This is a genomic window from Bradyrhizobium sp. Kon10 (assembly GCF_055807395.1).
This window is the reverse complement of the sequence record NZ_JBVVOZ010000001.1, coordinates 113,622-170,427: the sequence shown is the minus strand read 5'-3', so window position 1 is coordinate 170,427 and position 56,806 is coordinate 113,622. Positions and strand designations below refer to the sequence as shown.

51 protein-coding genes (2 of these 51 only partly in view) are annotated in these 56,806 nt (G+C 63.8%); 36 read left to right on the top strand and 15 right to left on the bottom strand.

Annotated features, from left to right (window positions below):
* The 5 genes from AC0L2O_RS00770 to AC0L2O_RS00750 form a co-directional block, all read left to right on the top strand.
* Positions 1 to 2,087: the 3' portion of a nitrate reductase gene (locus tag AC0L2O_RS00770; protein ID WP_473368344.1), read on the top strand. 619 nt of this gene lie to the left of the window's left edge; the window shows 2,087 of its 2,706 coding nt (coding positions 620-2,706); its start codon lies off the left edge, out of view; it ends in the stop codon at positions 2,085 to 2,087.
* A gap of 231 nt (positions 2,088 to 2,318) precedes the next feature.
* Entirely contained in the window at positions 2,319 to 3,215 is an 897-nt protein-coding gene (locus tag AC0L2O_RS00765) for an SMP-30/gluconolactonase/LRE family protein (protein ID WP_473368659.1), read from the top strand.
* A gap of 8 nt (positions 3,216 to 3,223) precedes the next feature.
* Positions 3,224 to 4,063 (top strand): aldo/keto reductase, encoded by an 840-nt coding sequence (locus AC0L2O_RS00760; RefSeq protein ID WP_473368343.1) that lies wholly within the window; start codon positions 3,224 to 3,226, stop codon positions 4,061 to 4,063.
* A 186-nt stretch (positions 4,064 to 4,249) separates the two neighbouring features.
* A complete protein-coding gene (locus AC0L2O_RS00755) occupies positions 4,250 to 5,191 on the top strand; it encodes a DMT family transporter (protein ID WP_473368658.1) in 942 nt (313 codons plus the stop codon).
* 59 nt (positions 5,192 to 5,250) lie between these two features.
* Complete coding sequence (locus AC0L2O_RS00750; protein ID WP_473368342.1) at positions 5,251 to 6,330, top strand: zinc-binding dehydrogenase; 1,080 nt, start codon at positions 5,251 to 5,253, stop codon at positions 6,328 to 6,330.
* A gap of 96 nt (positions 6,331 to 6,426) precedes the next feature.
* Here AC0L2O_RS00750 and AC0L2O_RS00745 read toward each other — a convergent pair whose 3' ends face one another.
* Entirely contained in the window at positions 6,427 to 6,888 is a 462-nt protein-coding gene (locus AC0L2O_RS00745; RefSeq protein ID WP_369725507.1) for an Lrp/AsnC family transcriptional regulator, read from the bottom strand.
* A gap of 132 nt (positions 6,889 to 7,020) precedes the next feature.
* Between AC0L2O_RS00745 and AC0L2O_RS00740 the strand changes: the two genes are divergently transcribed.
* Both AC0L2O_RS00740 and AC0L2O_RS00735 read left to right on the top strand, forming a co-directional pair.
* Positions 7,021 to 9,384, top strand: coding sequence for a transketolase (locus tag AC0L2O_RS00740; RefSeq protein ID WP_473368341.1), 2,364 nt, complete (start codon positions 7,021 to 7,023; stop codon positions 9,382 to 9,384).
* A gap of 290 nt (positions 9,385 to 9,674) precedes the next feature.
* A complete protein-coding gene (locus AC0L2O_RS00735; RefSeq protein WP_473368340.1) occupies positions 9,675 to 11,105 on the top strand; it encodes an aldehyde dehydrogenase family protein in 1,431 nt (476 codons plus the stop codon).
* Between the two features lie 171 nt (positions 11,106 to 11,276).
* Here AC0L2O_RS00735 and AC0L2O_RS00730 read toward each other — a convergent pair whose 3' ends face one another.
* Positions 11,277 to 12,257, bottom strand: coding sequence for an SMP-30/gluconolactonase/LRE family protein (locus tag AC0L2O_RS00730; RefSeq protein ID WP_473368339.1), 981 nt, complete (start codon positions 12,255 to 12,257; stop codon positions 11,277 to 11,279).
* A 91-nt stretch (positions 12,258 to 12,348) separates the two neighbouring features.
* Here AC0L2O_RS00730 and AC0L2O_RS00725 point away from each other — a divergent pair, with 91 nt between their 5' ends.
* Together AC0L2O_RS00725 and AC0L2O_RS00720 are read left to right on the top strand one after the other, a co-directional pair.
* Positions 12,349 to 13,173: an NAD-dependent epimerase/dehydratase family protein gene (locus tag AC0L2O_RS00725; protein ID WP_409189640.1), complete on the top strand. Its 825-nt coding sequence runs from the start codon at positions 12,349 to 12,351 to the stop codon at positions 13,171 to 13,173.
* Positions 13,174 to 13,381: 208 nt separating this feature from the next.
* The gene (locus AC0L2O_RS00720) at positions 13,382 to 13,789 is read left to right on the top strand and encodes a hypothetical protein (RefSeq protein ID WP_473368338.1); all 408 of its coding nucleotides are present in this window, start codon (positions 13,382 to 13,384) and stop codon (positions 13,787 to 13,789) included.
* A 27-nt stretch (positions 13,790 to 13,816) separates the two neighbouring features.
* Here AC0L2O_RS00720 and AC0L2O_RS00715 read toward each other — a convergent pair whose 3' ends face one another.
* Entirely contained in the window at positions 13,817 to 14,500 is a 684-nt protein-coding gene (locus tag AC0L2O_RS00715) for a GntR family transcriptional regulator (protein ID WP_473368337.1), read from the bottom strand.
* 174 nt (positions 14,501 to 14,674) lie between these two features.
* Here AC0L2O_RS00715 and AC0L2O_RS00710 point away from each other — a divergent pair, with 174 nt between their 5' ends.
* From AC0L2O_RS00710 to AC0L2O_RS00695, 4 genes are all read left to right on the top strand, one after another.
* A complete protein-coding gene (locus tag AC0L2O_RS00710; protein WP_473368336.1) occupies positions 14,675 to 16,393 on the top strand; it encodes an IlvD/Edd family dehydratase in 1,719 nt (572 codons plus the stop codon).
* A 60-nt stretch (positions 16,394 to 16,453) separates the two neighbouring features.
* Entirely contained in the window at positions 16,454 to 17,449 is a 996-nt protein-coding gene (locus AC0L2O_RS00705; protein WP_473368335.1) for a TRAP transporter substrate-binding protein, read from the top strand.
* A gap of 209 nt (positions 17,450 to 17,658) precedes the next feature.
* Positions 17,659 to 18,237 (top strand): TRAP transporter small permease, encoded by a 579-nt coding sequence (locus AC0L2O_RS00700; RefSeq protein WP_473368334.1) that lies wholly within the window; start codon positions 17,659 to 17,661, stop codon positions 18,235 to 18,237.
* Positions 18,234 to 19,574, top strand: a complete 1,341-nt coding sequence (locus AC0L2O_RS00695; protein WP_369725491.1) for a TRAP transporter large permease — start codon at positions 18,234 to 18,236, stop codon at positions 19,572 to 19,574. The genes AC0L2O_RS00700 and AC0L2O_RS00695 overlap by 4 nt, the downstream gene beginning before the upstream one ends.
* A gap of 9 nt (positions 19,575 to 19,583) precedes the next feature.
* Here AC0L2O_RS00695 and AC0L2O_RS00690 read toward each other — a convergent pair whose 3' ends face one another.
* Positions 19,584 to 20,378 carry an enoyl-CoA hydratase/isomerase family protein gene (locus AC0L2O_RS00690; protein WP_473368333.1) on the bottom strand — a complete coding sequence of 265 codons (795 nt, stop codon included), beginning with the start codon at positions 20,376 to 20,378 and terminating at the stop codon, positions 19,584 to 19,586.
* Positions 20,379 to 20,639: 261 nt separating this feature from the next.
* On the opposite strand from AC0L2O_RS00690, the gene AC0L2O_RS00685 reads away from it, so the two are divergent.
* Positions 20,640 to 21,860 (top strand): NAD(P)/FAD-dependent oxidoreductase, encoded by a 1,221-nt coding sequence (locus AC0L2O_RS00685; protein ID WP_473368332.1) that lies wholly within the window; start codon positions 20,640 to 20,642, stop codon positions 21,858 to 21,860.
* 187 nt (positions 21,861 to 22,047) lie between these two features.
* Here the strand turns inward: AC0L2O_RS00685 and rbsK are convergent, their stop codons facing one another.
* Positions 22,048 to 22,956, bottom strand: a complete 909-nt coding sequence (gene rbsK, locus AC0L2O_RS00680) for a ribokinase (RefSeq protein ID WP_473368331.1) — start codon at positions 22,954 to 22,956, stop codon at positions 22,048 to 22,050.
* A 32-nt stretch (positions 22,957 to 22,988) separates the two neighbouring features.
* A complete protein-coding gene (locus AC0L2O_RS00675) occupies positions 22,989 to 23,882 on the bottom strand; it encodes a sugar kinase (RefSeq protein WP_369725487.1) in 894 nt (297 codons plus the stop codon).
* Between the two features lie 206 nt (positions 23,883 to 24,088).
* On the opposite strand from AC0L2O_RS00675, the gene AC0L2O_RS00670 reads away from it, so the two are divergent.
* From AC0L2O_RS00670 to AC0L2O_RS00630, 9 genes are all read left to right on the top strand, one after another.
* Positions 24,089 to 24,937 (top strand): VOC family protein, encoded by an 849-nt coding sequence (locus AC0L2O_RS00670; protein ID WP_369725485.1) that lies wholly within the window; start codon positions 24,089 to 24,091, stop codon positions 24,935 to 24,937.
* Between the two features lie 163 nt (positions 24,938 to 25,100).
* Entirely contained in the window at positions 25,101 to 25,808 is a 708-nt protein-coding gene (locus AC0L2O_RS00665; protein ID WP_369725484.1) for a TetR family transcriptional regulator, read from the top strand.
* A 313-nt stretch (positions 25,809 to 26,121) separates the two neighbouring features.
* The gene (locus AC0L2O_RS00660) at positions 26,122 to 26,931 is read left to right on the top strand and encodes an ABC transporter permease (protein ID WP_369725483.1); all 810 of its coding nucleotides are present in this window, start codon (positions 26,122 to 26,124) and stop codon (positions 26,929 to 26,931) included.
* A 55-nt stretch (positions 26,932 to 26,986) separates the two neighbouring features.
* Positions 26,987 to 27,979 carry an ABC transporter substrate-binding protein gene (locus AC0L2O_RS00655; protein ID WP_369725481.1) on the top strand — a complete coding sequence of 331 codons (993 nt, stop codon included), beginning with the start codon at positions 26,987 to 26,989 and terminating at the stop codon, positions 27,977 to 27,979.
* 117 nt (positions 27,980 to 28,096) lie between these two features.
* Positions 28,097 to 28,942, top strand: coding sequence for an ABC transporter ATP-binding protein (locus tag AC0L2O_RS00650; RefSeq protein ID WP_369725480.1), 846 nt, complete (start codon positions 28,097 to 28,099; stop codon positions 28,940 to 28,942).
* Between the two features lie 241 nt (positions 28,943 to 29,183).
* Entirely contained in the window at positions 29,184 to 30,581 is a 1,398-nt protein-coding gene (locus AC0L2O_RS00645) for an enolase-like domain-containing protein (RefSeq protein ID WP_473368330.1), read from the top strand.
* Complete coding sequence (locus AC0L2O_RS00640) at positions 30,578 to 31,729, top strand: Gfo/Idh/MocA family protein (RefSeq protein WP_473368329.1); 1,152 nt, start codon at positions 30,578 to 30,580, stop codon at positions 31,727 to 31,729. Before AC0L2O_RS00645 ends, AC0L2O_RS00640 begins: the two co-directional genes overlap by 4 nt.
* A gap of 9 nt (positions 31,730 to 31,738) precedes the next feature.
* Positions 31,739 to 32,929 (top strand): dihydrodipicolinate synthase family protein, encoded by a 1,191-nt coding sequence (locus AC0L2O_RS00635; protein ID WP_473368328.1) that lies wholly within the window; start codon positions 31,739 to 31,741, stop codon positions 32,927 to 32,929.
* Positions 32,929 to 33,792, top strand: a complete 864-nt coding sequence (locus AC0L2O_RS00630) for a sugar phosphate isomerase/epimerase family protein (RefSeq protein WP_473368327.1) — start codon at positions 32,929 to 32,931, stop codon at positions 33,790 to 33,792. The genes AC0L2O_RS00635 and AC0L2O_RS00630 overlap by 1 nt, the downstream gene beginning before the upstream one ends.
* Before the next feature lie 30 nt (positions 33,793 to 33,822).
* On the opposite strand, the gene AC0L2O_RS00625 is transcribed toward AC0L2O_RS00630, so the two are convergent.
* Entirely contained in the window at positions 33,823 to 34,047 is a 225-nt protein-coding gene (locus AC0L2O_RS00625) for a hypothetical protein (RefSeq protein WP_473368326.1), read from the bottom strand.
* 251 nt (positions 34,048 to 34,298) lie between these two features.
* Between AC0L2O_RS00625 and AC0L2O_RS00620 the strand changes: the two genes are divergently transcribed.
* Complete coding sequence (locus AC0L2O_RS00620; protein WP_369725468.1) at positions 34,299 to 34,784, top strand: hypothetical protein; 486 nt, start codon at positions 34,299 to 34,301, stop codon at positions 34,782 to 34,784.
* Between the two features lie 99 nt (positions 34,785 to 34,883).
* Here the strand turns inward: AC0L2O_RS00620 and AC0L2O_RS00615 are convergent, their stop codons facing one another.
* Both AC0L2O_RS00615 and AC0L2O_RS00610 read right to left on the bottom strand, forming a co-directional pair.
* Positions 34,884 to 35,228 (bottom strand): nitroreductase family protein, encoded by a 345-nt coding sequence (locus AC0L2O_RS00615; RefSeq protein ID WP_473368657.1) that lies wholly within the window; start codon positions 35,226 to 35,228, stop codon positions 34,884 to 34,886.
* An 89-nt stretch (positions 35,229 to 35,317) separates the two neighbouring features.
* Entirely contained in the window at positions 35,318 to 35,608 is a 291-nt protein-coding gene (locus tag AC0L2O_RS00610; RefSeq protein ID WP_473368325.1) for a nitroreductase family protein, read from the bottom strand.
* A gap of 251 nt (positions 35,609 to 35,859) precedes the next feature.
* Between AC0L2O_RS00610 and AC0L2O_RS00605 the strand changes: the two genes are divergently transcribed.
* Complete coding sequence (locus tag AC0L2O_RS00605; protein ID WP_473368669.1) at positions 35,860 to 35,994, top strand: hypothetical protein; 135 nt, start codon at positions 35,860 to 35,862, stop codon at positions 35,992 to 35,994.
* Positions 35,995 to 36,333: 339 nt separating this feature from the next.
* Positions 36,334 to 37,491: a diphosphate--fructose-6-phosphate 1-phosphotransferase gene (locus AC0L2O_RS00600; RefSeq protein ID WP_473368656.1), complete on the top strand. Its 1,158-nt coding sequence runs from the start codon at positions 36,334 to 36,336 to the stop codon at positions 37,489 to 37,491.
* Positions 37,492 to 37,795: 304 nt separating this feature from the next.
* Here AC0L2O_RS00600 and rocD read toward each other — a convergent pair whose 3' ends face one another.
* Genes rocD through AC0L2O_RS00585 form a run of 3 tightly spaced genes read right to left on the bottom strand, consistent with a single transcriptional unit; the run spans position 37,796 to position 40,947 of the window.
* Positions 37,796 to 39,010 (bottom strand): ornithine--oxo-acid transaminase, encoded by a 1,215-nt coding sequence (gene rocD, locus AC0L2O_RS00595; RefSeq protein WP_473368324.1) that lies wholly within the window; start codon positions 39,008 to 39,010, stop codon positions 37,796 to 37,798.
* Between the two features lie 28 nt (positions 39,011 to 39,038).
* Positions 39,039 to 39,716, bottom strand: a complete 678-nt coding sequence (locus AC0L2O_RS00590; RefSeq protein ID WP_369725458.1) for an ion channel — start codon at positions 39,714 to 39,716, stop codon at positions 39,039 to 39,041.
* A gap of 10 nt (positions 39,717 to 39,726) precedes the next feature.
* On the bottom strand, positions 39,727 to 40,947 hold the full coding sequence (locus AC0L2O_RS00585; protein WP_473368323.1) for a cytochrome P450: 1,221 nt from the start codon (positions 40,945 to 40,947) through the stop codon (positions 39,727 to 39,729).
* Positions 40,948 to 41,053: 106 nt separating this feature from the next.
* Here AC0L2O_RS00585 and AC0L2O_RS00580 point away from each other — a divergent pair, with 106 nt between their 5' ends.
* From AC0L2O_RS00580 to cnbZ, 10 genes are all read left to right on the top strand, one after another.
* Positions 41,054 to 41,593, top strand: coding sequence for a phosphonopyruvate decarboxylase (locus AC0L2O_RS00580; protein ID WP_473368322.1), 540 nt, complete (start codon positions 41,054 to 41,056; stop codon positions 41,591 to 41,593).
* A complete protein-coding gene (locus tag AC0L2O_RS00575) occupies positions 41,590 to 42,180 on the top strand; it encodes a thiamine pyrophosphate-dependent enzyme (protein ID WP_473368321.1) in 591 nt (196 codons plus the stop codon). Before AC0L2O_RS00580 ends, AC0L2O_RS00575 begins: the two co-directional genes overlap by 4 nt.
* A gap of 89 nt (positions 42,181 to 42,269) precedes the next feature.
* Complete coding sequence (locus AC0L2O_RS00570) at positions 42,270 to 42,971, top strand: TetR/AcrR family transcriptional regulator (RefSeq protein WP_409189620.1); 702 nt, start codon at positions 42,270 to 42,272, stop codon at positions 42,969 to 42,971.
* Position 42,972: 1 nt separating this feature from the next.
* Positions 42,973 to 44,166 carry an efflux RND transporter periplasmic adaptor subunit gene (locus AC0L2O_RS00565; protein WP_369725449.1) on the top strand — a complete coding sequence of 398 codons (1,194 nt, stop codon included), beginning with the start codon at positions 42,973 to 42,975 and terminating at the stop codon, positions 44,164 to 44,166.
* 77 nt (positions 44,167 to 44,243) lie between these two features.
* Positions 44,244 to 47,339, top strand: coding sequence for a MexW/MexI family multidrug efflux RND transporter permease subunit (locus AC0L2O_RS00560; protein ID WP_369725447.1), 3,096 nt, complete (start codon positions 44,244 to 44,246; stop codon positions 47,337 to 47,339).
* Positions 47,340 to 47,467: 128 nt separating this feature from the next.
* Positions 47,468 to 48,448 (top strand): ABC transporter substrate-binding protein, encoded by a 981-nt coding sequence (locus AC0L2O_RS00555; RefSeq protein ID WP_473368320.1) that lies wholly within the window; start codon positions 47,468 to 47,470, stop codon positions 48,446 to 48,448.
* 54 nt (positions 48,449 to 48,502) lie between these two features.
* Entirely contained in the window at positions 48,503 to 51,097 is a 2,595-nt protein-coding gene (locus AC0L2O_RS00550; protein ID WP_473368319.1) for a sensor histidine kinase, read from the top strand.
* A complete protein-coding gene (locus tag AC0L2O_RS00545) occupies positions 51,094 to 51,483 on the top strand; it encodes a response regulator (protein WP_473368318.1) in 390 nt (129 codons plus the stop codon). The genes AC0L2O_RS00550 and AC0L2O_RS00545 overlap by 4 nt, the downstream gene beginning before the upstream one ends.
* The gene (locus tag AC0L2O_RS00540) at positions 51,480 to 52,727 is read left to right on the top strand and encodes an adenylate/guanylate cyclase domain-containing protein (RefSeq protein WP_473368317.1); all 1,248 of its coding nucleotides are present in this window, start codon (positions 51,480 to 51,482) and stop codon (positions 52,725 to 52,727) included. The genes AC0L2O_RS00545 and AC0L2O_RS00540 overlap by 4 nt, the downstream gene beginning before the upstream one ends.
* A 9-nt stretch (positions 52,728 to 52,736) precedes the next feature.
* A complete protein-coding gene (cnbZ, locus tag AC0L2O_RS00535; RefSeq protein ID WP_473368316.1) occupies positions 52,737 to 53,483 on the top strand; it encodes a 2-amino-5-chloromuconate deaminase CnbZ in 747 nt (248 codons plus the stop codon).
* Between the two features lie 286 nt (positions 53,484 to 53,769).
* Here the strand turns inward: cnbZ and AC0L2O_RS00530 are convergent, their stop codons facing one another.
* The 3 genes in view from AC0L2O_RS00530 to AC0L2O_RS00520 are tightly spaced (at most 7 nt apart) and all read right to left on the bottom strand, a layout consistent with a single transcriptional unit that may run on beyond the window.
* Positions 53,770 to 54,657: an ABC transporter permease gene (locus AC0L2O_RS00530; RefSeq protein ID WP_473368315.1), complete on the bottom strand. Its 888-nt coding sequence runs from the start codon at positions 54,655 to 54,657 to the stop codon at positions 53,770 to 53,772.
* 4 nt (positions 54,658 to 54,661) lie between these two features.
* Positions 54,662 to 55,603 carry an ABC transporter permease gene (locus tag AC0L2O_RS00525; RefSeq protein ID WP_369725439.1) on the bottom strand — a complete coding sequence of 314 codons (942 nt, stop codon included), beginning with the start codon at positions 55,601 to 55,603 and terminating at the stop codon, positions 54,662 to 54,664.
* A gap of 7 nt (positions 55,604 to 55,610) precedes the next feature.
* On the bottom strand, positions 55,611 to 56,806 hold the 3' portion of the coding sequence (locus AC0L2O_RS00520; protein ID WP_473368314.1) for an ABC transporter substrate-binding protein. The gene runs 313 nt beyond the window's last position; the window shows 1,196 of its 1,509 coding nt (coding positions 314-1,509); the start codon falls outside the window, past its right edge — the gene reads right to left on this strand; its stop codon occupies positions 55,611 to 55,613.

Here is a 56,806-nt window from a genome sequence, read left to right as displayed (position 1 = left end):
GCACCGACACTGCGAGCGACGTCGACCTGTTCCTCGGCCTAAAGCCCGGCACCGACACCGCGTTGTTCTCGGGCCTGTTCGTTCATCTCGTCGACAGCAATGCGCTCGACCAGGACTACATTGCAAATAACACCTCGGGCTTCGAGGATGCGTTGGCACGTGCGCGCAACATCGCCGGCAGCGTCACGGCGACCGCGCTCGCCACCGGCCTGACCGAGCAGGACGTTGCGGCTTTTTTCAAGATGTTCCGCGACACCGAGCGGGTCGTCACGCTCTATTCGCAGGGCGTCAACCAGTCGGCGCAGGGCACCGACAAGGTCAACGCCATCCTGAACTGCCATCTCGCGACGGGGCGTATCGGCAAGCCGGGCGCTTCGCCGTTCTCACTCACCGGCCAGCCCAACGCGATGGGCGGCCGCGAGGTCGGCGGCCTCGCCAACCAGCTCGCCGCGCACATGAACTTCACGCCGCCCGACATCGACCGCGTGCGGCGGTTCTGGAAGGCGCCGCGCATCGCCACCCATGAAGGGTTGAAGGCGGTGCAGCTGTTCGAGGCCATCAACCGCGGCGAGGTCAAGGCGCTTTGGGTGATGGGCACCAACCCCGCGGTCTCGCTGCCCGACGCCGATGTCGTGCGCGAGGCGCTGAAGAAGCTCGAGCTGTTCGTGGTCTCCGAGAACGTGCTCTCCAACGACACGGTCGAGGCCGGCCCGCATGTGCTGCTGCCCGCGTTGGCCTGGGGCGAGAAATCGGGCACGGTGACCAATTCCGAGCGCCGCATCTCGCGCCAGCGCTCCTTCCTGCCGGCGCCGGGCGAGGCGCGGCCTGACTGGTGGATCCTGAGCGAGACCGCAAAACGTCTCGGCTTCGGCGACAGTTTCAACTACAAATCCGCAGCCGACATTTTCCGCGAGCACGCCGCGCTCTCGGCGTTCGAGAACAATGGCAGCCGCGATTTCGACATCGGCGCGCTCACCTCGTTGTCCGATGAAGGCTTCGATGGCTTGAAACCCGTGCAATGGCCGGCACGCGAAGACCAGGCGCCCGGCGAGCGCTTCTTCGCGCAAGGCGGCTTCTTCACCAATGACGGCAAGGGCCGCTTCGTCGCGCCCGAGGTGCCGGCGCTGCGTAGCGAGACGGGCCCGTCGCGACCCCTGCGGCTCAATACCGGGCGCATCCGCGACCAGTGGCACACCATGACGCGCACCGGCCTGAGCCAGCGGCTGGGCGCGCATCTGCCGGAACCGTTCGTCGAGATTCATCCCGATGACGCCAATAAATACGGCATCGCTCATGACGGGTTTGCCCGCATCACCACGGATTACGGCCAGTGCATCCTGAAGGTCGTCGTCAGCGAACGGCAGCAGCGCGGCACGCTGTTCGCGCCGATCCACTGGAGCCAGATGAACGCCTCGCACGGCCGCGTCGGCGCGCTGGTCGCTCCATTCACAGATCCGTTCTCGGGCCAGCCGGAATCGAAGGCGACGCCGGCTGCCATCGCGCCGTATGAATACGTCTTCCGCGGTTTTGCGCTGTCGCGAAAGCAGCTCGATCTGCCGCCGAACCTGTTGTGGACCCGCGCCAGCGTCGCCGGCGGCTTTGGCTATCTCTTCGCCGACAATGCCGATCTCGCGCGCTGGCCGGCCTGGCTCGATGGCGTCGCCGGCGAGGATGTCGCCGAGTACCGCGATTTCGGCGGCGGCGTTTATCGCGCGGCCTCGTTCACAGGCGATCGTATCGAGGCCTGCTTGTTCGTCGGCCCCGCGCATGACGCCGGCGACTGGGAGGTGGTGAAGAGCATGTTCGCCGCCGATCACGTCACCGACGAGCAGCGCCGCATGCTGCTGTCCGGCAAATCCAGCGAAGGCGCCGCCTCGACCGGCCCGATCGTCTGCGCCTGTTTCGGCGTCGGCCGCGGCACCATCTGCGACACCATCGCAGCCGGCGCCCGCACCGCCGCCGACATCGGCGCGAAACTCAAGGCCGGCACCAATTGCGGTTCCTGTATCCCCGAGCTGAAGCAGCTGATCGCCGCGACCGAGCTCGCGCCGGCGAAACAGGCGAAAGTAGCGGGCGCGGCGGGATAAGACGACGTTCTCGGTCGTCGCCTTAAACTCCGGTGTCATCGCCCGGCCTCGACCGGGCGATCCAGTACGCCGAGACACTTGTGATTGAGCAGTAAGGCCGCGGCGTACTGGATTCCCCGCTTTCGCGGGGAATGACAATGAGGGTGGTGTTCCATGCCTCCGCCCCAATCGACGCGCTGTCCATTGTGCCTTATGTTGCGGCGCTCTCATCAACAGCCAAGAACAACCATGATGTACCTGGAAACGCCGCCGCGCCTGATTGAAACCCAAATCTTCTCCGCCATGCCCGACAGATTCCGCCGCAGGGGCGTGCGGACCGACTGGGCCGATGCCAACCGGCCGGGCGTTGCGACTGACAGCTTCATCGAAGGGCCGTCGTTCGACAAGGACGGCAACCTCTACATCGTCGACATTCCCTTCGGCCGCATCTTCCGCATCGCGCCCGATGGGGAATGGTCGCTCGTGGTCGAATATGTCGGCTGGCCGAACGGGCTGAAGATCGCAGCCGACGGACGCATCCTGGTCGCCGACTACATGCACGGCATCATGGAGCTCGACGCCAAAGCCGGGCACATCAAGCCGGTGCTGACCGCGCGCAATTCGGAATCGTTTCGCGGCTGCAACGACCTGCATCTTGCTTCCAACGGCGACATCTATTTCACCGACCAAGGCCAGACCGGCCTGCATGATCCCAGCGGCCGGGTCTATCGGCTGAGCGCGAGTGGCCGGCTTGATTGCCTGATCAATACCGGCATCAGCCCGAATGGCCTGGTGCTCGATCCGACCGAGACCGTGCTGTTCGTCGCGATGACGCGCGACAATTCCGTGTGGCGATTGCCGTTCATGCGGGACGGCAGCGTGTCCAAGGTCGGCCGCTTCTGCGCGCTGTTCGGTACATCCGGCCCTGATGGCATGACCATGGACGCGAGGGGGCGCCTGTTCGTCGGCCACGCGTCGCTGGGGTACGTCTTCGTGTTCGCACCGAACGGAGAATTGATCGCGCGGATCAAGTCGTGCGCGGGGCCGAATTGCACCAACGTTGCGATCGGTGGCACGAAGAAAGATCGGCTCTATATCACTGAGTCAGCAACCGGCACTGTGCTGGTCGCCGATAGCAGCGAACTGTGAGCTTTCACATGAAATCAAACCCCTTCGGCCAGACCGGCGCCAACGTCTCCGTCATCGGGCAGGGCACCTGGTATCTCGACCATGGCGATCGCAAGCGCGCGATCGCGGCGCTTCAGCGCGGGCTCGATCTCGGGATGACTCACGTCGACACCGCGGAGATGTATGGCGATGCCGAACTCGTCATTGCCGATGCGATCGCGAACCGGCGGGATGAAGTCTTCCTGGTCTCGAAAGTGCTGCCGAGCAACGCCTCGCGCCGTGGCACCATTACCGCCTGCGAACGCTCGCTGAAGCGGCTGAAGACTGATCGTCTCGATTGCTATCTCCTGCACTGGCGCGGTTCTTATCCGCTGCAAGACACCGTCGCTGCATTCGAAGAGCTGGTGAAGGCCGGCAAGATAAAATCCTGGGGCGTGTCCAATTTCGACGCGGACGATCTCGACGAGATTTTCGAAATTGCGGGCGAGGGCAGGGTCGCGTGCAATCAGGTGCTCTATCATCTCAAGGAGCGCGCGATCGAGCATGCGGTGATCCCGTGGTGCGAGCAGCACGGTGTTGCGGTGGTCGCCTATTCGCCATTCGGCCATGACGATTTTCCCGCCGGCGACAGCAAGGGCGGCGCCGTGCTTGCGCGCATTGCGCAAGCGCGTCGCGCGACGCCGCGTCAGGTCGCACTGAGCTTCCTCACCCGTGCGACTACGGTGTTCGCGATCCCCAAGGCGTCATCCGCGGAACATGCCGCAGAAAACGCGGCGGCCGGCGATCTCGTGCTGACGACAGACGACATTGCGGCGCTGGATGCGGCGTTTCCGCGCGGTCCCAAGCCGCGCGGCCTCCCTATGCTGTAGTGCAGCAACGCGCAATCTTAATGGTCTATTGACGCGCGCGGACCTCAGCGCATATCGGCATCCTGTTTTCGGAAGTTGTGAAAGCGGCGCATTTGTCGTTTTTTACAGCCGTCCCCGATTCGTATTTCCCAGGTTCCAGCCGTGACCCCGCCGCCCGCCGTAGCCGCAAGGCTCGACAGTATTGCCATGCCGATGCCGCAGAAGAAGCAGCAGACGCGCCGCGCGCCTGCGCGCGTCGATCATCCCTTCAAGGGCATTGCACTGGTGTTGCTGTCGACGGTGTTTCTCGGCTGCTCCGACGTCACCGCGAAATATTTGTCGACGAGCCTGCCGTCGATCGAGATCACCTGGATCCGCTTCGTGACGTTCGCGCTGATGTTCACGCCTGTGATGCTGCCGGCGTCGCCGCTTTATGCGATGCGCACCGAGCGCCTCGGTTTGCAGTTGATGCGCGGCGCGGCGCTGCTCGGCTCCTCGCTCTTCTTCATCACTGGCCTGCGCTTCCTCCCGATCGCGGAGGCGTCTGCAACCGGCTTCGTCTCTCCGCTGTTCGTCACTGCGCTGTCGATCATCTTTCTCAGCGAGAAGGTCGGCATGCGCCGCTGGATCGCGACCGCGCTCGGCCTGATGGGGGTGATCATCATCCTGCGGCCGGGCTCGAACGCGTTTCACGTCGCCGCCTTCTTCCCGATCATCTCAGCGTTCTGCTGGGCTGCCGCATTGATCCTGACCCGCATGATAAGCGGCCGCGAAGCCGTCATCACCACGATGGCCTATTCCGCGCTCACCGGTGTTGCGATCCTCACAGCGATGGTGCCGTTCGTCTGGGTGACGCCGAGCTGGACTGCGATCGGACTCGGCATCGTGATTGGCGTCGCGTCCACCGTCGGCCAGTGGATCATCGTGCTGGCCTACCGCTATGGCGATGCCTCGGTGCTGGCGCCGTTCTCCTACACGCAATTGTTGTGGGTCAGCATTTTGGGCTTCTTCATCTTCGGGGAATTGCCGGACATGTGGACCATCGTCGGCGCGGCGTTCATCGTCGCCAGTGGTCTCTATATCGCCCATCGCGAGCGCATCCGTCGCGCCCAGCTTTTGGTGCAGGCCGAGCGCTCCCCGAACCCCTGACGCAATATTTCGAACCGGTATCGTGCTATCAACGGCTCCAACAACAAGGGAGGAGACGGATGCGCGCTGCGATTTTCAGGAACGGTGAGATTGTCGTGGACCGGATGCTGGAGCCGACACCGGGTCCCGGCCAGGTGCTGGTCAAGACGCTCGCCTGCGGCATCTGCGGCTCCGATCTGCACGCGCGCCAGCACGCCTTCCGTATGGCCGAGATGGCGCGAAAGACCGGGCGCAAGCCGATGGATCTCACCCGCGACGTCGTGTTTGGCCACGAATTCTGCTGCGAGATCGTCGATTACGGCCCCGGCACCGCGCGCAAGCTCAAGCCCGGCACGCGCGTCTGCTCGCTGCCGGCGCTGCTGACGGCGCAGGGCATCGAGGGTATCGGCTATTCCAACGACAATATCGGCGGCTATGCCGAGGCGATGCTGCTCAGCGAGCCGCTGCTGCTGGAGGTGCCCAATGGTCTCGCCCCGGAACATGCGGCGCTGACCGAGCCGCTCGCGGTTGGCGTTCATGCCGTGGCAAAAGCCAACATCCGTGGCGGCGAGGTGCCGCTCGTGATCGGCTGCGGGCCGGTGGGACTCGCGGTGATCGCGGCGCTGAAAATCAAGGGCCTGCATCCGATCGTCGCCGCCGACTATTCACCGGCGCGGCGTGCGCTGGCTGCTCGGCTCGGCGCCGATATCGTGGTCGATCCAAAACAATCGCAGCCCTATGCAGCCTGGGCCGAGCACGCACAGATGTCCGAGGCGGAGAAGGCGGCACGGCCGCCATTGCAGGCGATGCTGCCGGCGCTGAAGCCCGCGATCATCTTCGAATGTGTCGGTGTGCCCGGCCTATTGCAGCAGGTGTTCGAGGGCGCGCCGCGCGATGCAAGGATCGTCGTGGTTGGCGTCTGCATGGAGAGCGACAAGAGCGAGCCCATGCTCGGCATCATGAAGGAGCTCAATCTCCAATATGTGCTCGGCTACACACCGGACGAGTTCGCGGCGTCGCTGCGCCTGATCGCGGAAGGTGAGGTGGATGCCGGCGCGATGGTGACGGCCGAGATCGGCATCGATGGTATCGCGAAAGCTTTCGCCGATCTCGCCAATCCCGAGGCGCATACCAAGATCATCGTCCAGCCGTGGCGATAGACGGCTGTCATTGCGAGCGCAGCGAAGCAATCCAGTCTGCCGCCGCTGAGGGACTCTGGATTGCTTCGCTGCGCTCGCAATGACGGGGCAGAGGCGTTACACCGGCAGCGCGATCGAATATTTCACCTGGCTGAGCGCAAAGCTCGACTCGATCGAGGCGATGCCGTCGAGCCGGGTCAGCTTGGTCTTCAGGAAGGCCTCGTAGGAGGCGAGGTCGGCCGCCACCACGCGCAGCAGATAGTCGCGGTTGCCGGTCATTAGATAGCATTCCAGCACCTCGTCCCATTTCGAGATCGCGCGCGCGAAACGGTTGAGGTCCTCCTCCTTCTGCCGCGCCAGCTTGATCGAGATGAAGACACTGACATGCAGCCCCAGCGCTTTCTGGTCGACGGTGGCGATGTAGCGCGAGATGACGCCGCGCTCCTCCAAGAGCTTGACGCGGCGATGGCACGGCGACACCGAGAGCCCGACCTTGTCGGCGAGCTCCTGCATGGTCAGTCGGCTGTCGTTCTGGAGCAGCGCAAGAATTTTTCGATCGATGGTGTCGAGCTCGGACATTGGGATGAGCCTGTCGTTTTTGGGAGATTCTTGGTATGGTATCCCAATATCTGCAGGTACGGCGCCAAAAATTGAGAAATCTGGTGCGGCCTGCAGGGGTATGATCGGGCCATTGTTTTCCGGAGCATCGCCATGCCCGTTGATTCCGCGCGCCTTGAAACCCTGACCGCCCTGAGCCGCAAGGCGCTGTGGCTGTCGTCATGGACCATCCATCACGCCAACCATATCCGCCCGAACGAGGACGGGTTGAAGGTGGGAGGCCACCAGGCGTCCTCGGCCTCGCTCGCGACCATCATGTCGGCGCTGTATTTCAGCGTGCTGCGGCCCGAAGACCGCGTCGCGGTGAAGCCGCATGCGAGCCCAGTGTTCCACGCGATCCAGTATCTGTTCGGCCGGCAGAGCCGCGAGAAGCTGGAAAATTTCCGCGGCTTCAAGGGTGCGCAGTCCTATCCGTCGCGCACCAAGGATGTCGACGACGTCGACTTCTCGACCGGCTCGGTCGGCCTCGGCGTGGCGCAGACGCTGTTCGCCTCGCTGGTGCAGGACTACGTCAAGGCGCATGGCAGGATGAAGGATCGCCGCGAGGGGCGGATGATTGCCCTCGTCGGCGATGCCGAGATGGACGAGGGCAACATCTTCGAAGCGCTGGCGGAGGGGTGGAAGCACGGCCTGCGCAACACCTGGTGGGTGGTCGACTATAACCGCCAGTCGCTCGACGCCGTGGTGCGCGAAGGTCTCTGGGAAAAGTTCGAAACCATGTTCCGCAATTTCGGCTGGGACGTGGTCATCGTCAAATACGGCCGGCTGATGCGCGAGGCGTTTGCCGAGCCCGGCGGCGAGGCGCTGAAGCGCTGGATCGACAACTGCCCGAACGCGCTCTACGCCGCGCTGTGCTTCCAGGGCGGTGCGGCCTTCCGCAAGCATTTGCATGACGAGATCGGCGACCAGGGACCAATTACCAAACTGATCGACCGCCGCAGCGACGACGAACTGCTGGCGCTGATGTCGAACCTCGGCGGTCATGACATGGCGAGCATGCTGGAGGCGTTCGAGTCCATCGATCACGATCGCCCGGTCTGCTTCATCGCCTACACCATCAAGGGTGTCGGCCTGCCGTTCCAGGGCCACAAGGACAACCATGCCGGCCTGATGACGGTCGCGCAGATGGAGAAATATCGCGAGAGCCAGAACATCCGCCCGGGTCACGAATGGGACAGATACGAAGGGCTTACGCAGGATACAGCCGAGCTGGACGCGTTCCTCGCGCGCGTGCCGTTCAACCAGGACGGACGCCGGCTCACCGCCCCCGTGGTCGAGGTGCCCTCGCAACTCGCGTTCAAGCCGTCGCCGCAGATGTCGACCCAGCAGGGCTTTGGCCTCGTGCTGAACGAGATCGCGCGCAGCGACAGCGAACTCGCCAGGCGGATCGTGACGACGTCGCCGGATGTGACCGTCTCGACCAATCTCGGTCCTTGGGTGAACCGGCGCGGCCTGTTCGCAAGCGCCGAGAAGGCCGACTTATTCCGCAGTGAGAAAATTCCCTCGACCTTCAATTGGGACGCATCACCCAAAGGCCAGCATCTCGAGCTCGGCATTGCCGAGATGAACCTGTTCATCATGCTCTCGGCGCTCGGCCTGTCGCACCAGATCAACGGCGAGCGGCTGCTCCCGGTCGGCACGCTCTACGATCCCTTCATCGAGCGCGGGCTCGATGCGCTGAACTATGCCTGCTACCAGGACGCGCGCTTCATGGTGGCGGCGACGCCGTCCGGCATTACCCTTGCGCCCGAAGGCGGCGCGCACCAGTCGATCGCGACGCCGCTGATCGGCATGGCGCAGGATGGGCTCGCCTCGTTCGAGCCGGCCTTCGTCGACGAGCTCGCCGTGGTCATGGGCTGGGGGTTCAGGCACATGCAGCGCGATGCGGCGGAGGGCGGTTCTGTCTATCTGCGGCTGTCGACCCGTAGCATCGATCAGGCGCAGCGGATCATGACGCCGGAATTGGAGAAGGGCATCACCGATGGCGCCTATTGGCTGCGTAAGCCGGGGCCCAACGCCGAACTCGTGATCGCCTATACCGGCGCGATTGCGCCGGAAGCGATCGAGGCCACCGGCCTGATCGGCGAGAGCCGCCGCGACATCGGCCTGCTCGCGATCACCTCGGCCGACCGCCTGCACGCAGGCTGGACCGCCGCGCGAAAATTGCGGCGCGATCGCCGCGGCGTGCAGCATCTGAGCCACATCGAGAAGCTGCTGGCGCCATTGCCGCGCGACTGCGGCATCGTGACGGTGATCGACGGCCATCCGGCTGCGCTCGGCTGGCTCGGCAGTGTCCGCGGCCATCGCGTCGAGGCGCTCGGTGTCGAGCAGTTCGGCCAGACCGGCAGCATCGCGGACCTCTACCGCCACTACGGCCTGGATGCCAACGCCATCATCGATGCGGCCGAAAGCCTCACCACCGGCGCCCCGGTGCTGCATCGGAAGATGGCGGTGTGACGGTCTCTCGTCGCCCCGGCGAAGGCCGGGGCCCATACGCCGCGGCTGTCGTTGTGGGTGCAGGTGGTAGACGCCTAAGCAAACCAACTGCTCCCTGTGGTTATGGGTCCCGGCGTTCGCCGGGACGACATCGTGAGTGAGGCGAGACCTTGCCACCCCATTGCCATCGGCTCATATAACCCCCGTCCGCCGCAACGCTGGCCCCGCATATGGCGGGTTCAATTGCCGGCGCTTTCGTGCAAGGATGCCTGCCGAAACGCCCCCTCAAAGCCCCCAAGAAGAGGTTACCGATGGTCAATCGCATGCAATTCTACATCGACGGCGCCTGGGTCGATCCCGCCGTCAAGAAGTCCACCCCGGTCGTCAATCCGGCGACGGAAGAGGCGATGTACGAGGTTGCGCTGGGCTCCAAGGCTGACGTCGACAAGGCCGTCGCGGCCGCCAAGCGCGCCTTTGCAACGTTCTCCCAGACCAGCCGCGAGGAGCGCGTCGCGCTGCTCTCGAAAGTCATCGAGGTCTACAAGGGCCGCCTCAAGGAGATCGGCGCCGCCGTCTCCGACGAGATGGGCGCGCCGCTGCCGATGGCGGAGAAGCTTCAGGCCGGCGCCGGCCTCGGTCATCTCATGACCACGCTCGACGTGCTCAAGAACTACCATTTCGAGGAACCGGTCGGCACCGCGATGGTGCTGCGCGAGCCGGTCGGCGTGGTTGGCATGATCACGCCCTGGAACTGGCCGCTCAACCAGATCGCCTGCAAGGTCGCGCCCGCGCTCGCCGCCGGCTGCACCATGATCCTGAAGCCGTCGGAGTTCACCCCGACCTCGGCGCTGATCTTCGCGGAAATCCTCCATGAAGCCGGCGTGCCGAAGGGCGTGTTCAACCTCGTCAACGGCCTCGGCCCCGAGGTCGGCGCCGCCATGAGCGAGCATCCCGACATCGACATGATCTCGTTCACCGGCTCGACCCGCGCCGGCATCGACGTGGCCAAGCGCGCCGCGCCCACCGTGAAGCGCGTCAGCCAGGAGCTCGGCGGCAAGTCGCCGAACGTGATCCTCGAAGGCGCCGACCTCGCAAAAGCCGTGACCGGCGGCGTGATGCACATGTTCAACAACTCCGGCCAGTCCTGCAACGCGCCCTCGCGCATGATCGTGCCGCTGTCGAAGATGAAGGAAGTCGCCGCGATCGCGAAGGCCGCCGCCGACAAGACCAAGGCCGGTGATCCCCGCGCCGAAGGCACCACCATCGGCCCCGTGGTCAATCGCGGCCAGTGGGATAAGATCCAGGGCCTGATCAAGAAGGGCATCGACGAGGGCGCAACACTCGTCGCCGGCGGTCCGGGCCTGCCCGAGGGAGTCAATAAGGGCTTCTATGTCCGTCCGACCATCTTTGCCGACGTCACCCCCGAGATGACGATCGCCCGCGAGGAGATCTTCGGACCGGTGCTGACCATCATCGGCGCCAAGGACGAAGCCGAGGCCGTTCACATCGCCAACGACACGCCCTATGGCCTTGCCGGTTATGTCACGGGCGCTTCCGTCGAGGACGCCAAGCGCGTCGGCCGGCAGATCCGTGCCGGCAACGTCAACCTCCAGGGCGTGCCCAACGACCGCAGCGCGCCGTTTGGCGGCTACAAGCAGTCCGGCAACGGCCGCGAGTGGGGCAAGTACGGCCTTGAGGACTTCCTCGAAGTGAAGGCCATTGCCGGCTTCAACGCGGCGTAGGCTGGTCGGGAAAGAGATGACGACCCGGAGCGAGTGATCGCTCCGGCGTTTGCTATTTGTAGGGTGGGCAAAGGCGCGCTCTTCGCGCGACGTGCCCACCATTCCGCGACGACGAGAAGTGGTGGGTACGCTTCGCTTTGCCCACCCTACGAGACCGTCGCTGCCGAGACTCTATCCCCCCATCGCGCCCTGCGTGTTCACATACAGCGCGTAGATCGACTGGCTCGCGGCCATGAACAGGCGGTTGCGCTTGACGCCGCCGAAGCAGAGATTGGCGCAGCGCTCGGGCAGCGCGATGCGGCCGATCATGACGCCGTCGGGCGCGAACACAACGACGCCGTCGAGCTCGGGATCACCCATGCCCCAGCCGCACCAGAGATTGCCGTCGATGTCACAGCGCATGCCGTCCGGCGTGCCCGGGCCAGCGTCGATGAAGATTCGCTTGTTGGAGATCGTGGTGCCGTCGGCTGAGACGTCATAGGCGAGGATCTTGCGGTTGGGCACGCCGCGCGATTCCACGACGTAAAGGATCTTCTCGTCCGGCGAGAAGCACAGCCCGTTCGGCCCGAGCACGCCCTCGGCAACGATGGTCGCCTTGCCGGTCGCGGGATCGAGACGGTAGACATTCGGATCGATCTCGGGGTCCGCCTTGTAGCCCTCGTAATTGCCGAGCAAGCCGAAGGTGGGATCGGTGAACCAGATCGCGCCATCGGATTTCACCACGACGTCGTTCGGCGAGTTCAGCCTCTTGCCGTTGAAAGAATCCATCAGCACCGTGATGGTGCCGTCATATTCGGTGCGGGTCACGCGCCGCCCGCCGTGCTCGCAGGTGACGAGCCGGCCCTGGCGGTCGCGGGTGTTGCCATTGGCGAAATTGGAAGGTTTTCGGAAAACCGAGACCGCGCCGGTCTCCTCCTCCCATTTGACGATGCGCTGGTTCGGGATATCGCTGCACAAGAGATAGCGCCCGTCGCCGAACCAGACCGGCCCCTCGGCCCAGCGCAGGCCGGTCGTCAGCCGCTCCACCGCCGAAAGTTTCAGCCAGTATTTTTCGAAGCGAGGGTCCAGTGCTTTTATCGCCGGATCGGGGTAATAGGTCGCCGGCTGCCAGCCATAAGGCCGTTCTTGGCGGTGGGACGATGCATCGTTCATGTGCAATTCTCGTTGTTGCGTTCCCTCTGCCCAAATCTGCTATCATTAGAGACCTTTGACCGCAAATCGGTCGCCAATCACGAGGGAAGAAATGCCGCGTATCTTGATGACGGGAGCTTCGGGCGGAATCGGAACGCGCCTGCGCAAACTGCTGCCGCCGATCTATCCCGATCTCCTGCTCTCCGACATCCGCGCGCCCGCCGATCTCGGGGCGAACGAGCAGTTCAAGGCGGCGGACCTGTCCGACATGGCGCAGGTCGAGGCGATCTGCGAGGGCGTCGACGGTATCATCCATTTCGGCGGCTATTCGGTCGAAGGCCCTTGGGACGACATCCTCCAGGCCAACATCATCGGCGGCTACAATCTATTCGAAGCCGCGCACAGGAAGGGCGTCAAGCGCGTGGTGTTCGCCTCGTCGAACCACACCGTCGGCTTCTATCCGCGCCACCGCAGGATCGACACCAACGTCACCGTGCGCCCCGACGGCCGCTACGGCGTCAGCAAGGTGTTCGGCGAAGCCGTGGGCTCGCTCTACGCCGACAAGCACGGGCTGAAGGTGACCTGCATCCGGATCGGCAATTGCGACGAGCAGCCGCTTGATCATCGCCGGATCGCGATGTGGCTGAAGCCGGAGGATCTGGTGCAGCTCTGCCAGATCGGGCTCGAACATCCCGATATTCATTTCGAGATTTTCTACGGCGTGTCCCTCAACGAGCGCGCCTGGTGGGACAACCACCGCGCCTACGAATTCGGCTATCGCCCGACCGGCCGCTCCGAGGATCACGTGGCGCACGCGATGGCCGAGCAGGCCAAACTGAAGCCGGATCCGATCGGCGACCACTACCAGGGCGGTGCGTTCTGTAGCAACGAATTCGACGGCGATGCGAGCCGCATCATCGACTGGAATAAGCGGTAATGTTTGACGTCATGGCCGGGCTTGTCCCGGCCATCCACGTCTTGCCACGCGGCACAACAACGTGGATGCCCGGGACAAGCCCGGGCACGACGGCCGGTTGATCTAGATCAACGTCGCTCCGGACATCGTGTGGCTCTCGATCTGTGCGATCGTGATTCAGTAACCGCTGGCCGATCACAACTGAACGGCGGCGGCGAAAGCCACAATAATGAAGATCAAATTGTCAGCCATCGCTCTGTCCGCGATGATCATGCCGGCGCGAGCCGCAACGCTCAGCGAGGCCGAAGCGGCGTTTCTCGACCAGCTCGTCACCGCATCCGTGGTGCTGGAGCAACGATGCGTCGGCTACGAGATCGATGGTGCCGGCGGCGTTCAACTCGGCGCCCGGCTTCTCGGCAGCCCTGATGCCGCGATGGCGATGATCGACGCCTATGCTGCGGCCATCAAGGCTCGCGATGGCGAGAGCTACGATCCCGGCAAATTCCGTCCCGAGGTGTCCGACGCGGCCGGCAAGACTTTCAAGCGCGTCCGGGCCGACTTGATCAGAAACCCGAAAAGCGCCTGTGCCAATTACGGCGATGCCAGCGTGGATCGCGGCATCTTGAGACGGTACTGAACGTGCGTGTGTCCTGGCACGCACACGCTAGCGCTCTTCCTCGCCCGCGATCCGCGCCAGATAGTCCTTCTTGCTGAACTGCATGTGATCGACGCACAGCTGGGCCAGCGCCCAGCTGTCGCGGCCCTTCAGCAGCTCGATCATCAGCTCGTGCTGGCGCCGCGATAGCGCGAGGCCCTCGCGGTCGGCGAGGTTCGTGGCGCGCATCGGCAAGGTCAGGCTCATATAGTCCTGCAGCGAGCGCACCAGATAGGGATTGCCGCAGGCTGCGAACAGCGCAACGTGGAAGGCGTCGTTGGTCTCGTGGATGCCGCGGAGGTCCCGCACGTCCGCTTTGGCGCAATAGCGGCTTTGCAACTTGGTCAGTTCGTCGATCAGGTTTTGTGGTGCGGGCAGGGGGATCATCAGCGCGGCCTGCCGCGTCAGCATCTCCCGCACCTCGTAGATCTGCCGGACTTCTTCCGCCGAATAGAACCGCACCGTGGCGCCGACATTCCTCTCGCGACGGACGATGCCGCGGCGCTCGGCATCCACCAGCGCCTGGCGCACGAAGTGCCGCGAGGTACCGTAAGCCGACATCAGCGCGTCTTCGGTCAGGCGCGCGCCCGGCGCGAGGCGGCCGAAGATGATGTCCTCCTCGAGCCGCGCGACGACGTCGTCCGGATCGTCGCGCCGGACTATGCTCGCCTCTGCGGTGTGAATGTCGGACATCCCCTCAGCCTTCGGCACCGGGCCGGCCCGTCTTGTGGAGCAGGGAAGGGCGGGATTGTCAATAATTTGTATCGTGAGAGGTCCCCAGACCCAGAAAGAACGCTGTTAGCACCTGCGTTATTGACAATCAGGGGGCAGCCTGTACCACAATAGCAAGGTGACTGGAGTGGCATGATGACGAGTGGCTTGCGCAAGGGTCTGACGAGCTATGGCGATGCCGGATTCTCGCTGTTCCTGCGCAAGGCGTTCATCAAGGCCATGGGCTATTCCCACGACGCGCTGGAGCGCCCGATCGTCGGCATCACCAACACCTACAGCGATTACAATCCCTGCCACGGCAACGTGCCGCAGATCATCGAAGCCGCCAAGCGCGGCGTGATGCTGTCGGGCGCGATGCCGTTCGTATTCCCCACCATCTCGATCGCCGAGAGCTTCGCGCATCCGACCTCGATGTATCTGCGCAATCTGATGGCGATGGACACCGAGGAGATGATCCGCGCCCAGCCGATGGATTCGGTGATCGTGATCGGCGGCTGCGACAAGACGCTGCCGGCGCAGGTGATGGCCGCAATCAGCGCCGATCTGCCGACCGTGGTGATCCCCGTGGGGCCGATGGTGGTCGGCCATCACAAGGGCGAGGTGCTGGGCGCCTGTACCGATTGCCGTCGTCTGTGGGGCAAGTATCGCGCCGGCGAGATCGACGATGCCGAGATCGAGGCAGTGAACGGCAGGCTCGCGCCGTCGGTCGGCACCTGCATGGTGATGGGCACGGCCTCGACCATGGCCTGCATGATCGAGGCCATGGGCCTGTCGCTGCCGATGAGCGCGACGATCCCGGCGCCGCATGCGGAGCGCTTTCGTCTTGCGGAAGCCAGCGGGCGGGTGGCCGCCGAGATGGCCAAGACCAAGGGGCCGAAGCCGAGCGAATTGTTGACCCCGGCGTCGTTCAAGAATGCGCAGGTCGTGCTGCAATCGATCGGCGGCTCGACCAACGGCCTGATCCATCTGACGGCGATGGCGCATCGCTCGCCGCACCGGCTCGATCTCGGCGCCTTCGATCAGCTCGGCCGCGAGGTGCCGGTGCTGGTCGATCTCAAACCGTCGGGCGAGCATTACATGGAGCATTTTCATCACGCCGGCGGCGTGCCGAAATTGCTGGCGCAGCTCGGCGATCTCGTCGATCTCGAGGCGAAGACGATCACGGGCCAGACGCTGCGCGATGTCGTCGCGAATGCGGAAGACGTCCCCGGTCAGGACGCGATCCGCCCGCGCACTGATCCGATCAAGAAGGAAGGCGGTCTCGCCGTCCTGCACGGCAATCTCGCGCCGCGCGGCGCGGTGATCAAGCAATCCGCCGCGAGCCCGAAACTGTTGCAGCACACCGGCCGCGCAGTCGTGTTCGAATCCGTCGAGGACATGACCCTGCGGGTCGACGATCCCGATCTCGACGTCACCGCCGATGACGTGCTGGTGCTGCGCAATGCCGGCCCCAAGGGCGCACCGGGCATGCCCGAGGCGGGCTATCTGCCGATCCCGAAGAAGCTCGCGCGCGGCGGCACCAAGGACATGGTGCGCATTTCCGATGCGCGCATGAGCGGCACCGCGTTCGGCACCATCGTGCTGCACATCGCGCCGGAATCCGCCGTCGGCGGACCACTGGCGCTGGTGAAGAACGGCGATATGATCCAGCTGGATGTTGCAAAACGCAGCATCGAGCTTCTGGTCGATGCGGCCGAGCTGCAGCGCCGGCGCGCCGCCTTGAAGCCCGCGACGGCGCCGGAGGAGGCGCGACGCGGCTATGCCTGGCTGTTCAACGAGACCATCATGCAGGCCGACGAGGGCTGCGACTTCGATTTCATGCAGAGAGCCGGGAACAAAGCCGAGAAGGGGTGATAGCCACCCGAACGAACGCCCAGACCGCACAAGCGGCGGGCGACAAAACAGGGGGAAACGATGATTGCACGATCCTTGCTTGGGCTGGCGGCAACGGCCGCTGTTGTTTTCGTCACGAGCGCGTCGGCGCAGGAGGTGAAGCATTATCGCTTCGCCTATGACCAGCCGAAGTCTACCGGCTATGGAATCCTCGGCGACATCTTCAGCGAGAAGCTGAAGGCGCTGAGCAAAGGAACGATGCTGATCGACCAGTATCCCGGCGCGCAGCTCGGGCAAGAGCCCCAGGTGTTGCAGCTCGTCAAGGCGGGTGACCTCGAGTTCTGCATTTCCTCGTCTGCGAACGCCGCGACGCTGTCGCCGCAGGCCGGCGTGATGTCGATGCACTATTTGTTCCGCTCGGAAGACCATCTCATCAAGGCGATGGCGAATCCCGAGGTGGCAAAGGCGGTCAAAGCGATGATTGCCGAGACGGTGCAGGGCACTCACGTCATTGCGCTGGCGACGCTTGGCTTGCGCAACATGTATTCCAAGCGGGAGATCAAGAAGGTCGAAGACATGAAGGGCCTGAAAGTGCGGGTGCAGGCGACGCCGACCGAGGACACAATGTTCCCGGCGTATGGCGCACAGATCGTGCATATGCCGTTCGGAAGCGTCTATACCTCCCTGCAAACCGGCGTGGTCGATGTCGCCGAGAATGGCGTGAATGTCTACCTCGCCAACAAGCACTACGAAGTGGCGCCGGTGCTCTCGATGACCGAGCATGAGGCCAACAACAGTCTGGTCTGGGTCAGCGACAAGCTCTGGAACAGCCTCACTCCGGAGCAGCAGGGTTGGGTGCAGGCCGCCGCCGACGAGGTCAACAAGACCCAGCCGGCCAAGGCGATCGAGTTGGAGCATCAATCGCAAGACAAGCTGAGATCGATCGGCGTCAAGGTCGTCACCGACGTCGACAAATCGGGCTTCGTTGCGATCGCCGATCCCTATCTCGACAAGCTCGCCAAGGAGCTCGGCCCGCATGCCGTCAAGGTCAAGGACCTGATCCGGTCGATTAATTAGCGTGATGCGGGAAGACGGTGCGCTCCCTCTCCCGCTTGCGGGAGAGGGAGGGGAGAGGGTGCCTCCGCGGAGAGACTCCCAACGAGGAGCGAGCCCTCACCCGGCGCTACGCGCCGACCTCTCCCGCAAGCGGGAGAGGTTCGCAAACCCGCAAGCCGGTGGGTCAACCTGATATTGTTCCGTACCAGATCGTGACCACGGGGACGTTAATGCCCATCGCCGACAAGCTCGTGTTGCAACGCCAGCGCCACCTGAAATGGCGGTCGCTCGACTGGCTCGAGCTGGGGCTGATGATCCTCTGTGGCGTGCTGTGCTTCGGCTTCTCGCTGTCGGTCACCGCCGACATCGTCACCCGCACCATCGGCCATCCCTGGCTGTGGCTGCAGGAAGTCACCTCGACGTTGTTTATCTACGCGATCTTCATCGGGACCGCGGCCGCGACCCGGCGCAACGATCATCTCTATCTCACCGCCGTCTCCGAGGCGATGCACGGCACGCCGCGGATCGTCGTCGAGATCATCATTCGCCTGGTCGTGCTCGGCGTCGCCTTCTGCCTGATCTGGTACGGCTACCAGAACTATCTCCGCGGCTTCGGCAGCTTCCGCCTGCCGTCGGGCACGCCGATCGCCTCGCTCTATGCCATCATCCCGCTGTCAGGCGTGCTGATCGGATTGTTCACGATCGAGCAGCTCGTCAACGGCCTGCGCAACGGCTTTGACCATCCGGAGCCGCCGGACGAGGACGCCGCGCCCGCCGTCGCCGACGCCCAGATGAGGGTGCGGCCGTGAGCGCACCCGTCGTCCTTGTGTTGATGTCGGTCTGCTTCCTGTCGTTCGGCTATCTCGGCGTGCCCGTGCCGTTCTCGCTGATGGCCGGCGTCTTCATCGGCGCGATCCTGTCGGATGTCTCGCTTGCCGCGATCATCCAGAAGATCTTCGACGGCGTCGATTCCGAGGCGCTGCTGGCCATCCCGTTCTTCCTCCTGGTCGGCGAGCTCATGAGCTCCGCGAATGTGGTTGTGCGGATCGCGAATCTCTCGGTGTCGCTGGTCGGGCATATCAGGGGTGGGCTGTCGCAGGTCGTGGTCGTCTTCAGCATGTTCTTCTCGGAGATGTCGGGCTCGACCACCGCCGACGTTGCGGTGATGAGCCGCGCGCTCGGCGGCCCGATGAAGCGCGAGGGCTACGAGCCTGCCTTCATCGCCGCCATCATCGCCTCCGCCTCGACCATTGCGGCACTGGTGCCGCCGAGCATCACCGCCGTTGTCTATGGCGCCGTCGGCAACGTCTCGATCGCCGGCCTGTTTATGGCGGGCGTGGTGCCGGGTCTGATGATCGGCTTCGGGCTGATGATCTATTGCTACTTCTTCGGTCCTTCCGGCTTGCGCAAGCCCCGCGCGCCGTTGCGGCAGGTGGTGTTCGCCGCCGGTGACGCGGCGTTACCCCTGATGATCCCGGTCATTTTGTTGGGCGGCATTCTGACCGGCTGGTTCACGCCAACGGAAGCCGGCGTCGTCGCCGTGGCCTGGATCATCCTCGTTGTGATCCCCGCGCTCAACCGCGGGCATATCAAGAAGATCCCCTATGATTTCTGCCTCGCGGGGCTGATCTTTTCGCTGCCGCTGATCACGATCGGCGCCGCCAACGCCTTCGGCTGGATGCTGGCTTATTTGCGCGGCGCGAGTTACATCGCCGATGTGATCACCTCGATCGCCGGCAACGATCCGCATCTGATCATGCTGCTGATGGTGCTGCTGTTCACCGTGGTCGGAGACTTCATCGAGCCGGTGCCGACCATCATCATCTTCATGCCGCTCGTCAATGCGCTGACCGAGGCCGGCGACATCAATGGCGTGCACATGGGCGTGGTGCTGATCGCGACACTCGCCTTCGGCCTGATCACGCCGCCTTACGGATTGGTGCTGCTGATGGCGTCAAAATTCGTCGGCGTCAGCTTTGCGAAAGCGCTACGCGCGGCGCTGCCGATCTACCTGGTGTTCTTCGCCACGATCGCGTTTGCGATCTACTTCCCGAGCGTTGTGCTGTGGCTGCCGCGCTACGTGCTCCCGGAATCAGTCGGCTGCTTCAAGTCGCCGGCTGGCACGGGGTATATCTGTCCGCATTGAGCGCCGGGGCTACTTGCCCTTGCTGGTGAACTTCTTCACGGCGACGCGGAACTCGTCCGTGTTCATCGCCATGATGATCTTGTGCTCCTCGGCCTCGAGCTGCTGCTTCAGCGGCGTGGTGGCGGCCTGGTCAACCAGCGATTTGGTGCCGGCGATCGCCGCCGGCGGGTTTTGCGCCAGGCGTTCGGCGAACTGCCGCGTCGCGGCCTTCAGCTCGGTGGCAGGAACGATCTTGGCGACGAGGCCCCATTCATGGGCCTGTTGCGCGGTAAAATTGTCTTCGGACAGGAAGATTTGCAGCGCACGGCGGGAGCCGACCGTGCCGACGATACCGACCGTTGAGCCGCCATCCGGCGAGACGCCGATCTTGGCATAGGCCGGCGTGAATTTGGCGTCTTCCGCGGCGATGCAGAGGTCGGTGACGAAGGCGAGGCCCATGCCGGCGCCGGCGGCCGAGCCGTGGACGCTGGACAGCGAAATCTTCGGCATGCGCCGGACCATCTCGATGAAGGCGTGATAGTGCTTGAGCAACTGGCCCACCACCTGCGTCGCCGTGTTGGCCTCGGCGGCGGCGCCGATCGTCTGCAGATCGCCGCCAGCCGAGAAGGCGCGGCCTTCGCCCTCGATCACCAAAACCCTGATTGCGTCGTCGCTTTCGACATAGGAAGCGAGCTGTTCGAGCTTCTGTGCGATCGCGAGATTGATCGAATTGAACGCGGTGGGGCGGTTGAGCGTGATGGTCGCAATCGCGCCGTCGATTCGCAGCAGAGCGGGATCATCGGGTTGGGAGACGGGAGCTGGCATCGGAAAATCCCCGGCATGAGGTGGTTTGCTGCAACTAGATCGCAGAAGGCGCGGGGTGACAATCCCCGGCCGTCAGTGCCCCGCATGCCGCTCTTGCGAAAGCCGGAACGATAGGCTCAAATGGCCCCGCCATCGTTTAGGGACGGACACGAGCGCCGGCTCCTCATCGACGCGGCTAGCAAGCCAAATCAGCAAGAGAGGGGACGACGTGGGTTACACCTGTGTCCAGAAGGCCTGTGTCCACAAACTTTGGCTGTTCCAATGACGGATGATCCGGTGGTCATTGTCGGAGCCGGCCATGGCGGCTATCAGGTCGCGGCATCCCTGCGCCAGGCCGGCTTTTCCGGTCGCATCTGCCTGATCAACGACGAGGCGCATCTGCCGTATCAGCGGCCGCCTTTGTCGAAAGCCTACATCAAGGGATCGGCCGGGCCGGACAGCCTGATGTTCCGGCCGGAGAAATTCTATCACGAGCAGACGATCGATCTGATCGCGGGCCGTGCCGTCTCGATCGACCGCCCGGGGCGAAAAGTCCTGCTCGCGTCGGGCGAGACGCTTCCCTACTGGCATCTCGTGCTGGCGACTGGCGCGCGCAACCGGCTGCTTGATCTGCCGAATGCGAATCTGCCCGACGTGAAATACTTGCGCATTCTCGACGAGAGCGAGGCACTGAGAAACATCCTTCCGTCGAAAACGCGCGCCGTGATCATCGGCGCTGGCTTTATCGGTCTTGAATTCGCGGCGACCGCGCGGATCAAGGGCCTCGAAGTCGACGTGCTCGAGCTTGCTCCGCGCGTGATGGCGCGCGCGGTGACGGCCGAGGTCTCCGAGTATTTTCAGGCGCGGCATCGTGAGGCCGGCATCCGCATTCACCTTGGCGTGCAGGCAACCTCGATCGAGGCTGAGGGTGGCACGGTCACCGGTGTTTCCTTGAGCGACGGCCGGCATCTGCCGGCCGACCTCGTGGTGGTCGGCGTCGGTGTGCTGCCGAACATCGAGCTCGCGGCCGAGGCGGGGCTGCCGGTCGCCGCCGGCATCATCGTCGACGAATATCTCTCGACCTCGGATCCCGACATTTCGGCGATCGGAGATTGCGCGCTGTTCGCGAGTCCGCGCTTCGGTGGATCGCTGCGGGTGGAGTCGGTGCAGAACGCCACCGACCACGCCCGTTGTCTGGCGGCGCGGCTGACCGGCGACAGGAAAATCTATGACAGCCATCCCTGGTTCTGGAGCGATCAGGGTGACGACAAGCTCCAGATCGCCGGGCTCACCACCGGCTACGACCGCGTCGTGCTGCGCGGCGATCCCGCCAGGATGGCGTTCTCGGCGTTCTGCTACAAGGGTGACAGGCTGCTCGGCATCGAGTCCATCAACCGCGCCGGCGATCACATGTTCGGCCGCCGCCTGTTCGGCATGGACCGCTCGATCACCCCGGAGCAGGCGGCGGATGAGAGCTTTGATCTGAAGGGCGCGCTGGCTTGAGTGCTTCTCCCCCGTCTTCCTCCTCTCCCTCTCCCCGTTCTTACGGGGAGAGGGCGGGGGTGAGGGGCTGTCTCGGCAAATTAGATGACAGTTGCACTCGCGGGCACTCCCCCTCACCCGGATCGCATCTCGCGATGCGATCCGACCTCTCCCCGCAGGCGTGGCGAGGTGAAGAAAGCGGTCGACGCTATAGAACAGCCGCAACTTCCTCGGCCGTCGGCATCGACGGTCCGGCGCCCATGCGCTGCACGCTGATCGAGGCGGCGACGTTTGCGAAGGCGAGGGCGGCGCGCAAAGCCACACCCTCGGCCAGTTGTGCCGCGAGCGCGCCCACAAAACAATCGCCGGCGCCGGTGGTGTCGACGGCCTTCACCACGCGGCCGGGAACCGATAATTCCTCGCGTTCGGCGAGCGCGAGCACGCCGCGTTTGCCGAGCGTGACGCAGATGGTCTGGTTCCCCCGCGCCTGGAGTTCTCGCGCGACGCCGATGATCCCGGCGGCCTCGTCGCTGTCTGACAGCTCGGTGCCGGCGAGCAAGCCAAGCTCGGTCTCGTTCAGCACGAGGATGTCGACCAGTGCGAGCAGCTCGCTGGACATTTTCTGCGCCGGCGCCGGATTGAGCAACGTTGTGGCCCCAGCGGCGCGAGCGCGTTGAAAGAATGCGGCAATGGTCGGCAGCGGGATCTCGAACTGGCTGACGGCGACATCGCCCTTCGCCAGTGGAACGTCCGCGACGTCATCAGCGCTGACCAGCGCATTGCTTCCGGGGATGACGACGATGGTGTTGTCGGCTTCCGCCACCGTGATGATGGCCGTGCCGGTGTGCGCCTCGGCGGTGTCCTTAATGGAGCCGAGGTCGACACCCTGAGCCGCGAGGAAAGTCTTCAGCTCCGCGCCGAAGGAATCCTTGCCCAGCCGGCCTATCAGCGTGGTGCTGGCGCCGAGCCGCGACGCCGCAACGGCCTGGTTCGCTCCCTTGCCGCCCGGAAAATACAGCACCTGCTTGCCGGCGACGGTCTCGCCGACCTTGGGATGGCGATCGGCGGTCGCCACCACATCCATGTTGATGCTGCCGGCGACGAAGACGCGCCCCATAACAAACCTCAGATGAGAGACCCCGGTGAAGGCTAGACCCTGACCTCGAACTCGTGCCTGACCTTGGCGATGTCGACAAGGGTCGGCAATCCCGCCTCGTTGCCGAGGCGCTGAATCTTGAAGGTCGAGGCGGCCCGCGCAAAGTCGAAATGCTCGCGCCAGCTTTTGCCGGGATGGGCCAGATAGGAATAGACATAGGCGCCATGAAACACGTCGCCGGCGCCATTGGTGTCGATCACCCGCTCGCGCGGGATCGGCATGGCCGGCATGATCTCGACCGTGCCGGTCTCGTTGTACCAGAGCAGGCCCTTCTCGCCCATGGTGATGCCGCCGATCTTGCAGCCGCGGCTCTTGAGGTATTCCAGCATCTTATCCGGCGTCAGATCCATCTGCTCGCACAGCCGCTCGGCCACGATCGCGACGTCGATGAATTCCAGCAGCTCATGCGTGTTGGTGCGCAGGCCGCCGCCGTCCAGCGAGGTCAAGATGCCGGCCTCGCGGCACACCTTGGCGTAGTGGATCGCGGCATCGGGCTGGTGGCCATCGATGTGCAGCGCCCGGCAGCCGCCGAGATTGAGCATCGGGAACGGATGGATGTGGTCATCGTCGCGGCAGCGCACGATGGCGCGCTTGCCGTCCTTGGGCATGATGAAGGACAGCGACGACTGGTTCACCTTCCGGCCATGCAGCGAGATGCCGTATTTCGCGCACATGTCCATGAACATGCGGCCGAGCCAGTCATTGGCTGCGGTTGCGATCAGATCGGGCACGATGCCGAGCTTGGCGCAGCAGAACGCCGCCGTCACCGCATTGCCGCCGAAGGAAACCGCATAGTCCGAGGCCACGTGCTTCTCGTCGCCGGTCGGCATGTGGTCGGTGATGAAGACGACGTCGATATAGGTCTGTCCGATAAAGAGAGCCTGCATTGCTTGTCCGTGATGCGCTTTGTGGTCTTGGCCGGCGGGTTACTCTAGCACCGGTTCCGCGCTGGAGACGCTGAAATTATTCGCAAAATTGTCACGAGGCGCTTGAGGTCGATAGGGTGCCGGAATACGACCATCACAGGGCAATGCCAAGCCCGGACAAATGCCGTGTTTCGGCCGGTTGTTCCAGGTCCAGAAAAGGGGAAAATATGATCACCGGCCTCGATCACGTCGTCGCTCTGGTCCAGGACATCGGTGCGGCCAAGGCGGCCTACCAGACGCTGCTGGGGCGCGCGCCGGCCTGGCAGAACTCCGGCGAGGGCGCCGATCGCGTGCTGTTCACGCTTGCGAATATGACGATCGAGCTGATGGCGCCGAGTGGTGTCGGCGTGGCCGCCGACCGGATGCGCGCGGTGCTCGACGACGGCGAGGGCGTGCTCGCCAGCCTGTGCTTTCGTGTCGCTGACATCGGCAAGATGCACCGGCGGCTCGATCGGGTGGCGCTCAAGCCGGATCCGATCGCCGAGGTCGAAAGCAGCGATGCTGCGACCGGCGCGGTGCTGCACTGGAAGCGCACGCGCGCCGCGACGGAGTTCGCGCGCGGCGTGCGCATGTTTTTCCTCGAGCTTGCCGGCGAGCGCCCGCTCTCCGCGGCGACCGACGTCGCGCCGATCGATGGCCTCGATCACGTCGTGATCACCACGGAAGATTCCGATCGTGCAGCGGCGCTCTATGGCGCGCGGCTCGGGCTCGATCTGGCCCTCGATCGCTCGCACCAGGACTGGGGCCAGCTGATGTTCTTCCGCTGCGGCGACCTCGTCGTCGAACTGGTGCGCCGTCCCGTGGCCGGTGGCGATTCCAATCACGACCGTCTCTGGGGCCTGAGCTGGCGGGTCGCCGACATCGACGCGACCCGTGCTCGCCTGATCGCGAGCGGACTCGACGTCAGCGAAGTGCGCAACGGCCGCAAGCCGGGCACGCGGATCATGACAGTCAGGAACGGCACCTGCGGGATCCAGACCGTGCTGCTGGAGCGTTCGCCGAAGCCGGTGGTGTAGGCTCCACTCTCACCAGCCGTCATTGCGAGCGAAGCGATCCAGACTGTTTCCGTAGTGCGATTCTGGATTGCTTCGTCGCAAGGGCTCCTCGCAATGACGAAACTATGAGGCGAGCCGCATCCATGATAAAGCCGATCCCGACGAGTGACAGCGAGCGACCGGTTTGGCCAAGGCAAAGCGAACTCTGACATGGCAGCGCGATCCCGAAGGGATGCGGCTGCGCATTCTCGAGGCCGCCAAGCAGGAGTTTGCGGCGCACGGGCTCGCCGGCGCGCGTGTCGACCGCATCGCGGCGAGCGCCGGCGCCAACAAGCGCATGCTTTATTATCACGTCGGCAACAAGGACGAGCTCTACCTCGCGGTGCTCGAAGGCGCCTATGATAAGATCCGCAGCGAGGAGCGGGGACTTGATCTCGAGCATCTCGATCCGCCCGAGGCGATCCGGCGCCTGATCGAGTTCACCTGGAATTATTTTCTGCGCAACCCGGAATTCCTGTCGCTGCTGCAGACCGAGAACCTCGCGCGGGCAAAGCATCTGAAGCGCTCGACCAAGGTCAAGTCGATGCATTCGCCCTTCGTCGAGATGATTCGCACCGTGGTGCGGCGCGGCGTCGAGAGCGGCGACTTCCAGGTCGCGATCGATCCGGTGCAGCTCTACATTTCGATCGCAGGGCTTTGCTTCTTCTACCTCTCGAATTCGGCCACGTTGAGCGTAATCTTCGGCCGCGATTTGCTGGACAAGAAAGCCAAGGACGAGCGGCTCGCGCACATGGTCGGCCTGGTGCTGGCGGCGCTGACAGGGCGCTCGGCGGAAATGCTGGACGTCGTGAAAGCGCCGAAAAAGCGCGCCGCGGTGGCGCAGACGCTGTAGCGCAGCAGCTTCGCTGTTTCGATTCACGCGATATACCTCCGCGTCGTCCTGGCGAAGGCCAGGACCCATACCGCGTGATGTCTCGTTGGCGTGAGGTCTTAATTCCGAGCGACCAGTGTTCGCCAAAGGTTGCCCTGGGGTAATGGATCCTGGCTTTCGCCGGGACGACACCGAGGATTTGGCGTGGCCTTGATCCCAGAGGCCGCCAAACTCACCCGGAACCGCGCAAAAACGTCACAGGGAAAGCTCTGGACAGTATTTACCCAATCGGTTAATTTCTCCTCAGAACGAACAAGAAGACCGGGAGTGAGACGTGGCTGAATTGAAGCCGCAAAGTGCGCTGTCCAAGATGCTGAATGCGGCCTGGATCCGGCCGTTTCTGTTCCTGGTGTTCATCGTCGTGGCCTGGGATCTCGCGATCCGCATCTTCAAGATCCCCGCCTACCAAATCCCGGCGCCGGCCGACGTCGTCGCGGTGCTGCGCACCGACTGGCCGGAACTGTTGCGACAATCCTGGCCGACGACCTATGCAACCGTCTGCGGTTTCGCGCTCTCGGCGCTGTTCGGCATCCCGATCGCGATGCTGATCGCGGGCTCGAAGACGGTGGAGAGCTACGTCTATCCGCTGCTGGTGTTCTCCCAATCCGTGCCGAAGATCGCGATCGCGCCCTTGTTCGTGGTCTGGTTCGGCTTCGGCATCATTCCAAAAGTGATCTCGGCCTTCCTGCTCGGCTTCTTTCCTGTGGTGGTCTCGGCGGTGCAGGGCTTCAAGTCTGTCGATCCCGACATGGTCGATCTCGCCCGCGCCATGCAGGGCAGCCGGTTCCAGGTGTTCTGCGCGGTGAACCTGCCGCATGCACTGCCTGCGATCTTCTCCGGCCTCAAGGTCTCCGTAACGCTTGCCGTGGTCGGCGCCGTCGTCGGCGAGTTCGTCGGCTCCAATTCCGGCATTGGCTATGTGATGCAGCGCTCGATCGGAACCTTCGACCTGCCGACCATGTTCGCTGCGCTCGTGATTCTGGCGCTGCTCGGCGTCATCCTGTTCTGGATCGTCGACCGGGTCGAGAAGCTGGTCATTCCCTGGCATGTCAGCCAGCGCGAGGACGTGATTTTCGCCTCTTGAATAAAGCAACCAACGGCCGCCAACGGCCGGGCAAAAACGACAAGGGAGAGTGGCAATGAAGCGATGGATAGGAGTTGTGTCGGCGGCGCTGATGATGTTGGCGGCTGCGCCGGCACAGGCGGCCGACAAGGTCGTGCTGATGCTGAACTGGTACGTCTATGGCGAGCACGCGCCGTTCTACTACGGCAAGGCCAAGGGCATCTACGCGGCCGAGGGCATCGACCTCGAGATCCAGGAAGGCCGCGGCTCGGCTGCGACCACGCAGGCCGTTGCCGCCAAGACCGCCGATTTCGGCTATGTCGACGTTCCCACCATGATGCGTGCCGCGATCAAGGGCGCGCCCGTGATCGCGACCGGCGTGCTGCTCCAGACCAGCCCGATGTCGGTCATGGGTTTGGTCGACAAGAACATCAGGAAGCCCGAGGACATCAAGGGCAAGACGGTGGCGATCACACCGGCGGATTCCATGACCCAGATCTGGCCGCTGTTCCTGAAGAAGACCGGCCTGAAGGAGAGCGACTTCAATACCGTCGCCGGCGACGGCCAGACCAAGCTCAACGCCGTCATCAACGGCCAGGCTGATCTCTTGCTTGGCTACGTCATGGACCAGTCGATGAAGATCAAGGACGCCACCGGCAAGGACGTCTATCCGATCAAGTTTGCCGACTACGGCATCAACATGGTCTCTTCCGGCATCATCGCCAACTCCGACTATGTGAAGGCCAATGCCGATCTCGTTCGCCGCTTCATGTCGGCGACGACCAAGGCCGTCGAGGCTGCGGAGAAGGAGCCGAAAGCGGCGGCGCAGTCGATCCTCGATGCCAACCCGAAGGGTGGCAAGATCGACACGCTGACGCAGGGCTTTGAGCTGACCATTCCGCTCTATCGGACGCCCGAGACCAAGGGCAAGCGGCCGTTCCAGGTCACCGATCAGAACATGACCGACAGCGTCAACCTGATGGTCGAATATGGCGGACTTGATGCCAAGGCCAAGCAGAACCCGAAGGCCTTCTACACCAATGATTATCTGCCGAAGAGTGGCACGTGAGCCAAGCACTGTCGTTCCGGGATGGTCCGAAGGACCAGACCCGGAATCTCGAGATTCCGGGTTCGCCCTCCAGGCACCCCGGAATGACGCATCATATCGTTGAGCGGGCTTGATCGAATGAACCCAGCAACAAGGACGGCTGAGGTGCAGCCGGCCGCGCATTTGAGATTGGTGAGCGACCGCGCCGCGGGCGAGGCGTCGGGCATCACCCTGTCCGGCGTGTCGAAGACCTACCGGACGCGCGACGGCGACGTGCCGTCGCTGCGGCCGCTGGATTTTCACATCAACGACGGCGAGTTCTTCGTCGTGGTCGGCCCGTCCGGCTGCGGCAAGTCCACGCTGCTCAAGCTGATCTCCGGGCTGTTGCCGCCGACATCGGGCGAGATTCTGGTCGAGGGCGAGAAGGTGACGTCACCGCACGGCAATGTCGGCATCGTGTTCCAGAACGCGCTGCTGCTGCCCTGGCGAAACATCCTGTCGAATGTGATGCTGCCGATCGACATGAAGCGTCTCGCCCGGGATGAATATCTCGCTCGCGCCAAGGCGCTGCTGAAGCTGGTTGGCCTCGAAGGATTTGAGAAGAAGCTGCCCTGGCAGCTCTCCGGCGGCATGCAGCAGCGCGCCTCGATCTGCCGCGCGCTGGTGCATGATCCCAGGATCATGCTGATGGACGAGCCGTTCGGCGCGCTCGATGCGCTGACGCGCGAGCGCATGAACGTCGAATTGATGCGGATTCAGCGCGAGACGAAGAAGACCGTGCTGCTGATCACGCATTCCATTCCCGAGGCCGTATTCCTCGCCGACCGCGTGCTGGTCATGACCGAGCGCCCCGGTGCGGTCGCCGCGATCTACGACGTGCCGCTGCCGCGCCCGCGTTCGCTCGACGTGATGGCCGATCCTGTCTTCACCGAGCTCGTGCAACGCATCCGCAAGCATTTTTTCTCGCAAGGGGCGCTGGATTAGGGGCGATGATGTTTCCTCTAATCGCGACCACAAGCACAGTGCGCTCCCTCCCTCGCCTGCGGGGGAGGGTCGGGGAGAGGGTGTCTCCGCAATGGGACACTCCCCCAGAGGAGAAAACCCTCACCCGGCGCGGGACGATGCTTTGCATCGCCCGGAACGCGCCGACCTCTCCCGCAAGCGGGAGAGGTGCACCGTCAGCGCGGCGTGACCGGCTTCCGACAACTTCATTCTCGGTAACACCATGCCGCCGCGCCTGAAGCTGCGAGATATCGCCTTCTTCGAACGTCCCGTGGATTTCGCGCGGCCGTTCCGCTTTGGCGCGGTTACCATCAACGCGACGCCGCAGCTGTTCGTGCGGGTCGAGATCGAGGTCGAGGGCAAAGGGACGGCAATCGGCGCCAGCGCGGAGCTGCTGGTGCCAAAATGGTTCGACAAGAGGCCGGAGCTTTCGCCGGCGCAGACCGTCAATGGGCTGCGCCGCTCGCTCGCGATCGCGCGCGGGCTTTATCTGGCGCGGACCGAATTCCTGACGGCGTTCGATTTGCATGCGTCCTGCATCGGTGCTCAGGTCGCGACCTGCGCCAAAAACAACATTCCGTCGCTGGCCGCGGCCTATGGCCCGGCGGAGATCGACAAGGCGGTGCTCGATGCGCTGCTGCGCGCTGCAGAGACCAACTTCTTCGACGGGATGGCCGGAAATATCGCCGGCATCGATGCGCGGCTTTCGCCCGATCTGAAGGCGGCTGAGATCGCGCAGTTTCTTGCAAGCCGAAAGCCGCTGGCGCGCGTTGCCATCAGGCACACCGTCGGCCTCGATGACACGGTTGAAAGGGAGGGCGGTGTCGCCGATGTACAAGAGAATGCCGGCGCGCGCTATTTCAAACTGAAGCTGTCGGGCGATCCCACGGCCGACGCGGCGCGGCTGGCGCGGATCGGCAAGGAGCTCGGTACGCTCGGACAGGACTACAAGGTGACCCTCGACGCGAACGAGCAGTACGCCGATCTCGCCGCCCTGCGCGCATTGATAGACCGGCTGGATCGCGACGCCGATCTGCGGCCAATCTCGTCGCGCCTGCTCTATGTCGAGCAGCCGATGCCGCGCGACATCACCCGGCAATCGCCGCTCGGCTCGCTCGCGGCGCGCGGCTTCATCATCGACGAAGCCGACGATACCTACGACGCGTTTCCCGCGGCCCGGGCGCTCGGCTATCACGGCATCTCCTCGAAATCCTGCAAAGGGCTTTACAAGTCCATCGTCAACGCGACGCGCGCGGCGAAATGGAGCGTGAGTGGTGAGAAGTTCTTCGTGACCGGAGAGGACCTGACCTGTCAGGCAGGCCTCGCCGTGCAGCAAGATCTCGCGCTCGGCGCCTTCATCGGCATCACCCACGCCGAGCGTAACGGCCACCACTATGTCGACGGCTTCGGCGACACCCCCGCGGCCGAGGCACAGGCCTTCGCGGCCGCGCATCCTGATCTCTATGCCGATGCCGGCCAAGGCATCCGGCTCAATATCCATGACGGCGATCTCCTGACGGGATCGCTTCACAGCACGGGCTTTGCGACGTCGGTCCATCCGAATTGGTCGGCGCTTCGTCCGCTCGAACAGCCACAATCACTCTGGGAGCAATCGGCATGACCACCCAACGCCTCGGCCTCATCATGAACGGCGTCACCGGCCGCATGGGCCTCAACCAACATCTGATCCGCTCGATCGTCGCGATCCGCGAGCAGGGCGGCGTCCGCTTGAAGAACGGCGACCGCGTGATGCCGGACCCGATCCTGGTCGGCCGCAGCGCCGAGAAGGTCGAGGCGCTGGCCAAGCGCTACAACGTCACGCGCTGGACCACGGATCTCGATGCGGCCCTCGCAGACAAGAACGACACCATGTTCTTCGACGCCGCGACCACGCAGGCGCGCCCCGGGCTGCTGACCCAGGCCATCAATGCCGGCAAGCACGTTTATTGCGAGAAGCCGATCGCGACCAACTTCGAGGCCGCGCTCGAGGTCGTCAAGCTCGCCAATTCCAAGGGCATCAAGCACGGCACGGTGCAGGACAAGCTGTTCCTGCCCGGCCTGAAGAAGATTGCCTTCCTGCGCGACTCCGGCTTCTTCGGCCGCATCCTCTCGGTGCGCGGCGAGTTCGGCTATTGGGTGTTCGAAGGTGGCTGGCAGGAGGCGCAGCGGCCGTCATGGAATTATCGCGACGAGGACGGCGGCGGCATCATCCTCGACATGGTTTGCCATTGGCGCTACGTGCTCGACAATCTCTTCGGCGAAGTCGAGAGCGTGAGCTGCATCGGCAACACCGACATCCCCGAGCGTTTCGACGAGCAGGGCAAGAAGTACAAGGCGACGGCCGACGACTCCGCCTATGCCACGTTCCAGCTCAAGGGCGGCGCCATCGCGCATATCAACATGTCCTGGGTCACGCGCGTTTATCGCGACGACCTCGTCACCTTCCAGGTCGACGGCACGCTCGGCTCGGCGGTTGCGGGCCTCTCCGACTGCATGATCCAGGCGCGGCAGGCGACGCCCCGGCCGGTGTGGAATCCCGACGAGAAGCGGCTGCACGATTTCTATGCCGACTGGCAGAAACTGCCCGACAACGTCACCTACGACAACGGCTTTAGGGAGCAATGGGAGATGTTCATTCGTCACGTCTACGAGGATGCACCTTACAAGTTCACGCTGCTCGAAGGCGTCAAGGGCGTGCAGCTCGCTGAATGCGCGTTGAAGAGCTGGAAGGAACGGCGCTGGATCGACGTGGCGCCGATCAAGGTCTGAGGAGGAATAATGAACAAGCCGGTCCAGCCGATCTCGTCGTTGTCACTTAAGCTGCCGAAAGCCGATCGCTCGATCGAGACCTACCGGCTCGCGACGTCGCGAACGTTTCCCGCAAAGCTCGAGGGGCCGCTGAACCGCATCGCGTTCTCGGCCGTTCACACCGTGACTGATCCCTTCGCCGACAACGATCCCTGGCTCTCCGCCGCCGTCGACTGGGACAAGACCATCGCCTTCCGCGAGCACGTCTGGGATCTCGGCCTCGGTGTCGCCGAAGCCATGGACACCGCGCAGCGCGGCATGGGGCTGGATTGGCCGACCTCGCTAGAGCTGATCACGCGCTCGGTCGGCGCCGCGAAGCGTCGCAACGCGCTGGTGTTCTCGGGCGCCGGCACTGATCATCTTGCCGTCGAGGATGCCAGGAACCTCAATGACGTGATCCGCGCCTACGAGGAGCAGATCTCGGCGGTCGAGAAGGTCGGCGGCCGCATCATTCTTATGGCGTCGCGCGCGCTGGCAAAGCTCGGCCGCAACACCGACGATTACGCAAAAGTCTACGACCGCGTGCTGTCGCAGGTCCGCGAGCCCGTGATCATCCACTGGCTCGGCGACATGTTCGATCCGGCGCTGACGGGATATTGGGGCACCAAAGATCTCGACGAGGCGATGGACATTGCGGTGGCCGTCATCAATAGCAACGCCGCCAAGGTCGATGGCGTCAAGGTCTCGCTGCTCGACAAGCAGCGCGAGATCGACATGCGCAGGCGTCTCGACAAGCGCATCAAGATGTACACCGGCGATGACTTCAACTACGCGGAGCTGATCGCCGGCGACGAGCAGGGCTTTTCGCACGCGCTGCTGGGCATCTTCGATGCGATCGCGCCGGCGGCGTCCTATGCGCTGTCGCGGTTGGCGGCCGGCGACGAAGCCGGGTTCCACGATGTGCTGGGACCGACCGTGCCGCTGTCGCGGCATATCTTCAAGGCGCCGACGCGCTTCTACAAGACGGGCGTCGTTTTCATGGCGTACCTCAACGGCCACCAGGATCACTTCACCATGGTCGGCGGCCAGGAGAGCACACGGTCGATGCTGCATCTGGCCGAACTGTTTCGCCTGGCCGACAAGGCCGGCCTGCTCGCCAATCCGGAATTGGCGACGCGGCGGATGAAGGCGGTGCTCTCAACGCATGGGATCGAATCCTGATGCGCGATTTCTCGTCCGACCATCGCTGGCTGTCGCTGAACACGGCGACAGTCCGCAAGCAGGGTGACCTCGTCGGAATCATCGACGCCTGCGCAAAGCACGGCATCCGTGCCATCGACCCCTGGCGCGACCAGGTCGCTTCCGTCGGTCTCGGCCGCGCCGCGCGCGCCGTGCGCGATGCCGGCCTCGAGCTATCCGGTTATTGCCGCGGCGGCATGTTCCCCTCGGACCGGTCGCGCCGCACCGAAGTCCGCGACGACAACCGCCGCTGCGTCGACGAAGCCAAGGCCCTGGGCGCGCCCTGCATCGTTCTGGTCGTCGGCGGCCTGCCGCAATATTCCCGGCCGGGCAGCGAGGCGTCGAAGGACATCGTGGCCGCGCGCGGGCAGGTCGAGGAAGCGCTGGCGGAAATGCTCGATTATGCCAGGCAGGCAAAGCTGCCGCTGGCGATCGAGCCGTTGCATCCGGCCTATGCGGCGGACCGCGCCTGCGTGAACACGACAAAGCAGGCGCTCGACATCTGCGACCGGCTCGACCCCGGCCGCACCGGCGCGCTCGGCGTCGCGCTCGACGTCTATCACATCTGGTGGGACCCGGAGCTGATGGGCCAGATCGCGCGCGCCGGCAAGGATCGCCTGCTCGCCTTTCACGTCTGCGACTGGCTGGTGCCGACCAGGGACATCCTCAACGATCGCGGCATGATGGGCGACGGCATCATCGACATCAAATCAGCGCGCGCTGAGGTCGAAGCGCAGGGCTACGCCGGCTATTGCGAGATCGAGATCTTCTCCAACGATTGGTGGGACAAGCCGATGGACGAGGTGCTGCGCACTTGCATCGAGCGGCACAGGACGGTGGTGTAGTTCCGCGCGGTGCCCCCCGAAGGCGACGATTTATCGCCGCCCAGCGTCGTGCGCCACCACATGCGAACCAAGACCCTTGCTCGTCAGCAATCGGTTGAACTGATCGGCGGAAAAAAGCTGCCCGTCCGGGGCCGTGATCGAAACCACAAAACCATTCACCGCGAGCTTGCGGGCGAGTATCACCGCAACGATTGCGCTGGAACGGAAATCTACGGTGCGGGAGTCGTCTTTTATAGCTTCGATGATGAATGTCATTTGGCTCACGACGATCGTTCGAACGCGCCAATTCTGCGCCCTGGCAACTGAACCCCGTATCGGTGAAAATAATATTGTCGGCAAGCCGGGGATTGACCCGATGGAAGCGCGACCATACCCATATTGGGTAGACAGCAGGCCGGTCCTGCCTCACGCGCGCGGTGTGCGTCCGGGACAGATATAACCGACTCTCGGGGTGCGCTGGGCGTGGGCGTTGGATCGGAAAACTTTCGAAGAAACGGGTACTGGCGATGGTTGATACGACCAAAGGCGACGAAATCGCCTCGGATTTGATCCGAACCGTCTCTCGCCACTCGTTGGCCTACATGCTGTGCGCAGCCAGCGAAATGTTCCGCCATTACGATTTCGATCCGCTGGACTTGATGATCATTCATGCCGTCTTGAACGCGAACGTGCTCAAGGTCATGAAGAACCCCGAACTGGACCGGCAATTTGGCAGTGTCGAGGCCGTTGAGCCGGATCAGATCAAGCAGGGCGTTTCCCGTGCCGCCCTGTCCCGCTTTTTCGGTTTGCCGATCGAAACGGTACGGCGGCGCGCCGATCGCTTGAAGAAGGAAGGCATTTTCCGCGAGACCGATCACGGACTGATCGTGACCGAAGCTAACCAGTTCAAGTTCGGCAATAATCACGAGCTGCAGCGAACCAACATGCTCCTGGTGCGGAAATTCCTCCGTGACCTGACGGAAGCGGGCGTTGAGCTACCCGGCGGGATTTGATCGCGGCGCAAACAGACATCCGCGGCACGGGCTTGGTGCGGCGAGAAACTGGTGAATGAGCGGTGCGACTGTCCCGTCGCGCTCACGTCTCTGCCCCGCTTAAGCTTTTCGATCGAAAAACCCGCGCATTTCGGCGTTCGCGGTCCAGGGCTCCCGCCCCATCCGCAGCGTATTGATCTGCGCTTCGGGATTGGCGTAGCCGAGCGGCACGCCACAATAGAGAAGATACGGCTCCGGCATGTCGAGGAAGGCGCGAACCGTCTGGTTCATGGCCGCCCAAGCCGCTTGGGCACAGGTTGCGAGGCCCCGCTCCTGGGCCAACAGCAGGAGGTGGGCGAGATAGATGCCGACATCGGCCCACTGCCCGCGCTCCAGTCTCCTGTCCAGCGCGACGATGAGTCCAACCGGCGCGCCATAATAATCGAAGTTGCGGGCAAACTGCATCATTCGCCCAAGCTTGTTGTCCCGCTCAACCCCCAGGACACCGTAGAGCGCCTCGGCGCACGAGAGTCTGCGCGCGTTGTACGGGTCCGTCAGGTCAGGCGCGTAGATCGGAAATTCGGGCGCGGATTGCACGCGGCGCTTTGCCGAACCTGCGCCTTCAGGTCCGCAAGCACCGGCCCGCTGAGCGCGTAGATGCGCCATGGCTGCATGTTGCTGCTGGAAGGGGACAACGCCGCAATCTCCAGGATTTCCTGAATCGTGGCAGCCGGGACTGGCTTGTCCAGGAATGCGCGAACGGATCGCCGGTCCCGGATCGCAGGAAGCTTCGGAGGCGCGGCGCGCGTGCTCGGGCTGACGCAGTCCACGATCAGCCGCCGCATCGCCCAGCTTGAGGGACGGCTCGGCGTGCGCCTGCTCGCGCGAACCACGCGCCATGTTTCGCTCACGCCATCCGGCGAGGCATTCGCCGAGCAGGCGCGCCGGGCGATCTCTCTCTTGAGAGGAGCCGAAGCCGAACTGGGCGCCGGAGAGAGGACGGCAGCGGGATTGGTCCGTATTACCGCGCCCACAGCGTTCGGGCGCGCCTGCCTCGTGCCCGGTCCTGGCGGAACTGACGGAGGCCCATCCGGCGTTGCAGATCGACCTCGATCTGTCGGACCGATACCTCGGTCTGCAGTCGAGCGGCGTCGACCTCGCCATTGGCCTGTCTGATGACGCGCCCTCGGGCTGGATGAGTGTCGATCTCGGAGCGGTTCCGGTGCGGTGATGCGCCTCTCCCGCCTACATGTTCGCGCTTCGGCCGTCGCATCTGCTGCGCGCGGCACGCGTCAGAGTGATTGTCGAGGCACTGCAAAAACGGCTAGGCCGCCCAGCCCGTAGGATGGGTTGAGCTCTTGCGAAACTCATCGCCTTGACAACCAACGCAGTGTCTAGTCCCTCTTGTTCGATCCAATTGTAACGATGAAGTTTGATGGGTTTCGCTTCGCTCTACCCATCCTGCGAGCTCTGCAGGCGGGCCGCCCGTTGCAGCATTGGCCAATCTTCGCTTCAATCGTCTCTCACAGTCCACGGGCGGCATAGCCAGAAACAAAGTCATAGAGGATCCATGCCATCAATCGTCATTGCTCAGGGCGGCGGCCCCACCGCCGTGATCAACCAGACCCTATGTGGCGCGATCCTTGCCGCGCGCAGGCATGATCCGTCCATGCGCATTCTGGGCGCGCGCTATGGTGTGCGAGGCCTCACGGAGGGGAACGTCGTCGACCTCACCACCATGCCCGAGGCCGAACTCCGCCGCCTCGGCAACACGCCCAATTCGGCTCTCGGATCGACCCGCGACAAGCCAGATTCTGGTGCATGCTCTGATATCCTCGCGGCTCTGGACCGGCTAGATGCCCGCGCCTTTGTCTATATTGGCGGCAACGACACCGCCGGAACGCTCGAACTGCTGCGGCAGCAGTCAAGCGGCCCCTGCCATTTCGTGCATGCCCCCAAGACCATCGACAACGACCTGATGGAGAACGATCACGTCCCGGGCTTCATCTCGGCAGCCGCCTTCGTCGCCAATGCCTTTGTCAGCATAGATCTCGATTTTCGCGCGATGCCCGGCATCTATGTGGCCATCGTCATGGGCCGCCATGCCGGTTTCCTCTCCGCCGCGGCCGCAGGCTGGCAGCAATCGCCCGACGATGCTCCGCATCTGATCTATAAGCCGGAAAAGCCATTCTCGGTTGTCCAGTTCCTCGACGACGTCGATGCGGTTTACACGCGGCTGGGCCGCTGTATCGTCTCGATGTCCGAGGGAGTGCAGGACGAAACCGGCCGGCCTCTCGCCGAGGCGCTGGCGGGCGAGGCGGTCGAGCGCGACGCCCATGGAAATCTGCACTTGACGGGCGGTGATCTCGGCATCGAGATCCAAAAGGCCCTGAAATCGCGTTTTCCCAAGGCAAGGGCGCGTGTCGACACGCTGGGCTATCTGCCACGCGCCTATATCGGCGTGATCGACGAAACCGACCGCAATGAGGCTTTCGACGCTGGCGCATTTGCCGCGCAGAGCGCCTTAACCGGCACGGGCTCGGTGGTGCTGCATTATGACGGCGAGCGTATCGAACCTCTGCTCGTGCCGCTCGATCGCGTGGCTGGAAAAACACGCCATATGCCCGACGATTTCCTTGTCGGCAGCAATGCAGTTTCGGAAGAAGGACGGCGCTATTTCCGGCGGCTTCTACCCAAGCGGCCCGATATCTTTCCACCGTTCGTGTGAAATTGTCGGAGAGAGCATTCTCAACAGAGGCTCTAGCCCTCAGCTCGTAGGATGGGTCGAGCTCTTGCGAAACCCATCGTCTGACAACCAACGCAGTGTCTAGGTCCCTCGCGTTCGACCAACTGCTAGGATGAAGTTTGATGGGTTTCGCAAGAGCTCAACCCATCCTACGAGCTGCAAAAACGGCTAGGCCGATCAGGCCGACCGGCCGGACCAAGGAAATAGAACTGTCTCGGGCGACACTGTGCGCTGCTCCCGTGCCTTTGTTCGCTTCCGTCCCTGCGCTTGTCCGACGCAAGCATCCTCACGAAAAATCCTGCGTCAGTATCGCGGCAAACTGCTCGAGCGCCCAGTCGACCTGCTCGCTGGTGATCACCAGCGGCGGGGCGATGCGGATGGTGTGCTCATGGGTGTCCTTGGCGAGGATGCCCTTGCCCTGGAGCGCCTCGCAGTAGCGGCGGGCGCGGCCGGCTTCCGGATGCAGCTCGACCGCCAGCATCAGGCCACGCCCGCGGACCTCGCGGATCGTGTTGGCGCGGATGTCCGTCAAGCCTTCCAGGAAGCGCGCACCCTGTTTGGCCGCGTTCTCGATCATGCCTTCCTCGACCAGCACGCGCGTCGCCGCGCGCGCCACCGCGCAGGCAAGCGGGTTGCCGCCGAAGGTCGAGCCATGCTGCCCGGGTCTCAACGTTCCGAGCACGTCGTTGTTCGAGAGTACGGCCGATACCGGATAGAAACCGCCGGACAAGGCTTTGCCGAGCAGCGTCACGTCTGCCTCGATGCCCTCGTGCTGCTCGGCGAGCAGCTTGCCGGTGCGGCCAAGCCCGGTCTGGATCTCGTCGAGCACGAGCATGACGTTGTTGGCGGTGCAGAGCTCCCGCACCTCAGTGAAATAGCCGGCTGGCGGAATGATGACACCGGCTTCGCCCTGGATCGGCTCGACCAGGAAGGCGACGGTGTTCGGCGTGATCGCTTGCTCGAGCGCTGCGGCGTCGCCGAACGGGATGATTTTGAAGCCGGCCGCGAACGGTCCAAAATGGGTGCGGCTCTCAGGGTCGGTTGAAAAGCCGACGATGCCCAGCGTGCGTCCGTGGAAATTGTCGGCGCAGACGATGATCTCGGCGTGGCCGTCCGGCACGCCCTTCACCTCATAGCCCCATTTGCGCACCGACTTGATCGCGCTTTCGACCGCCTCGGCGCCGCTGTTCATCGGCAGCACCTTGTGCGAGCCGGTCAGCGCCGCGATCTCTTGGTAGAACAAGGCGAGCTGGTCATTGTGGAAGGCGCGCGAGGTGAGCGTCAGCCTGTGTGCCTGTTCCACCATTGCCGCAAGGATCTTGGGGTGGCAGTGGCCCTGATTGACTGCGGAATAGGCGGAGAGGCAATCGAGATAGCGGTTGCCTTCGGTGTCCCAGACCCAGACACCTTCGCCCCGCGACAGCACGACGCCGATCGGGTCGTAGTTATGGGCGCCAAAGCGTGCTTCCGTTGCGAGGAAATCAATGACCGACGCGCTCATTTTCGTCACTCCCATTGGGCCGAGGGACTCAGGAGTCCTGATCGCGATGCGCGATCTCCAGCGTGACCAATCGCGCCAGCAGCGTCGCCGGGTAGAGCTGGCCGAACACCGCCTCGATATTGCACAGGCTGCGCACGATCGGATGCACCGGCGCAACGTCGCCATAGCCCGTCGTCGTCAGCGTCGCGAAGCTGAAATAGATCACCTGGCTCGCCAGCGCCGGACTGTCCTCCACCGTCATGCCGGCGAACGCGTTCGGCACCAGTGAGCCCATGAAGGTGTAGAGCGCCGAAAAGATCACTGCGATCGTCATATACAGCAGCACCGCACCGATCACGCGGTGATAGGTGACGCGGCCCGGTGCAAAAGTCGCGCGCGCCACCGCCCAGGCCATGGTGATCCCGACGATGAACCAGGAGCCCGCGAACAGATTGAGATCGAGGATGGACGGCGATTTGAGCCGCAGGATCGCGCCGACCGTGATCATGACGAGCGCGATCAGCATGGCGCCGACCGCGACCGGACTGCCGGAGATCACGAAGATGCCGACCACGAGCAGCAGCGCCAGCACGAGCTCGGAGGCCTGAAACGCAAAAATCCCCAGCGCCTGCAGCGGGGAGACCACGAACATCATGATCATGAGCAGCGCGGTCAGCCCGGTCAGAAGCGGATCGGCCCAGCGCTCGCGGATCTGGTCGATGTTCATGGCGTCCTCATCAACGAATCGAGCAGGGCACGCTCAGGAAGCCGCGAAACCGCACCCGGCCGCCGCGCACCGGCTGGCCGCTGACGGCATAGGCCGGGAAGCGCGCCAGGAACCGCGAGATCGCGATGGCGCCCTCGAGCCGCGCCAGCGCCATGCCGGCGCATTGATGCGCGCCGGTGGCGAAGGCGAGGTGCCGGTTCGGCGTGCGCGCGACGTCGAAAGTTTCGGGATCAGGAAACTGCGCGGGATCGCGGTTGGCAGCGCCGATGCACAGCGTGATCGACGTGCCGGCATCGAGCATGACGCCGCCGAGCTCGACCTTTTCCGTGGTCATGCGGTTGCCGAGCTGGTTCGAGCTCTCGTAACGCAGCATCTCCTCGACAGCGGGCTTGATCAGATCGGGATTGTCGATCAGCCGCTGCTTCTGGTCCGGATTTCGGTGCAGCGTGACGAGGCCATTGCCGATCAGATTGGTCGTGGTCTCGTGGCCGGCGTTGAGCAGGAAGATGCAATTGTGCAGCAGCTCCTTCTCGGTCAGCCGTTCGCCGTTATCCTCACCCTGGATCAGGCGCGTCAGCACATCGCGCTCGGGATTGCCGGGCTTTCGGCGCCGGCGCGCGACCAGCGTCTCGAGATAGGCGAGGAAGTCCTTCACCGCCTGGTTGCCGCGCGCCGCCGCCCCGCTCGTTACAACGGGCTCGAGTGCTCCCAGGATCGCCAGCGACCAGTCGCGCAACGGTGCGCGTTCATCGTGGGGAACGTCGAGGAGGTTGCCGATCACCTCGATGGGAATCGAGGCAGCAAAATCTTCGATCAGCTCGCAATCGCCCTTGGCGGCGATGGCGTCGAGCAGGCCGTCGACCAGCTTGATGAGATCACCTTCCATGCCGGAGATCGCGCGCGGCGACAGCGCGCCCATGATCAGCCGCCGCACGCGGGTGTGCGCGGGGGGATCGTTGAACACGAGGCTGGTGGTATGGTGCTCGTAGAGCGGAGTGTCGCCGTATTTCGGCGCGAACTCGCGCTTCTTGTCGGAGCTGAACGACTTGGTGTTCTTGTAGGCGGTGACGAGATCGTCGTAGCGGGTCAGGAACACGGCGCCGTTCGGCAGGCGCTTGACCGGCTCGTTCTCCCGCAGTGCACGATAGGTCGGGTAGGGATTGTCGTAGAATTCCGGCGTCAGCTTCTCGAGGTTGAAGCTTGCCGCCAGTTCCTTCGCATCTGCGTTCATCCCGTTATACTCACCGGTTAAAGCCGATATGCCGCTTTTGTTGTTCGATCGGGGCGTGCGTCCGTCTACACTCATGCTCTGATTTGCTAGCCGACCGGACAGGAAAATGCACGCGCGCACTGATGCTGCCGACACGGCCGCTTGGCCGGACGATATCTTCGCGACATTGCAACGCTTCGATGTCCGGCAGGTGCCTTACGTGCCTGATGCCGGCCATTCCCGGCTGATCCAGCTGGTGCTGGGATCATCGACGATGCGCGGCATTCCCTTGACGACGGAGGAGGAGGGCGTGGCGCTCCTGGCCGGCGCCTGGACCGGTGGGCAGCGCGGCGTCTTGCTGATGCAATCGAGCGGGGTCGGCAATTGCATCAACATGCTGTCGCTGATCCCGATCCTGCGCTTTCCGTTCCTGACGCTCGTGACCATGCGCGGCGAGTGGGGCGAGTTCAATCCGTGGCAGGTACCAATGGGATCGACCACGCAGGGCGTGTTCGAGCTCTCCGGCATCAAGGTATTGCGGGCGTCGAACGCAGCCGAGGTGCCGGCCGTGTTGGAGGCGGCCGCAGCCCAAGCCTACAACGCGCTGACGCCGACCGCCGTCCTGTTGTCACAGCGCCTGATCGGCGCCAAGGTTTTCACCAAATGAGCAAGGCCAATCTCCTCGATCGCCGTCAGGTGGTCTCGACGCTGCTTGCGGACCGCAGGGACACGGTCGCCATCGGCGGCCTCGGCGCCTCCACCAACGACATCACCGCGGCCGGCGACCACGCGCGCAATTTCTATCTCTGGGGCGGGATGGGGGGTGCGGCGATGATCGGGCTGGGGTTGGCACTGGCGCAGCCGAAGCTGCCGGTGCTGGTCGTTACCGGCGACGGCGAGATGCTGATGGGCATGGGCAGCCTCGCCACCATCGGCCTGCAGAAGCCGCCCAACCTCTCGATCGTGGTGCTCGATAACGAGTGCTACGGCGAGACCGGTGGCCAGACCAGCCACACCTCGGCGACCGCCGACCTCGTCGGGGTCGCCAAGGCCTGCGGCATCGCGGACGCCCGCGCGATCTCGACCGTGGCCGAGGTGGAGGCGTTCGCCAAAGCGGTCCACCAGGTCTCGGCAGGCCCCCGATTTGCCAATGTGAAGATCGCCAACGCCAGTCTGGAGCGGATTTTGCCAAGCCGGGACGGGACTTACATCGTCAACCGGATCCGCGGCGACCTCGGCTTCCAGCCGATTTAGAGCCACCAGATACCTTTTTGAAGTCTTCTTGCAGGTTGCATCGCACCATTTAGCTTGACTTTTGCGTGGGTGAGTGCTTACTCACTCGCATGAGTTCACTGCGAATGACCAGCGACCTGAGGCGTCAATTGATCCTCGGTGCCGCGAAGCGCTGCTTTGCCCGGCACGGGTATACTGGCACCACGACCAAGAGCGTGGCGGCCGCCGCTGCCATTTCCGAGGCGCTGCTGTTCAAGCATTTCCCGTCCAAGGCGGCGCTGTATGCCGAAATCCTCAGCGACGAATGCGAGGCGGACCCGGCACTCACCGAGTTGCTCGTGCGGGAGCCGTCAACGGCAACGCTGGTCGAATTGATGCGTGGCATGGTCCAGCACTTTCTCCTGATCGCCGACGGTCCCGACCAGGAAGAGGCGCAGCGCCTGCGGCTAATGACCACGAGCCATTTGGATGATGGCGAATTCGCCCGTCTGCTATATGCCAAGATCGAGAAGCTGATCGGAGCGATCTTCCTCGCCTCGCTCGAACGCGCTGTCGCCGCCGGCGATGCGCGGCCGTGCGGAATCGAACCGCTCAACCTGTTCTGGTTTGCGCATCATACAGTGATGACCGCTGCGCTGACCAGGCTCCCGGCCGTGCCCTGTCTCGCTTACGGCAAGGCGAACGATCTGGAGCGACAGCTCTGTGAGTTTCTCCTGAGAGGCATCGGACTTAACGACGCCGCAATTGCTTCGCATCTGGGCCGCGATCAGGCCGCTTGTGCGGGCAGGACGGCGATTGCAGAAAGCGCATGACATGAACATCGTCACCGAACACAAGATTTCGGGCGAACCGATCGACAGCAAGGCTCCCAAGCGTCCGGTTCGGCCGGTGCTCTGGTTCATCATCGTCGGCACGCTGCTCGGCGTGCTCGTCGGTGGCCTCGTCTGGTTCAATTATTTCCGCGGCCAGATGATCAAGCAGTTCTTCGCCAACAACAAGCCGCCGCCGACCCTGGTCAGTGCGGCCGAGGCGAAGTCCGAGGTGGTCCCGAACCTGCTCACGGCCGTCGGCGGGCTCGCCGCCGTGCACCAGGTCGACGTCACCGCCGACGTCAACGGTCGTGTCACCGAGATCAAGTTCGAGCCGGGCACACACGTCGAGGCCGGCACGCCGCTGGTGCAGCTGTTCGACGCGCCGGAGCAGGGCGATCTTGCCAACTACAAGGCGCAGGCGACCGTCGCGCAGCTGTCGCTTGATCGCGCCAAGCAGCTGGCATCGCGCCAGTTCGGTCCGCAGGCGACTGTCGACCAGGCGCAGGCCGCCTATGACCAGGCACAGGCCGGCATTGCCAAGACCGAAGCGCTGATCTCGCAGAAGCTGGTGCGCGCACCGTTCTCCGGCGATCTCGGCGTCCGCAAGGTCGAGGTCGGACAGTACCTCACGGCGGGCACGGCGATCGTCTCGCTGACCGATCTGTCGGAGCTGTGGGCGAACTTCACCGTGACGGAAAAGGACTCGGGCAGTCTCAAGGTCGGTCAGCTGGTCCGGCTGAAGGTCGATGCCTATCCGGGCCGCATCTTCGAGGGCAAGATCACGACGATCGAGCCGCAGATTGCGACCGACACCCGCAACATCCGCGTGCAGGCGACCATCGCCAATCCGGAGAAGATCCTGAAGCCAGGCATGTTCGTGACCACCACGGTGGTGCTGCCGGACAAGCCGCCTGTGATCACCGTGCCGGAGACCGCGGTCGACTACACGCTGTACGGCGACTCGGTGTTCTTGATCACCGAGAAAAAGACCGAGGACGGCAAGACCAGCCTGAGCGCGGTGCGGACCTTCGTGCAGACCGGCAACCGGGTCGACGGCCGTGCTGAAATCGTCAAGGGTCTGAAGCCGGGCGATAAGGTCGTTGCCGTCGGCCAGCTCAAGCTGCAATCGGGCGCGGCGGTGTCGATTTCGACCGACCCGGCGCCGCCTATCCCGGCGCAACCGCCGCGTTACTGACACCGTGCACGTCGCAGCATGATCCGGCCCGGCCGGGTCATGCGCTTCGTTAGCCCAACGAAATCGAGATAGCCGCGATGGCCTTTACCGATATTTTCATCAAACGCCCGGTCTTGTCGGTCGTCGTCAGCCTTTTGATCCTCCTGATCGGTCTGCGCGCGGCGATGGTGCTGCCGATCCGGCAATATCCCAAGCTGTCGAACACGGTCATCAACATCACGACCGTCTATCCCGGTGCGTCGGCCGACCTGATCCAGGGTTTTATCACCACACCGATCGAGCAGGCGGTCGCCTCCGCCGAGGGCGTCGACTACATCACGTCGTCCTCCGTGCTCGGCACCTCGACGATCCAGGTCTACATCAAGCTGAACTTCGATCCCAACCAGGCGCTCACCGAGGTGCTGGCCAAGACGAACTCGGTCAAATACCTGATCCCGAAGGAGTCCAACGATCCGATCGTCACCAAGACCACGGGCCAGACCACGGCTGTGATGTATCTCGGCTTCTCCTCGGACGAACTGTCGGGCTCGGCCATCTCCGACTATTTGACCCGCGTGGTGCAGCCGGTGCTGTCGACCGTCGATGGCGTCGCCTCCGCCGACATCCTCGGGGGCCAGACCTTTGCGATGCGGCTATGGCTTGACCCGGTGAAGATGGCGGGTCGCAACATATCGCCGGCCGATGTCTCAGCCGCGATCGCCGCCAACAATTTCCAGTCGGCGGCGGGCCAGACCAAGGGCTATCTGATCGTCTCGAACATCTCGACGAATACCGGGCTGACCGACGTCAATCAGTTCAAGAAGATGATCGTCAAGGCCAAGGACGGCGGCTTCGTGCGGATGGAGGACATCGCGACCGTCGAGCTTGCAGCCCAAAGCACCGACGCAAGCGTCGCCTTCAACGGCGAGCACGCGATCTTCATCGGCGTTCAGGCAACGCCGCAGGGCAATCCGCTAACCTTGGTGAAGGGCGTGCGCGCGCTATTCCCCGAGCTCGAGCGCAATTTGCCGCCGTCGATGAAGATGAAGGTCGCCTACGATTCGACCAAGTTCATTCAGTCGTCGATCGACGAGGTCGAGAAGACGCTGGGCGAAGCCGTGATCATCGTCATCGTGGTGATCTTCCTGTTCCTGGCGTCGTTCCGCTCGGTCATCATTCCGGTCGTCACCATCCCACTGTCGATGATCGGCGTCTGCACCCTGATGCTGGCGTTCGGCTTCAGCTTCAATCTGCTGACACTGCTTGCGATGGTGCTGGCGATCGGCCTCGTCGTCGACGACGCCATTGTCGTGGTGGAGAACATCCACCGCCATCTGGAAGAGGGCAAGACGCCGGTGCAGGCGGCGCTGCAGGGCGCGCGGGAAATCGTCGGGCCGGTCGTCTCGATGACGATCACGCTCGCCGCCGTGTATGCGCCCATCGGATTCCTCGGCGGCCTGACCGGCTCCCTGTTCCGCGAATTCGCCTTTACTCTCGCGGGCTCGGTGATCGTGTCCGGCGTGATCGCGCTGACGCTGTCGCCGATGATGTGCTCGGTGCTGCTGAAGAACACGGAAGAGGGCCGTTTTGCGAAGCTGGTGGGCAGGGTGTTCGGTGCGCTGACGCGCTGGTACGGCCGCAGGCTCGATCGTTCGCTCGACTACAAGGCGATCACCGGGCTGTTCGCGGTGACCATCCTCGGACTCGTCGGCTTCCTCTACATGCATACCTCGAAGGAGCTGGCACCGGAGGAGGACCAGGGCATCGTGTTTGCGGTGACCAAGGCTCCGAAATACGCCAACATCGACTACATCGATTTCTACGGCGAGAAGCTCGACAAGGAATTCCAGAAGTTCCCCGAGACCGATCTGCGCTTCGTGCTCAACGGCATCAACGGCCCGCAAGGCGGCATCGCCGGCATGCTGCTGAAGCCGTGGGACGAGCGCAAGCGCTCGTCGATTCAATTGAAGCCGCTGGTGCAGGCCGAGCTTTCCAAGATCGAAGGCGTGCAGGCTTTTGCGTTCAACCTGCCGCCGCTGCCGGGCGGCCCCGGCGGCCTGCCGGTGCAGATGGTGATCAACTCGACCGCGGGCTTCCAGGCCGTCTATGAGGAGATGGAGAAGCTGAAGGCCGCCGCGCGCAAGAGCGGCATGTTCATCGTGTCCGACAGCGATCTCGCCTACAATCAGCCGACGGTGAGCGTGAAGATCGACCGCAACAAGGCGCAGGACCTTGGCATCAACATGCAGACCCTCGGCAGCGCGCTCGCGGTGCTGCTGGGCGGCAACTACGTCAACCGCTTCAATCTCGAGGGCCGGTCCTACCAGGTCATTCCGCAGGTGCCGCGCGGCCAGCGGCTCTCGCCGGAATCGCTTGGCGGCTACTATGTCACGACCAATACCGGGCAGCAGCTTCCACTGTCCACGGTGGTGTCGATCCAGACCCGGACCGATCCGAATTCGCTGACGCACTACAACCAGCTCAACTCGGCGACGTTCTCGGCGGTGCCGATGCCGGGCGTGACCGTCGGTGCGGCGGTCGACTTCCTCGAAGGCGAGGCCAAGAAGCTGCCGCAGGGCTTCAGCCACGACTATCTCGCGGATAGCAGGCAGTATGTGCAGGAAGGCAACCAGCTCGCGATCACGTTCGGCTTTGCGCTGATCATCATCTTCCTGGTGCTGGCAGCGCAGTTCGAGAGCTTGCGTGACCCGTTTGTGATCATGATCTCGGTGCCGATGGCGATCGTCGGCGCGCTGATCCCGCTGTTCTTCGGCCTGGCCACGATGAACATCTACACCCAGGTCGGTCTGCTGACGCTGGTGGGGCTGATCACCAAGCACGGCATCTTGATGGTCGAGTTTGCCAACGAGCTCCAGGTCAACGAACGGCTCGACCGCCGCTCGGCGATCGAAATGTCGGCCCGTATCCGCCTCCGGCCGATCCTGATGACGACGGCTGCGATGGTCACCGGCCTGATCCCGCTCCTGACCGCGTCCGGTGCGGGCGCGGCCAGCCGCTTTTCGATCGGCCTCGTGGTCGTCGCCGGCATGTCGATCGGCACGCTGTTTACGCTGTTCGTGCTGCCGGCCGTCTATGTCGTGCTGGCGACCGACCATCGCGCAGCTGCCGATTCCGAGCGGAACAAGCAGGTCAACGAGCTCGACCTCGGCTCCAAGGCGCTGCGGCCGACCTGAGGCCGTTCGATCCAACATTGCAAAGCGGCAATGGCCTTCGCCATTGCCGCTTTTTTCTTGTCCCGTGCTAGACTTGCGCGGCGCGCTGTTGCGCCACGCAGGGACAATATCGGGGCAGGGAAAGCATGATGAGGCGGCGCGAATTCCTGGGTGGGCTCGGCTGCGCTTCGCTGTTGCGGCCGTACTCAGCCGCGGCTCAGAGCGGGAGGACTTACCATCTGGGCACGTTGACGCCGATCGTGCCGGTAACGGCGGAGACGCGGGGCGGCAAGATCCTGACCAGGATGCTTGACGAGCGTGGTTTCAAGCTTGGCCAGAACTTGACCCTTGAAGCGCGCGGCGCGCTCGGCGATGTCACGATGCTTCCCGCGCTGATCGCCGAGCTGAAGGCCAAGAACGTCGATGCGATCGTGATCGTGGGCTACCCGACGGCAATGGCCGCCAAGGCGGCCGGCATTGCCACCGTCGCGGCCAGCGGCATCGGTGATCCCGTCGAAACCAAGCTGATCGAGAGCCTGGCGCATCCAGGCGGCAAGATCACCGGGATTTCGGACGTCGCGGCGACACTCAGCGCCAAGCGGCTGTCGCTGCTCAAGGAGATGTCGCCGAAACTGGCCAAGGTCGCCATGCTCTGGAACAAGGACGACCTCGGCATGACGACGCGGTATCAGGCGTCCGCAAAGGCCGCCCAGGCGCTTGGATTGACCGTGCAGGCGCTGGGCGTCCGCGAGCCCGACGATTTCGACGAAGCTTTTTCGGCGATGAACGACGATTTGCCCGATGGCATCCTGATGGTGGCGGACGCGCTCACCATTCTCAATCGCGAGCGCGTCTTCGAGTTCGCCGCTGCCCGAAAGTTGCCGGCGATCTACGAATTCGACCAGTTCGCGCGCGACGGCGGTTTGATGTCTTATGGAGCGGACTCCTCGGAATGCTTCGAGCGGGCGGCCGCACTGGTCGCCCGGATTTTCAATGGGGCAAACCCCGGCGACCTGCCGTTCGAGCTGCCGACACGGTATCCCCTGGTGCTCAATCTCAAGACGGCGAAAGCGACTGGACTCGAGATTCCGCCCACCTTGCTGGCGCTCGCCGACGAGGTCATCGAGTAGCCTTGTGCGCTGCGGCAAGAGACAAGGTCCGCCCTTCTTGCTAGGTTTGTCGGAATGAGCATGTCCCTCCATCCCGACACCCCGCAACCCAGGACGCTGCCGACCCCGGCTGCGGAGGGCGTCGTGTCCGGCAAGGCCGGGCGTGGGATCAGGACCCGGCTGTTCACCAAATATGTCGCGCTGTTCGTCGTTGTCGTCGCCGTGGCTCTGCTTGCGAATGGCCTGTTCGAGGTCTTCTTCTATTATCGCGAGCACAAGGCCGCGCTGATCCGAGTCCAGCATGAGCAGGCCGAGGCCGCGGCTGCCAAGATCGGCCAGTTCATCAAGGAGATCGAGAGCCAACTCGGCTGGACCACGCAACTGCCCTGGTCGGCCGGCTCGATCGAGCAGCGCCGGTTCGACGCGCTGCGGCTGCTGCGCCAGGTGCCCGCCATCACCGAACTCGCCCAGGTGGATTCCACCGGCAAGGAGCGCCTGCGTGTCTCGCGGCTGGCGATGGACGCGATCGACAGCGGGATAGACCTGTCACGCGATCCGAAATTCACCGAGGCGGTCGCGCACAAGGTCTATTACGGGCCGGTCTATTTCCGCCGGGAGTCCGAGCCCTACATGACGCTGGCGCTGGCCGGCACGCGCAAGGATGCCGGCGTCAGCATCGCGGAGGTGAACCTCAAGCTGATCTGGGACGTCGTTTCCCAGATCAAGGTCGGCGAGCACGGACACGCGTATGTGGTCGGCCCGGAAGGACGCCTGATCGCGCATCCCGACATCAGCCTGGTGTTGCGCAACACCGACATGTCGGGGCTGGAGCAAGTGCGCGGCGCCCAGGCCGGCGGCGGCGCGATGCCGGACGCATTGCAGGAGGCGACCAACATCCAGGGGCAGAAGGTTCTGACGGCGTCCGCGCCGATCGCGCCGCTCGGCTGGACCATGTTCGTGGAATTGCCGGTCGAGGAGGCCTACGCCTCGCTCTATGCTTCGCTGCAGCGGCTGGCAATCGTGCTGCTCGGCGCGTCGATCTTCGCGGTGCTGGCGGGAATCTTCCTGGCCCGGCGCATGGTCGGACCGATCCAGGCGCTGCGCAGCGGCGCCGAGCGCATCGGCAGCGGCGATTTCTCCCAGAGGATCGCGATCAGGACCGGCGACGAGCTCGAGGGGCTGGCCGACCAGTTCAACGACATGGGCGCGCGGCTACAGGAATCCTATGCGGATCTGGAAAAAAAGGTCGAGGTGCGAACGGCTGAACTGAGCGAGTCGCTGGAGCAACAGACGGCGACGTCGGAGGTGCTACAGGTGATCAGTTCGTCTCCGGGCGAACTCACGCCAGTGTTCCACAAGATGCTCGAGAACGCCACGCGCGTCTGTGGCGCGAGTTTCGGGATCATGAATCTGTGGGACGGCGAAACTTTCAGGATGGCGGCTGACTACAACGTGCCGCCTGCGTTCGCCGCTTCGCGAAGAGATGTGGCCATCCATCCCCATCCGGAGAGCGGGCTCGCCACTGTCGTCAAGACACGCCGGGTCGTTCATGTCCACGATGTGCAAGACACGCCTGTCTATCGTGCAGGAGGGGCAAGCATTCGCGGAATTTCCGACCTGGCTGGCGCCCGCACCATCGTCATCGTGCCAATGCTGAGGGAAGGCGAGCTGATCGGCACGATCGCAGTCTATCGCAAGGAAGTCCGGCCGTTCACGGACAAGCAGATCGCCGTGGTCGAGAATTTCACCAAGCAGGCCGTCATCGCCATCGAGAACACGCGGCTGCTGAACGAATTGCGCAAGCGCACGCTGGAGCTCTCGCAGTCGCTTGACGAATTGCGCGCGGCGCAGGATCGCCTGGTCCAGACCGAGAAGCTTGCGTCGCTTGGCCAGCTCACGGCCGGGATCGCCCATGAAATCAAGAACCCGCTCAATTTCATCAACAATTTCTCCTCGGTCTCCACCGAGTTGATCGATGAGCTCAATCAGGTCCTCGAATCGACTGCTCTCGACGACAAGACCAAGGAAGAGGTGGCCGAGCTCACTCATATGCTCAAGGGCAACCTCGAGAAGGTGGTGCAGCACGGCAAGCGCGCCGACTCCATCGTCAAGAATATGCTGTTGCATTCGCGCGAAGGCTCCGGCGAGCATCGGCCGGCGGATATCAATGCCGTCGTCGAGGAAAGCCTCAATCTGGCCTATCACGGGGCGCGCGCCGAAAGACCCGGCTTCAACGTCACGCTCAAGCGCGATCTCGATGCGGCCGCCGGCACGGCCGACGTCTATCCGCAGGAGATCACGCGGGTCTTTCTCAACCTGATCTCCAACGGATTTTACGCCGCCGCCAAGCGCAAGGAGAGCGCGGCGGACGGTTTCGAGCCGACCCTGAGCGCGTCGACGAAAAGCCTCGGCAACAAGGTCGAGATCAGAATCCGCGACAACGGCACAGGCATTCCGCCTGAGGTGAAGGAGAAGATGTTCAATCCCTTCTTCACCACGAAGCCGGCCGGCGAGGGCACCGGGCTTGGCCTGTCCATGAGCCACGACATCGTCGTGAAACAGCATGGCGGCACGATCAACGTGAACACCGAGCCCGGTGTCTTCACCGAATTCATCATCACGCTGCCGCGCACGATGGCGGCGCGGGGCACGACTGGAGGCGGGAGTTGAACGTTTACATTCTTGTCGTCGACGACGAGCCCGACGTCGAGGCACTGTTTCGGCAGCAGTTCCGGCGCGACCTGCGATCGGGGCGCTTCCAGATGGAGTTTGCACTGTCGGCGCCGGCCGCGCTCGATCGCGCCGCCAATGTTCGCGACCCCTCGCTGATTCTGATCCTGTCGGACGTCAACATGCCCGGCATGAGCGGGCTCGACATGCTGCCGAAGGTGCGCGCCGAGCGGCCGGACGTTCCGGTGATCATGATCACGGCCTACGGCGACCTAGAAACACGGCGCAAGGCGATCGAGCGCGGTGCGGTCGGGCTCCTCACCAAGCCGATCGATTTTGCGCTGCTGCGGCAGGAGATCGACACCAGGCTCGAGCAGGCGGCATGACCCCGACCATTCTTTTCGTCGACGACGAACCCGATCTCGAGGCGCTGGTCCTGCAAAAATTCCGCAGGCAGATTCGCGAGGGGCTGGTCAATTTCATCTTTGCGCATGACGGCTTCGAAGCGCTGGAGTCGCTCGAGCGGCATCCCCATGTCGACCTGGTGGTCTCTGACATCAACATGCCGCGGATGGACGGGCTGTCGCTGCTGCAGAAGCTTCAGGAGGCCGAGGACAAGAAGTCGACCATCATCGTCTCGGCCTATGGCGACATGAGCAACATCCGCACCGCCATGAACCGCGGCGCGTTCGACTTCCTGACCAAGCCGATCGACTTTGTCGACCTGGAAACCACGATCCAGAAGACCATCCGCCACATCGAGATGCTGCGCGAGGTGCGGCGGCGCCAGATGGAAGCCGAGCGCGCGCATGCTTCGCTGTCGCGCTATTTCTCGCCGGAGGTCGCCAGGCGTCTGGCGGCAGACGGGGGTGACGGCATGGAGGTGCAGTGGCGGAACGTCGCCACCGTCTTCACCGATATCACCGGTTTCACTTCGCTGGTCGAGACCGCCGCGCCCGAGACGCTCGGCGAGCTCCTCAACGAATATGTCGGCGGCATGACCGAGATCGTGTTCGAGCATCAAGGCACCGTTGCCAAGATCATCGGCGACGCGATCCAGGTGCTGTTCAACGCGCCCGGCGACCAGCCGGACTATGCGACCCGTGCGGTTGCCTGTGTCCACGATCTCGACGCCTGGGCGGTGGATTTCTGCACGCGCTGGAAGGCGAAAGGGGTGAATTTCGGCGCAACCCGCATCGGCGCCCATGCCGGGCCGGCGCTGGTTGGCAATTTCGGCGGCAACCGCTTTTTCGACTACACCGCCTATGGCGACAGCATCAACATCGCGGCACGGCTCGAGGCCGCCAACAAGCATCTCGGCACACGCATCTGTGTCAGTGCCAGCATCGCAGAGGGAGCTGAGAATTTTCAGGGCCGTCCTGTCGGGGAGCTGGTGCTGCGTGGACGCAGCGAGCCGCTGCGTGCGTTCGAGCCGCTGCGACAGGGCAAATTCCAGGAGCCCGCGACGGCGCGATATTCCGAGGCCTTTGCCAAGCTGGAGGCCGGCGACACTGCCGCGATGCCGGCGTTCGCCGCGTTGGTCGGCATGCATGCCGACGATGCTCTGGCCGGCTTTCACCTGAAGCGCCTGCTCAACGGCGCCAAGGGCGTTCGCATGCAACTGGAGTAGGAGTTCGACATGACGCATGATTTTGCCGCCGGCAATTATCGCTTCATTCCGTCCGTGTTCCAGTATTCGGCCGGTGCGGCGGCGGACGACGGCTACGAGATCGAGCGCGTCCGGTTCGATCGCCTGGTGCCGTTGGCCGAAGGGTTTGCGCTCGCGGCGAAGTATATCCAGCAGGCGGGGCGCCCGCTGACGGCGTTCTGCGCCTGCGAACTCCGCTCACCGGCGGCTTTCAGCGAGGAAGGCTTTCGCGCGTTCAACCTGCTCTATGTCACAACGCTGTCGGAATGGGGAATCTTCGACGGCACCACCAATCCGGTCGCACGCAGCAATGTCTGTCCGGAGATCGATCCGCCGTCCGAGCCGTCGTTCTACGCGTTCTCCTTCACACGCCCCACGCGGTCGAAGGCGCCGTCCTTCGTGATCGCCGGCGGTGCCGAAGCGCGCGAAGGCGGCGGCACTTACGTCGAGCGGACCGTGCGCTACCGTGATCTCAGCCCGGAGGGTTTGCGCGAGAAGGTGCGGTTCACCACGACGTCGCAGATGGAGAGCCGGATGGCCGCCTTCGGCTTCGGCTGGAAGGACACCACGGGCGTGCAGGCTTATTCCGTCCACGACTTCCACCACGCACTTGTCGACGAACTGGTTCGCCGCGGCGCGCTGCGCTCCGGTCTGACATGGCACTTTGCCCGGCCGCCGGTGATCGATCTCGAATACGAGATGGATTGCCGGCGCGTGATGCGTGAGATCGTGATCTAGTTGGGACGCCGGGGTCAGGTCCGGCGAGGGCTCTTGCAGGCCGCACAGCAAAAAAATCGAAAAACAACCCCATGCACAGTAGCCGGTGACAGCGAAATCAAGGACTTGCCGGCGTGCCACGGTGTATTGCGGATTTTGCGAAATCGTTTGACGCGTCGGGCAAAACAGGGGCATGATGCCATCATCGCGGCAGGTGGGACGGAGGTCCTCTCCCGCAAGCGGTTGAGCGAGCCCACCGCCAATCGAATCAACCTGAAGCCATTTCGCCAGCCTTTTCGTCCCTAGTCTAGCGCTGGCGCGGGTCGAGCGCGTCGCGCAGGCCGTCGCCGAGCAGGTTCAGCGACAACACCACGAGGAAGATCGCCAGGCCCGGCCAGATTGCCATCCATGGCGCCTGGGTGAGGAAGCGCTGCGCCGCGTTGAGCATGCTGCCCCAGGACGGCGCCGGCGGCTGCTGACCGAGGCCGAGGAACGAAAGGGCGGCCTCCGCGATGATCGCGGCGGCGATCGAGAGCGTCGCCTGCACCAGCAGCGCCGGCAGGATGTTCGGCAGGATATGCGAGAATGCGATGCGCCAGCCGGGGTTGCCGAGCGCGCGCGCGGCTTCGACATAGTCCTCGGCCTTGACGCTCAGGACCTGGCCGCGGGTCAGGCGAATGAAGATCGGGGTGGCCGAAATGCCGATCGCGATCATGGCGTTGGTGAGGCTCGGACCGAGAAATGCGGCGAGCGCAATCGCCAGAATCAGGAACGGGCAGGCCAGCATCGCATCGGTGATCCGGCTGATCAGCGCGTCGACAAATCCGCCGCGATAGCCGGCGACAAGGCCTAGCGGCACGCCGATGCCGAGCGCGATCACAACCGAGATCAGGCCGGCGAGCAGCGAGGCCCGCGCCCCGTAGACGACGCGGCTGAGGATGTCGCGGCCGAGCTCGTCGGTGCCGAACCAGTGCGACGCGTTCGGCGGCTTGCGCACCAGGCTCCAGCTCGTCGCGATGGGATCATAGGGCACGATGAGCGGAGCGAGCAGCGCAAGGCCGATGAACATCGTGATCGCGACCAGGCCGAAGACCGCGGCTTTGCGCTTGAACAACCGCCGCCGGGCGCGGCGCGCCGGGCTGTCGAGCTCGTAGGCTTGCGTGAGGGGGCTGGCGGGCAGTGCGGCGTCGGTCATAGCTCTAGCCTCGTAGCCGCGGATTGACGAGGATATAGGCGACGTCGGCAATGAGATTCAGCGTGATGTAGACGGTGGCGGTCACCAGCACCACGCCCTGCACGACGGCGTAGTCGCGGTTGAACACGGCGTCCACGATCAGCTTGCCGAAGCCGGGAATGGAGAAGATCTGCTCGGTCAGCACCGCGCCGGACAACAGCGTACCGAGCTCGAGCGCGCCGAGCGTGATGATGGGCGTCAGCGCATTGCGCATGGCATGTTTGAGGATCACCGAGCGCTCGGAAAGGCCCTTCGCGCGCGCGGTGCGGACATAATCGCTTTCCAGCACCTGGAGCATGGCGCTGCGGGTATGCCGCATGAGAACCGCGGAAATGGCGTTGCCGAGCACGAAGGCCGGCATGATGGTGGCCGCAAGGCTCATGCGCCAATTCTCGGTGAGCGACACGTAGCCCGAGGCGGGCAGCCAGCCGAGCTCGATCGAGAACAGGAAGATCAGCATGATCCCGAGCCAGAAATTCGGCGTCGAGATACCCCACAGCGCGAACAGATTGGCGCCGTAGTCCCAGGCCGTTCCCTTCTTCACGGCGGCAACGATGCCGGCGGGGATGCCGATCAGGAAGGCGATGATGATCGCCATCGAACCGAGCTGCAGTGTCACCGGCAGCTTTTGCGCAATCAGCTCGCGGACCGGCATCTTGTTGCGCAGGGACTCGCCGAAATCGCCCCGGAGCACGCCGCCGATCCAATAGGCGTATTGCACCGGGATCGGCTGGTCGAGGCGGTACTGATGTCGAATCTGTTCGATGACCGCCGGATCGCGCTCCTCGCCCGCCATCACCAGCGCCGGATCGCCCGGCAACAATTGCTGCAGTGAGAAGATCAGCACCGAAACGAAGAACAGTGTCGGCACGATCTGCACGATGCGGCGGGCGAGGAAATTCAGCATCCTCTCGTCACTTCAGCTTGAGCCCAACCACGCGCACCAGGCCGTCAGGCATCTGCCTGTAGCCTTCGAGCTTGGTCGTGTGCGCGATGATGATGCGACGATGGTAGAGATACAGGATCGGTTCTTCGTTCTGGACCAGCTTTGTCAACGCTTCGTAGCTGGCCTTGCGCTTGCCGGGATCGGTGACCAATCTCGCCTCGTCGAGCGCCTTGTCGGCGTCGGCGTTGCTCCAGGCGCTGTAATTCTGCGGCGCATCGCTGTGCAGGAAGATGTAGCTATTGCCGTCGGGATCAACGCGGCCGCTCCAGGCCAGCATGTAGGCCTGGTAGTCGCCGGCCTCGGCCTGCTTGAGCCCGGTCGCAAATTCGGTGACGCGGATCTTCATGTCGAAGCCGGCCTCAGCCGCCATCGACTGGATTACTTGCGCAGGTGTTTCCGTTTCCGCGCCCTTTGGCACGAGGAAGTCGACGCTCACCGGCGGTGTCACACCGGCCTCCTTCAGCAGCGCCTTGGCTTTCTCGACATTGCGGGGGCGGACCGGAAAGGCCTTCTGGTAGTAGGGGTGGTCCGGATTGATCCACTGGTTGCCGGGCTGGAACTCACCGTTGAACACCACCTGGTTGATGGCCTCGCGATCGATGGCAAGGTCGAGGGCCTGCCGCACCTTGGCTGATTGGCTCAGCGGTCCCTTGGCCTTGTCCTTGCCGATGTTAAGCGTGACGCCCTGATAGCCGAGCTCGATGGCGGTTGCGACCTTCAAGCGCGAGTCGGCCCGTACATCCTTGAGATCGGTCGCCAGCACGCGTTCGATCAGGTCAAGTGCGCCGGATTTCAGGTTCGCCAGCCGGACGGTGGCGTCGACGATGGGCTGGAATACGATGCGATCGATGAAGACGTTGTCCTTGTTCCAATAGTCGGCGAACTTCTCGAACACGATGCGGTCCTGCTGCACGCGCTCGACGAATTTGTAGGGGCCGGCGCAGACCGGGTGCAGACCGAACTTGTCGCCGGCTGCCTTCGCAGCTTTCGGCGACACCATCATGCCGGCGCGATCTGTGAGCTGGGCAAGCAGGGGCGAAAACGGTGACTTAAGCACCAGCTTGATGGTGAGGGGATCAACGACATCGATGTGGTCGACCGAGGCGAGCTCCGGCTTGCGGAACGAGCCGGGGAGGGTCAGATGGCGCTCCAGCGAGAATTTGG

Bases quoted from the DNA above. Each gene is read 5' to 3' on its own strand.
- AC0L2O_RS00765 (WP_473368659.1), top strand. From the start codon at position 2,319: ATGTACCTGGAAACGCCGCCGCGCCTGATTGAAACCCAAATCTTCTCC.
- AC0L2O_RS00760 (WP_473368343.1), top strand. From the start codon at position 3,224: ATGAAATCAAACCCCTTCGGCCAGACCGGCGCCAACGTCTCCGTCATC.
- AC0L2O_RS00755 (WP_473368658.1), top strand. From the start codon at position 4,250: ATGCCGATGCCGCAGAAGAAGCAGCAGACGCGCCGCGCGCCTGCGCGC.
- AC0L2O_RS00750 (WP_473368342.1), top strand. From the start codon at position 5,251: ATGCGCGCTGCGATTTTCAGGAACGGTGAGATTGTCGTGGACCGGATG.
- AC0L2O_RS00745 (WP_369725507.1), bottom strand. From the start codon at position 6,888: ATGTCCGAGCTCGACACCATCGATCGAAAAATTCTTGCGCTGCTCCAG.
- AC0L2O_RS00740 (WP_473368341.1), top strand. From the start codon at position 7,021: ATGCCCGTTGATTCCGCGCGCCTTGAAACCCTGACCGCCCTGAGCCGC.
- AC0L2O_RS00735 (WP_473368340.1), top strand. From the start codon at position 9,675: ATGGTCAATCGCATGCAATTCTACATCGACGGCGCCTGGGTCGATCCC.
- AC0L2O_RS00730 (WP_473368339.1), bottom strand. From the start codon at position 12,257: ATGAACGATGCATCGTCCCACCGCCAAGAACGGCCTTATGGCTGGCAG.
- AC0L2O_RS00725 (WP_409189640.1), top strand. From the start codon at position 12,349: ATGCCGCGTATCTTGATGACGGGAGCTTCGGGCGGAATCGGAACGCGC.
- AC0L2O_RS00720 (WP_473368338.1), top strand. From the start codon at position 13,382: ATGAAGATCAAATTGTCAGCCATCGCTCTGTCCGCGATGATCATGCCG.
- AC0L2O_RS00715 (WP_473368337.1), bottom strand. From the start codon at position 14,500: ATGTCCGACATTCACACCGCAGAGGCGAGCATAGTCCGGCGCGACGAT.
- AC0L2O_RS00710 (WP_473368336.1), top strand. From the start codon at position 14,675: ATGACGAGTGGCTTGCGCAAGGGTCTGACGAGCTATGGCGATGCCGGA.
- AC0L2O_RS00705 (WP_473368335.1), top strand. From the start codon at position 16,454: ATGATTGCACGATCCTTGCTTGGGCTGGCGGCAACGGCCGCTGTTGTT.
- AC0L2O_RS00700 (WP_473368334.1), top strand. From the start codon at position 17,659: ATGCCCATCGCCGACAAGCTCGTGTTGCAACGCCAGCGCCACCTGAAA.
- AC0L2O_RS00690 (WP_473368333.1), bottom strand. From the start codon at position 20,378: ATGCCAGCTCCCGTCTCCCAACCCGATGATCCCGCTCTGCTGCGAATC.
- AC0L2O_RS00685 (WP_473368332.1), top strand. From the start codon at position 20,640: ATGACGGATGATCCGGTGGTCATTGTCGGAGCCGGCCATGGCGGCTAT.
- rbsK (WP_473368331.1), bottom strand. From the start codon at position 22,956: ATGGGGCGCGTCTTCGTCGCCGGCAGCATCAACATGGATGTGGTGGCG.
- AC0L2O_RS00675 (WP_369725487.1), bottom strand. From the start codon at position 23,882: ATGCAGGCTCTCTTTATCGGACAGACCTATATCGACGTCGTCTTCATC.
- AC0L2O_RS00670 (WP_369725485.1), top strand. From the start codon at position 24,089: ATGATCACCGGCCTCGATCACGTCGTCGCTCTGGTCCAGGACATCGGT.
- AC0L2O_RS00655 (WP_369725481.1), top strand. From the start codon at position 26,987: ATGAAGCGATGGATAGGAGTTGTGTCGGCGGCGCTGATGATGTTGGCG.
- AC0L2O_RS00650 (WP_369725480.1), top strand. From the start codon at position 28,097: ATGAACCCAGCAACAAGGACGGCTGAGGTGCAGCCGGCCGCGCATTTG.
- AC0L2O_RS00645 (WP_473368330.1), top strand. From the start codon at position 29,184: ATGCCGCCGCGCCTGAAGCTGCGAGATATCGCCTTCTTCGAACGTCCC.
- AC0L2O_RS00640 (WP_473368329.1), top strand. From the start codon at position 30,578: ATGACCACCCAACGCCTCGGCCTCATCATGAACGGCGTCACCGGCCGC.
- AC0L2O_RS00635 (WP_473368328.1), top strand. From the start codon at position 31,739: ATGAACAAGCCGGTCCAGCCGATCTCGTCGTTGTCACTTAAGCTGCCG.
- AC0L2O_RS00630 (WP_473368327.1), top strand. From the start codon at position 32,929: ATGCGCGATTTCTCGTCCGACCATCGCTGGCTGTCGCTGAACACGGCG.
- AC0L2O_RS00625 (WP_473368326.1), bottom strand. From the start codon at position 34,047: ATGACATTCATCATCGAAGCTATAAAAGACGACTCCCGCACCGTAGAT.
- AC0L2O_RS00620 (WP_369725468.1), top strand. From the start codon at position 34,299: ATGGTTGATACGACCAAAGGCGACGAAATCGCCTCGGATTTGATCCGA.
- AC0L2O_RS00615 (WP_473368657.1), bottom strand. From the start codon at position 35,228: ATGCAGTTTGCCCGCAACTTCGATTATTATGGCGCGCCGGTTGGACTC.
- AC0L2O_RS00610 (WP_473368325.1), bottom strand. From the start codon at position 35,608: ATGCGGCGGCTGATCGTGGACTGCGTCAGCCCGAGCACGCGCGCCGCG.
- AC0L2O_RS00600 (WP_473368656.1), top strand. From the start codon at position 36,334: ATGCCATCAATCGTCATTGCTCAGGGCGGCGGCCCCACCGCCGTGATC.
- rocD (WP_473368324.1), bottom strand. From the start codon at position 39,010: ATGAGCGCGTCGGTCATTGATTTCCTCGCAACGGAAGCACGCTTTGGC.
- AC0L2O_RS00590 (WP_369725458.1), bottom strand. From the start codon at position 39,716: ATGAACATCGACCAGATCCGCGAGCGCTGGGCCGATCCGCTTCTGACC.
- AC0L2O_RS00585 (WP_473368323.1), bottom strand. From the start codon at position 40,947: ATGAACGCAGATGCGAAGGAACTGGCGGCAAGCTTCAACCTCGAGAAG.
- AC0L2O_RS00580 (WP_473368322.1), top strand. From the start codon at position 41,054: ATGCACGCGCGCACTGATGCTGCCGACACGGCCGCTTGGCCGGACGAT.
- AC0L2O_RS00575 (WP_473368321.1), top strand. From the start codon at position 41,590: ATGAGCAAGGCCAATCTCCTCGATCGCCGTCAGGTGGTCTCGACGCTG.
- AC0L2O_RS00570 (WP_409189620.1), top strand. From the start codon at position 42,270: ATGAGTTCACTGCGAATGACCAGCGACCTGAGGCGTCAATTGATCCTC.
- AC0L2O_RS00565 (WP_369725449.1), top strand. From the start codon at position 42,973: ATGAACATCGTCACCGAACACAAGATTTCGGGCGAACCGATCGACAGC.
- AC0L2O_RS00560 (WP_369725447.1), top strand. From the start codon at position 44,244: ATGGCCTTTACCGATATTTTCATCAAACGCCCGGTCTTGTCGGTCGTC.
- AC0L2O_RS00555 (WP_473368320.1), top strand. From the start codon at position 47,468: ATGAGGCGGCGCGAATTCCTGGGTGGGCTCGGCTGCGCTTCGCTGTTG.
- AC0L2O_RS00550 (WP_473368319.1), top strand. From the start codon at position 48,503: ATGAGCATGTCCCTCCATCCCGACACCCCGCAACCCAGGACGCTGCCG.
- AC0L2O_RS00540 (WP_473368317.1), top strand. From the start codon at position 51,480: ATGACCCCGACCATTCTTTTCGTCGACGACGAACCCGATCTCGAGGCG.
- cnbZ (WP_473368316.1), top strand. From the start codon at position 52,737: ATGACGCATGATTTTGCCGCCGGCAATTATCGCTTCATTCCGTCCGTG.
- AC0L2O_RS00530 (WP_473368315.1), bottom strand. From the start codon at position 54,657: ATGACCGACGCCGCACTGCCCGCCAGCCCCCTCACGCAAGCCTACGAG.
- AC0L2O_RS00525 (WP_369725439.1), bottom strand. From the start codon at position 55,603: ATGCTGAATTTCCTCGCCCGCCGCATCGTGCAGATCGTGCCGACACTG.